The 57,671-nt window shown below is 73.4% G+C and carries 23 protein-coding genes and 1 pseudogene (2 of these 24 running past the window's edge); 9 read left to right on the top strand and 15 right to left on the bottom strand.

What is annotated here, in order from left to right:
- Positions 1 to 158: the 3' portion of a hypothetical protein gene (locus tag Aau02nite_RS04135; protein WP_212986950.1), read on the top strand. The gene continues 13 nt to the left of window position 1, outside the view; only the last 158 of its 171 coding nucleotides appear in the window; its start codon lies beyond the left edge, outside the window; its stop codon occupies positions 156 to 158.
- Between the two features lie 290 nt (positions 159 to 448).
- Here Aau02nite_RS04135 and Aau02nite_RS04130 read toward each other — a convergent pair whose 3' ends face one another.
- A complete protein-coding gene (locus Aau02nite_RS04130) occupies positions 449 to 622 on the bottom strand; it encodes a hypothetical protein (protein ID WP_212986949.1) in 174 nt (57 codons plus the stop codon).
- Positions 623 to 656: 34 nt separating this feature from the next.
- Between Aau02nite_RS04130 and Aau02nite_RS04125 the strand changes: the two genes are divergently transcribed.
- The gene (locus Aau02nite_RS04125; protein WP_212986948.1) at positions 657 to 1,898 is read left to right on the top strand and encodes an RNA-guided endonuclease InsQ/TnpB family protein; all 1,242 of its coding nucleotides are present in this window, start codon (positions 657 to 659) and stop codon (positions 1,896 to 1,898) included.
- A 13-nt stretch (positions 1,899 to 1,911) separates the two neighbouring features.
- Here Aau02nite_RS04125 and Aau02nite_RS04120 read toward each other — a convergent pair whose 3' ends face one another.
- Both Aau02nite_RS04120 and Aau02nite_RS04115 read right to left on the bottom strand, forming a co-directional pair.
- Positions 1,912 to 3,384, bottom strand: a complete 1,473-nt coding sequence (locus Aau02nite_RS04120; protein WP_212986947.1) for a family 43 glycosylhydrolase — start codon at positions 3,382 to 3,384, stop codon at positions 1,912 to 1,914.
- A 62-nt stretch (positions 3,385 to 3,446) separates the two neighbouring features.
- Positions 3,447 to 4,295 carry an ATP-grasp domain-containing protein gene (locus Aau02nite_RS04115; protein WP_246594876.1) on the bottom strand — a complete coding sequence of 283 codons (849 nt, stop codon included), beginning with the start codon at positions 4,293 to 4,295 and terminating at the stop codon, positions 3,447 to 3,449.
- 148 nt (positions 4,296 to 4,443) lie between these two features.
- On the opposite strand from Aau02nite_RS04115, the gene Aau02nite_RS04110 reads away from it, so the two are divergent.
- Positions 4,444 to 5,544, top strand: coding sequence for a phospholipase D-like domain-containing protein (locus tag Aau02nite_RS04110; protein WP_212986945.1), 1,101 nt, complete (start codon positions 4,444 to 4,446; stop codon positions 5,542 to 5,544).
- Here the strand turns inward: Aau02nite_RS04110 and Aau02nite_RS04105 are convergent.
- On the bottom strand, positions 5,519 to 9,334 hold the full coding sequence (locus Aau02nite_RS04105) for a SpoIIE family protein phosphatase (protein WP_212986944.1): 3,816 nt from the start codon (positions 9,332 to 9,334) through the stop codon (positions 5,519 to 5,521). The two genes, Aau02nite_RS04110 and Aau02nite_RS04105, sit on opposite strands and share 26 nt — an antisense overlap.
- 187 nt (positions 9,335 to 9,521) lie before the next feature.
- On the opposite strand from Aau02nite_RS04105, the gene Aau02nite_RS04100 reads away from it, so the two are divergent.
- A complete protein-coding gene (locus Aau02nite_RS04100; RefSeq protein WP_212986943.1) occupies positions 9,522 to 10,898 on the top strand; it encodes a serine hydrolase domain-containing protein in 1,377 nt (458 codons plus the stop codon).
- Between the two features lie 23 nt (positions 10,899 to 10,921).
- On the opposite strand, the pseudogene Aau02nite_RS04095 reads toward Aau02nite_RS04100, so the two are convergent.
- Positions 10,922 to 11,409: pseudogene (locus Aau02nite_RS04095) on the bottom strand (HAD domain-containing protein).
- A 177-nt stretch (positions 11,410 to 11,586) separates the two neighbouring features.
- On the opposite strand from Aau02nite_RS04095, the gene Aau02nite_RS04090 reads away from it, so the two are divergent.
- Positions 11,587 to 12,873, top strand: coding sequence for an RNA-guided endonuclease InsQ/TnpB family protein (locus tag Aau02nite_RS04090; RefSeq protein ID WP_212986942.1), 1,287 nt, complete (start codon positions 11,587 to 11,589; stop codon positions 12,871 to 12,873).
- Between the two features lie 60 nt (positions 12,874 to 12,933).
- Here Aau02nite_RS04090 and Aau02nite_RS04085 read toward each other — a convergent pair whose 3' ends face one another.
- Complete coding sequence (locus tag Aau02nite_RS04085; protein ID WP_212986941.1) at positions 12,934 to 17,940, bottom strand: family 43 glycosylhydrolase; 5,007 nt, start codon at positions 17,938 to 17,940, stop codon at positions 12,934 to 12,936.
- Between the two features lie 380 nt (positions 17,941 to 18,320).
- Here Aau02nite_RS04085 and Aau02nite_RS04080 point away from each other — a divergent pair, with 380 nt between their 5' ends.
- The 4 genes from Aau02nite_RS04080 (at position 18,321) to Aau02nite_RS04065 (ending at position 22,026) form a co-directional block, all read left to right on the top strand.
- Positions 18,321 to 18,665: a histone-like nucleoid-structuring protein Lsr2 gene (locus Aau02nite_RS04080; protein WP_212986940.1), complete on the top strand. Its 345-nt coding sequence runs from the start codon at positions 18,321 to 18,323 to the stop codon at positions 18,663 to 18,665.
- A 186-nt stretch (positions 18,666 to 18,851) separates the two neighbouring features.
- Positions 18,852 to 19,739 (top strand): S41 family peptidase, encoded by an 888-nt coding sequence (locus Aau02nite_RS04075; RefSeq protein WP_212986939.1) that lies wholly within the window; start codon positions 18,852 to 18,854, stop codon positions 19,737 to 19,739.
- A 434-nt stretch (positions 19,740 to 20,173) separates the two neighbouring features.
- Positions 20,174 to 20,884: a GAF and ANTAR domain-containing protein gene (locus Aau02nite_RS04070; RefSeq protein WP_212986938.1), complete on the top strand. Its 711-nt coding sequence runs from the start codon at positions 20,174 to 20,176 to the stop codon at positions 20,882 to 20,884.
- 47 nt (positions 20,885 to 20,931) lie between these two features.
- On the top strand, positions 20,932 to 22,026 hold the full coding sequence (locus Aau02nite_RS04065) for a DICT sensory domain-containing protein (RefSeq protein WP_212986937.1): 1,095 nt from the start codon (positions 20,932 to 20,934) through the stop codon (positions 22,024 to 22,026).
- 12 nt (positions 22,027 to 22,038) lie between these two features.
- Here Aau02nite_RS04065 and Aau02nite_RS04060 read toward each other — a convergent pair whose 3' ends face one another.
- From Aau02nite_RS04060 to Aau02nite_RS04020, 9 genes are all read right to left on the bottom strand, one after another.
- The gene (locus Aau02nite_RS04060) at positions 22,039 to 22,182 is read right to left on the bottom strand and encodes a hypothetical protein (protein WP_212986936.1); all 144 of its coding nucleotides are present in this window, start codon (positions 22,180 to 22,182) and stop codon (positions 22,039 to 22,041) included.
- Positions 22,183 to 22,224: 42 nt separating this feature from the next.
- Complete coding sequence (locus Aau02nite_RS04055) at positions 22,225 to 22,401, bottom strand: hypothetical protein (RefSeq protein ID WP_212986935.1); 177 nt, start codon at positions 22,399 to 22,401, stop codon at positions 22,225 to 22,227.
- A gap of 40 nt (positions 22,402 to 22,441) precedes the next feature.
- A complete protein-coding gene (locus Aau02nite_RS04050) occupies positions 22,442 to 23,128 on the bottom strand; it encodes a cytochrome P450 family protein (RefSeq protein ID WP_212986934.1) in 687 nt (228 codons plus the stop codon).
- Positions 23,129 to 23,179: 51 nt separating this feature from the next.
- The gene (locus Aau02nite_RS04045; RefSeq protein ID WP_212986933.1) at positions 23,180 to 24,742 is read right to left on the bottom strand and encodes a GGDEF domain-containing protein; all 1,563 of its coding nucleotides are present in this window, start codon (positions 24,740 to 24,742) and stop codon (positions 23,180 to 23,182) included.
- Positions 24,743 to 25,113: 371 nt separating this feature from the next.
- Positions 25,114 to 25,320 carry an MbtH family protein gene (locus tag Aau02nite_RS04040; protein ID WP_212986932.1) on the bottom strand — a complete coding sequence of 69 codons (207 nt, stop codon included), beginning with the start codon at positions 25,318 to 25,320 and terminating at the stop codon, positions 25,114 to 25,116.
- A 32-nt stretch (positions 25,321 to 25,352) separates the two neighbouring features.
- On the bottom strand, positions 25,353 to 26,573 hold the full coding sequence (locus Aau02nite_RS04035; protein ID WP_212986931.1) for an MFS transporter: 1,221 nt from the start codon (positions 26,571 to 26,573) through the stop codon (positions 25,353 to 25,355).
- Positions 26,570 to 46,708: a non-ribosomal peptide synthase/polyketide synthase gene (locus tag Aau02nite_RS04030; protein ID WP_212986930.1), complete on the bottom strand. Its 20,139-nt coding sequence runs from the start codon at positions 46,706 to 46,708 to the stop codon at positions 26,570 to 26,572. Before Aau02nite_RS04030 ends, Aau02nite_RS04035 begins: the two co-directional genes overlap by 4 nt.
- Positions 46,709 to 46,719: 11 nt before the next feature.
- Positions 46,720 to 57,075: a non-ribosomal peptide synthetase gene (locus Aau02nite_RS04025; RefSeq protein WP_212986929.1), complete on the bottom strand. Its 10,356-nt coding sequence runs from the start codon at positions 57,073 to 57,075 to the stop codon at positions 46,720 to 46,722.
- An 88-nt stretch (positions 57,076 to 57,163) separates the two neighbouring features.
- Positions 57,164 to 57,671 carry the 3' end of a serine hydrolase domain-containing protein gene (locus Aau02nite_RS04020; RefSeq protein WP_212986928.1) on the bottom strand. Its footprint extends 839 nt past the window's final position, so only the last 508 of its 1,347 coding nucleotides appear in the window; its start codon lies off the right edge, out of view; its stop codon occupies positions 57,164 to 57,166.

Here is a 57,671-nt window from a genome sequence, read left to right as displayed (position 1 = left end):
TCACCACCGTGATCGGCGTGATGACCAGTGACGCCCAGCCGTACCAGCCCTGGACCAGGGTGCGGGCGGTCATCGCGCGGAAGGTGGCCAGCCCGCAGTCGCGGCAGAACGGGCCCGGCTGGCTCAGCAACCGCATCACGATGACGAAGCCCTGGTGACCCCGGAAGGTCACCGGCGCGGCCGGCACGCTCCCGCACATCCGGCAGGCGACGACCAGGAACTGGCCCTGGCCGGGGACGGCCTGGCCAGGGGCGGCGGCGGACTGCTGCTGGGGGAGGGACACGACTCTCCTTGGGAATTCCGACGACGGCGAGACCGTGTCAGGTGACTGAGAGGTCGCCGTATCCGCTGTCCGTCCCCGGCTACCGGAATGCGGGCCAGTGCTCCGGCCATCAGGCCCGGGGTAAAGGCCCACGCTGGGAGCGCCCGCCAGGGTCCGAGCAAAGCCTTAACCTCGCATCTGTTCGCTCTGCTCAGCCACCGGTACCGGCACGATGGCGGCGATGCGCCGGCCGTGATTGGTCACGTAAATGATCCGGCCGCGCACGGTGACGTTGTTGAGAGTGCCTGCGAGCGCCAGCCTCAGTTCGCGAACGCTGATCTCATTCGGGGTGTCGGCCATGACGACATAGTAACCTTTGTGTACTCTTCCCCTTGTGCAGCTCCGTTACAACTATCGCGTCTACCCAACGCCCGGCCAGCAGATCAAGCTGACGAAGGCGTTCGGGTGTGCGCGGGTGGTGTTCAACGACGGGCTGCGTCTGCGTCAGCAGGCACGCGAGGCGGGCCGGAAGTACGTCTCGGATGGCGAGCTGTCGCGCCGAATCATCACCGAGGCGAAGGCGACCCCGGAGCGGGCGTGGCTGGGCGAGGTGTCGGCCGTGGTGTTGCAGCAGGCACTGGCGGATCTCAACACCGCGTACCGCAACTTCTTCGCCTCGGTCACGGGCAAGCGCAAGGGCCGCAAGGTGGCCCCGCCGCGGCGCCGCTCCTGCAAGGACAACCGGCAGGCGATCCGGTTCACCAGAAACGCTCGATTCAAGGTGCTGCACAACGGCCGGCTGAGGCTGCCGAAGATCGGCGACGTGCCGGTCCGCTGGTCGAGGGAGCTGCCGTCCGAGGCCAGCTCGGTCACGGTGATCCGGGACGCGGCGGGACGGTATTTCGCGTCGTTGGTCGTGCAGACCGGCGCGGGCGAGACGTTACCGCCGGTCGAGTCCGAGATCGGGATCGATCTGGGCCTGACCCATTTCGCGGTCATGTCCGACGCTACGAAGGTCGCGGCGCCGAAGTTCCTGCGCCGGGCTGCCCGCCGCCTCAAGCGCCTGCAACAGGACCTCGCCCGCAAGCAAAGGGGCAGCAACCGCCGCAAGAAGGCCGTCGTGAAGGTCGCTCGCGCGCACGCGCGGGTGGCCGACACCCGGCGGGACTGGCAGCACAAGCTCTCGACACGGATCATCCGCGACAACCAAGCGGTGTACGTCGAAGACCTGTGCGTCGTCGGTCTCGGCCGGACCCGGCTCGCCAAGTCCGTGCACGACGCCGGCTGGGCGTCGTTCATGGGCATGGTGGAGTACAAGGCCGCCCGGTACGGGCGCACGTTTGCCCGGGTGGACCGGTTCTTCCCTTCTACCCGGATGTGCTCGGACTGCGGGCGGATCAACGACAAGATGGCCCTGGACGTTCGGTCGTGGACCTGCCCATGCGGGTCGGCCCATGACCGGGACGTCAACGCGGCCATGAACGTGCTCGCGGCGGGACGCGCCGAGAGCCTAAACGACCGTGGAGCGCGGATCAGACCACTAGCGATGGTGGCACCGCGCGGCGAAGCGGTAATCCGCTCGGACGCCGCGTGTTCCATGCGCAGCGTGGAGGGAAACTCCGTCCTTAAGCTTTAGGGCAGAGAGATCGTCAATCGAGGATGAAGGTGGCGTCCGCGCGCTCGGTCGCCGTCGCGACGGCCTGCACGTGGATCAGGTTGTCGTAGTGGCGCAGGTACCGGCCGGGGTAGTTGACCGACTCGAACGACACGGTCCCGCTGCCGGTCAGGCCCGGCCGGCGGGTGAAGCTGGCGTCGGCGCGGAAGGCCGCCGTGCCGTCGTCGCGGCGTACCCAGCCCTCGAAGTTGCTGTGCCGCAGGTAGTAGCCCGGGAAGTTGGTGGACTCCAGGGACACCGTGGACCCGCCGGCCAGGCCGGGAACCAGGCGGAACTGGGAGTCGGCGAGCGGCTTGACGCCGGCCTCGATGCGCGCCCGGTACTCCCAGTGCCGGACGAAGCGGTCCGGGAAGTTGGCCGACTTCAGGCGGACCGGGGTGGCGCCGTCCGGCACCGGGATGCCGAAGTCGGGGGTGCCGTCGGCGTTCCAGTAGAGCTTCTGCACCCGGGTACGCCGGTTCGGGTCCTTGAGCGGGTCGCCGTTGATGGTCGGGTAGTTGCGGTCGTGGTAGACGAGGATGTCGCTCTGGCCGTCCTCGGAGGTCGTGAACGAGTTGTGGCCGGGGCCGTACTGGCCGGTGCCGGCATTGCTCACGAAGACCGGGTCGGGGGTCTTGGTCCACGAGGACGCGCTGAGCAGGTTGCTGGTGGCGGAGGCGGTCAGCAGCCCCAGGCAGTAGTTGGCGTCGGTCGCGCTGGCCGAGTACGCCAGGAACACCCGGCCGTTGCGCTGGATCACCGCGGGCCCCTCGTTCACCTCGACCCCGCCGCGGCGTTCCCAGGCCAGCGTCGGCACCGCGATCCGCATCGGGGTGCCGGTGATGGTCCACGGGTTGCTCATCCGGGCGATGTAGAGGTTGGAGTTGGTGTCGATGCCGGGCTCCGCCTGTGCCCAGACGAGATACCGCACACCGTTGGTGACGAAGGTCGACGCGTCCAGGGCGAAGGTCTCCCAGGACGTACGGATCTGGCCCTTCTCGGCCCAGGAGGCGGTGAGCGGGTTGGCGCCGGTGCCCTCCAGGACGTACATCCGGATGGCCCAGACGTCGTTGGTCGCGCCGGCGGCGAAGTAGACGTACCACTTGCCGTCGATGAAGTGGATCTCGGGAGCCCAGATGTGCGCGCCCATGATGCCGCTGCCGTGCTTGCGCCAGATCACCGTCTCCGGCGCGGTGGACAGGCCCTGGATGGTGGTGGCCCGGCGCAGCACGATGCGGTCGTACTCGGGCACGGTCGCGGTGAAGTAGTAGTAGCCGTCGGTGTGCTTGACGATGTGGGCGTCGGCCCGCTGGTTGATCAGCGGATTGGTGTACTGCACCGCGGGAGCGGCGGCGGCGGGCGTGGCGCCCGCGAACGTCGCGGCGACGAGGCTGAGGATCGCGACGGCGGCGATCAGGGCCGGGCGCCACCGGCCGGGCCGGGCAGGGGGAATCGCGGGGACGGTCATGCGGGGCGCCCTTCGTCGAGTGTTTCGCCCAAGTTACGCATGAGTGTTAACGGTCACATCAATCAGGTCAAGATGCGGTCCCCGACTGCCGCGACGAAGACCTCCGCGGTCGTCGACACCGGACGGTCACTCACCTGACCGTCACCCACCTCGATGACCCGCCACACCCCGTCGGCGCGCAGCGCGAGATCCACCGTCACGAACGGCAGGCCCAGCCCCGCGATCACCGGTGTGATCGCGGCCAGGTCCGGACCGGCCGGGGGCAGCTCGTCCGGGCTGTCCGGGTGGGCGCTGACCAGCCTGCACTCCCCGCGTACCCACCAGGTACGGACCTCGGCCCCGGTGAACCGCTCGAACCGGCGCAGCACGAACCCGCCGGTGAACTCGTCACCGCGCAACTCCCGCAACCGGCTCGCGACCCGCCACGCCGCCGCAGCGTCGCCGAGCTGAGGGACGTAGACCGCCTCGTCCCAGTAGTGCTTCATCGACTTGGTCCAGTCCCGCAGCACCGCCGGTCCCTCGCCCAGAGCCGCGCGGGCCTCGTCGAAGGCGGCCCGATCGGCACCGGAGGTCCACGTCGTGTCCGGCGTGAACCCGGCCAGCTGCGCGGCCCAGCCCGGCAGCTCGTGAGCGCGGCGGTACTGCTCCGGACCGGTTCGCAGCGTCACGCCCCGCCCGGCCAGAGCTCGCGCCATGGCCGCGTACCGATCGGCGCCCAGCATCCAGCCCCGGTAGACGGCGCCGTCGCCGGCGGGCACTCGGGCCACCGCAGCGTCCGCCGCGCCCGCGGCCAGCCCGTCGTGATCGACCAGCGCGACCGTCCACCCCGCTTCGCGGGCGGCCGCCGCCTCCGCGGCGAAATGCTCGTCGGGCCGGCGCGGGCGCAGCACATCAGCGGGAAGCAGCATCATCACCGCACCATGGTGACCGCTGCCGTCCCCGGTCGTCTCTTCGGGTGAACCCGGCCGCCGGGGCAGTCGTGTTGGCGACCGAGGACGCGGATCGCCGCCGCGCCGGGTCATGGTGGGACGGGACCGGCGGTGAGATGAGGGTGCTGTCATGGCTGTGCAGCTGGGCGAGATCACGTTCCACACCGGGCCGCCCGTGCTGGGCGGACCCGACGATCTGCACGCCGTCATCCTGGACTTCCTGGGCGCCGCCACGACGTCGTTGCGGATCGCCGTCCAGGAGATCGACTCCGAGCCGATCGCCCGGGCCATCCTCGACGCCAAGTCCCGCGGGGTACGCGTGCAGATCATCCTCGAGTCGAGCTACCTGCACGAGGACCGGGCGCCGGCGGACCCGTGGGCGGTCGCCGGGGACAACGAGGGCAACCGGGTCATCCACGCCGCGTTCCTGCGCGCCGGCGTCGACGTGATCACCGACCTGAACCCGGCGATCTTCCACCAGAAGTTCGTGGTGCGCGACCACGGCAAGCCCGGCGCGGCGGTGCTGACCGGCTCGGCCAACTTCACCCGCACCGACACCGGCACCAACCTCGACACCGGCGCCGGGCGGTCCGGCAACAACCTCAACCACATCGTCGTGCTCGGCGGCAAGCAGGCCACCGACCAGTACCGCAGCGAGTTCGACCGGATGCGCGGCGGCACCTTCGGCGACCTGCACGAGCGGCACGAGGCCCGGCCCGGCGAGTTCCGGCTGGGCGGCATCCGGGTCAAGCCGCTGTTCGCGCCGCGGCACGGGCCGGAGATGGAGATCATGAAGCAGATGCTCAAGGCGCGGGCCCGCATCGACTTCGCGATGTTCACCTTCGCCCAGTCCTCCGGCATCGACGACGCGATGATCCGGCTGGTCGGTCCCGGCCTGCCGATCCGGGGCCTCCTGGACCGCGGCCAGGGCGCCCAGCGCTGGGCGGCCACCCAGCCGCTCAAGGCGGCCGGGGTGCGGCTGTGGGAGAACAAGCCGGGCACCGGGCTGCGCAAGGTGCACCACAAGCTGATGGTCGTCGACGCCCGCCTGATCATCATCGGCAGCTTCAACTACACCGGACCGGCGACCACCCTCAACGACGAGAACATCGTGGTGCTCGGCGACCTGGAGGAGACCGACGCCGCTGCCGAGGCCGCCCAGCAGCGGCTCGCCGGCGTGGCGCTGGCCGAGATCGACCGGATCATCACCGATCTGGGCCGGCCTCTGTAGGCCGGGCCGGCGGCACAGCGGCCCTGAGCGAGGCTGCCTGGCCCGGCGGCTCGGCCCAGCGGCGTTCGATGGTCACCGTCGTACCGGTCGCCGTCGAGGTGACCCGTACGTCGCCGTACGCGTTCATCAGCAGCGCGCCGCGGCCCCGGTCGCGCGCCGGTGGCCGCTCCCGCCAGCCGCCGAAGTCCTGCACGACGACCCGGACCAGCCCGTCCGCGACCCGCAGCCGCACCTCGACCTCCGGCCGGCTGGGGTGCTGGGCGTGCTCGACGGCGTTGTTCACCGCCTCGGTCGCGGCCACCTGCAGGTCGTCGAGCAGGTCCGGATCGATCCGGTCGCCCGACAGCGCCCCGCGCAGGTCCCGGCGCATCGCCGCGGCGGCCGTCGGCACCAGCGGATAGACCCAGGTGGCGTCGACCTCCGGCAGCGTGACCGTGGCGGCCGGCGCGACGGGCCCCCGGCGCCGCACAGCGACGACCGCGATGTCGTCGCGCGGCTGCGCGGCGTCGGCCAGGACCGCTTCGACGACCGTGGCCGCCGGGGCGCCGTTCGCGTACGAGGTCCCGGCCCGCTGGAGCAGGCGGGCCGTCCCGTCCCCGGCGAGCAGGCCGTCGGTGACCAGCACCAACTGCGCCCCGGGCGGCAGCGACTCCTCGTGCTGCTCGTAGGCGGCCACGGCGGCGCCGAGCGGCGGTCCGGCCGGACCGGTCAGCAACCGCGTCTCCTCCCCCGGGGCGCTGCGCACCGGCGGCGGGTGCCCGGCGCTGCACCAGGAGAAATCCCCGGTGGCCGGGCTCAGCCGGCCCACGAGCAGGGTGGCCGAGAACGGTGCGCCCAGGCGGGAGAGCAGCGTCGCCACGCGGGTCAGGACGGCGGCGGGCGCCGGGTCCTCGATCGCGTACGCGCGGACGGCGTTGCGGACCTGCCCGCTGGTCACCGCCGCGCCCAGCCCGTGCCCCGCCACGTCGCCGATGCTGACCACCAGGTCGCCGCCGGGCAGCGCCACGACGTCGTAGAAGTCGCCGCCCAGCTCGCCGGACGCCGGCCGGTACCGCGCCTGCACGTCCCAGCCCTCCGGCGAGGGAAGGCTCTCCGGTAGCAGGCTCTGCTGGAGCGTGAGGGTCAGCTGCCGCTCGTGTTCGAGCTGCCAGGTGCTCTGGGCCAGCGAGGCCAGCATGGTGGCCATCGAGTCGAGCAGGGCCCGGGCGCCGTCCGCCGGTGGGCTCGCCGCGCCGACCCGTACGGCGATGCTGCCGAGCCGGCCGCCGTCGGCACCCCGGATGACCGCGCTCAGGGTGCGGGTGTCCCCGATGACGTCCCCGGAGCCCGCGGGCGGCGCGGTGAAGCGCAACGGGGCATGGTGCTCGTCGCCGTCCAGTTCGGTGACCGCGCGGACGCCGCCGAGCAACGCGCGGGCCTGCTCGGTGGCGGCCTGGAACGCCTCCTCCAGGGCCCGGCCGGAGGCGATCACCGCCGCGGTGTCGGCGAGCACCCGCAGCTGCCGGGTGTGCGTGCCGCGCAGCCGGGCCAGCCGCAGGGTGGTGCGGACCCGGGCGACGAGCTCGGCGGCGGTGAACGGTTTCACGACGTAGTCGTCCGCGCCGACCTGCAGCCCCTCGACGCCGGCCTCCTGACCGGCGCGCGCGGACAGCATCACGACCGGCAACGCCTCCGTGGCCGGCTCCCGGCGCAGCGCCCGGACCAGGCCGAAGCCGTCCAGCCGGGGCATCATCACGTCGGTCAGCAGCAGGTCGGGTGGGTTGCGGCCGATCGCCTCCAGGGCCGCCTGCCCGTCCGCGACCGTCTCCACCTGCCAGCCCTGGGCGCCCAGCAGCCGTACCAGATAGGCCCGCATGTCGCTGTTGTCGTCGGCGACCAGGATCCGGGCCGCGGCCCCGTCCTCCCCCGCGTCCCGGTCCTGCGCTCCGGGCGCGACGGGCGGCGCCTCGGCGCCGGCGTCGTCCTCGAGCCAGCCGGTGACCTCCCGGACCGCCGCCTCGGCGGTGGCGAACGTCGGCTCGTCCGGCGCGGTCGCCACCTCGGCCGCCGGCTCGACCGCGGTCCACGGCAAGGTCACGGTGAAGGCGGAACCTTCACCCGGCGCGCTCTCGGCCCGCACATCGCCGCCCTGCAGGCGGCTGAGCTCGCGGACCATCGCCAGGCCGATGCCGGTGCCCTCGTGGCTGCGCGAGCGCACCCCCTGGACCCGGTGGAACCGGTCGAACAGCCGGGGCAGCTGCGCCGCGTCGATGCCGATGCCGGTGTCCGTGACGCGCAGCCGGATCTGCTCGTCGTCGGCCTCCAGCGCCACCCGGATCTCACCTACGAAGGTGAACTTGAGGGCGTTGGAGATCAGGTTGGTGACGATCTTCTCCCAGTTGCCCGGGTCCACGGCGACCGGCCGGTGCAGCGGCGGGCAGTCCACCACCAGGCGTAGCCCGGCGCGCTCCACGGCGGACCGGAAGACCCCGGCCAGCTCCGCGGTGTAGGTGGCCAGATCGACGGCCCGCGGCGCGTGCCCGGCCCGGCCGGCCTCCAGGCTGGAGAAGGTCAGCAGGTCGTTGACCAGGCCGAGCAGCCGGTTGGCGTTGCGCCAGGCGGTGTCCACCCGCTCGCGCTGCCCGGCCGGCAGCGGCTCCTGCCGGTCGGCCAGGGCGTCGGCGAGCGGGCCGAGCATCAGCGTGAGCGGGGTGCGGAACTCGTGGCTGACGTTGGTGAAGAACCCGGTCTTGACCCGGTCGAGCTCGGCCAGCGCCTCGGCGCGGTCGCGTTCCTGCTGGTAGGCCTGGGCGTTGCGGACCGCGACGGCGACCTGCTGGGCCAGCAGCTGCAGGAAGGACCGGTAGGTCTCGTCGAGGCCGCGGCTGGGGCTGATCCCGGTGAGGACGACCCCGACGGGCTGCTCGCGATCGGCCGAGGGCAGCGGCTGCGCCACCGCCACCCGGACCGGGTCACCCCAGGGACCGCCGGTCACGGCGAGCCGCTTCACCACGTCGTCGGTGCGGGCGGTGCGCCCGGCGGCGGCGGCCCGCAGGCCCCACGGATCATCGCCTTCCGGGTACGCGGCATCGGCCCGCGCCTCCCCCACGCTCAGCGTCACGGGGAGCGCGGCCTGCACCGGGCTGTCGTCGGCGTCGGCACCGACGCACGCCGCCAGCCGCAGCAGACCGCCGTCCCGCAGGTAGATCGCGGCGAACGGCACGTCCAGCGGCTGCTCGCCGATCACCGCCGACAGCCGGGCACAGGTCTCGGCGACGTCCGCGGTCTCGGTGCCGGCCGGCAGCGACAGGTCCCGCAGCAGCCGCAGCCGCCGCTCCCCGACGATCTGGTCGGTGACCTCGCTGCAGACGGTGAGCACGCCCATGGTGGTGCCGTCGTCGTCGCGGGCCGGGGCGTGCGAGACGCTGAAGTACGCCTCCTCGCGGTAACCGGCCCGGTCCAGCACCAGCTGCAGGGCCGGCACCCAGCTGGCCACGCCGGTGGCCATCGCGTCGGCGATCAGCGGCTCGAGCACGTCCCAGCTGTCGGCCAGGGTGACCCGCACGTCCCCGCCCAGCGCGGCCGGGTGCTGGTCCCCGATCAGCGCGGAGTACGCGTCGTTGTAGAGCTGGGTGAACCGCGGGCCCCAGAGCAGCAGCATGGGATACCGCGAGGAGAGCACGATGCGTACGGCGGCGCGCAGGCTCTGCGGCCACGCGTCGACCGGGCCCAGATCCGTGGCGGCCCAGTCCAGCCGGGCCATCAGCCGTCCGGCGGTGCCCCCGTCGGCGAACAGGTCGTCCGGCGACATCAGGACCGATCACCGGTCATGCGTGAGCCTCACCTCCGGCCGGCACGGCCGACCCCGTTGATGTTGACCAGTCTCCTCTACCCGTCGGTCGACTTTCGCACACGCCGGCCGGGCCTGCGCCGCTGAGGTGGGCGGGGACGCCTTTGTCACCCGCGCGGGCGGCCGGCCGGGGCGATAGGTTCGGGGTATGACAACCCTCGGCGGGGCGGCGCTGCCGCGCAGCGAACCAGCGGAGCAGGGCGTCGACGCGGCCGGGATCGACGCATTCGTCACCGCGGCCGGCGCGCTGAGCGGCGTGGAGCTGCACAGCCTGATGGTGCTGCGGCACGGTCACGTGGTCGCCGAGCAGTGGTGGCCGCCGTACGAGCCGGAGACCCCGCACCTGGTCTACTCGCTGAGCAAGAGTTTCACCTCGACCGCGCTCGGGCTCGCGGTCGGCGAGGGCCGGGTGGACCTGGACGCGACCGTGCTGTCGTACTTCCCGGAGCTGGACGCGGCGGTGACCGACGAACGGTCCCGCTCGATCCGGGTCCGGCACGTGGCGGCCATGGCCAGCGGACACGAGGACGACACCATCGAGCGGGCCCGGAAGGCCGGCGACGGTGACCTGCTGCGCGGCTTCCTGCGCCTGCCGCCGGACCGGGAGCCGGGGACGGTGTTCGCGTACAACCAGCCGTGCACCCACGCGCTGTCGGCGATCATCCACCGGGTCAGCGGGGAGTCGCTGACGGCGTACCTGCGGCCCCGGCTGTTCGAGCCGCTGGGCATCATCCGCTCGGGCTGGTCCCGCGACCCGCAGGGCCGCGAGCTGGGCTATTCGGGGCTGCACGTGCCGACCGAGGCGATCGCCAAACTGGGCCAGCTGTACCTGCGCAACGGCGCCTGGGCCGACCGGCAGCTGCTGAGCCCGCAGTGGGTGCAGGAGGCGACCCACGCCCACCTCCCGACCGACATCCCCGAACCGGACTGGGACCAGGGGTACGGCTTCCAGTTCTGGCGCAGCCGGCACGGCTACCGCGGCGACGGGGCATACGGCCAGTTCATGCTGATCCTGCCGGAGGCGGACGCGGTCGTGGCGATCACCTCACAGAGCGAGGACATGCAGGGTCTGCTGGACGCCGTCTGGACCCACCTGCTGCCCGCCCTGACGGCGGACGCGCCGCCGGCCCGGGCCTGGACGCCCGCGACCGCGACCCTGCCCCTCCCCGAGGCGGCCGGACCGCAGCCCGCCCGTACGCCGGTGACCTTGCGCCCGGGTGCGGGCAACGAGCTGCCCGGCCTGCACACGGTCCGGCTGACCACCGGACCCGACGAGATCCGGCTCCTCGACGGCAGCGCCGAGCTGGTCGCCGCCCTGGGCGCGCCGGGCGAGTGGACCTCGACGGGCCCGCTGACGACCGCGTCCGCCTGGAACGACAGCCGGCTGCACGTCGACGTGATCTTCGTCGAGACGCCGCACCGCCTGCACCTGCGGCTCGACCCGGCGGCCGGGACGTTCGAGGCGCGCTGGCAGACCTGGCCGCTCGGCGGCCCACCGCTGTCGCAGCTGCGCACGCCCAGCTGACCGATGGCGACCGCCGCCGGCTGTCAGGGGGTCAGCGGCCGGGCCAGCACGGCGAAGTCGGCGTCGGTCAGGCCGGTGCGCGGATCGACCCGGTGCAGCAGAGCGCGCCCGGGATGGTGCGCCGCCACCCAGCGGCGGTCCGCGTCGGTGATCTCGTCGTCGATCCAGAGAAAGGGCCGGCCCGCCGCCCACCGGACCAGGCCGGCGGTCTTCCAGTGCCGGCCGTCCGCGGATCCGGCTCGGTGTCGGCCCATGCGACGACGGGCAGGACGGGCAGTCCGAGTCGCGGGGCGATCACTTCGTTGGCCTGCTCGGCCCAGGTCGTGGCCCAGACCAGGTTGCCGGGCAGAGCGAGCAGCTTCGGCCCGTCCGCCGGGTCCAGGCGCGGTAGCAACGGGTGGGCGCCGGGCGTGGGATCAGCCGCCGGGTAGCGGCGGCCCGTGCCACCGAACGGGATCAGCGGCCCGTCGACGTCGAGAAAGATGATCGGGCGGTCAGCGGTGTCGGGCATCGCCGGCATTGTACGAACGCCCCGTCCTGCTACCGCGGGACTTGTCCCAGTCGCTCGCGCACGGTCGGCGGCAAGGTTGCCCAGATGGCCGCCGTCGGCCGGGGTGCCGACGAGCTCACCCCATCTGCCCCTGATCGGGCTCCAAATGTTGTCGCACCCATGTGCCAGCCTATGTGGGTGCAGCTGCGGTACAACTACCGGCTTTACCCGTCGCCGAGTCAACAGCAGGCGCTGGCTCGGGCGTTCGGGTGCGCCCGCGTGGTGTTCAACGACGGCCTGCGCGCACGACAGGCAGCGCGAGAGAGCGGCGAGGGATATATCTCCGACGGCGCTTTGTCCAAGCAAATCATTACCACCGCAAAACAGACGCCGGAACGGGCATGGCTCGCCACGGTGTCCTCGGTGGTGCTTCAGCAGGCCCTCGCCGATCTGAATGTGGCGTACCGCAACTTTTTCGCCTCGCTGAACGGCAAGCGCAAGGGAGCCAAGGTAGCCCCGCCCCGGTTCCGATCGCGCAAGGACAGACGGCAGGCGGTCCGCTTCACCCGGAACAGCCGGTTCCAGATACTGCCCAACGGCCGGTTACGGTTGCCGAAGATCGGCGATGTTCCCGTGCGCTGGTCCCGAAACCTGCCAGCGGAACCCACGTCGGTGACAGTGGTCCGGGACGCGGCCGGCAGGTATTTCGGTTCATTCGTCGTGCAGGACTCGCATGACCGGACGCTACCGCCGATCGATGGTCAGGTCGGAATCGACCTGGGGCTGACCCACTTCGCGGTGTTGTCCGACGGCACCAAGATCGCGGCGCCGAAATTCCTCCGCCGGTCTGCCCGCAAGCTGCGCCGACTGCAGCAGTCGTTGTCCCGTAAGCAAAAAGGCAGCAATAAGCGCAGGAAGGCCGTCATGAAGGTCGCACGTGCACACGCACGGGTGGCCGACTCCCGTCGGGACTGGCAGCAGAAACTGTCAACGACGATCATCCGTGACAACCAAGCGGTGTATGTCGAAGACCTGTGTGTCGCCGGTCTGGGCCGAACGAGGCTGGCGAAAGCCGTGCATGACGCCGGTTGGGCCTCGTTCACCGGCATGTTGCAGTACAAGGCGGCTCGGTACGGGCGCACCTTCGCCAGGGTCGATCGCTGGTTCCCATCAACCCGCATGTGCTCAACCTGCGGGAGAGTCAACGACAAGCTGGCACTGAGCGTTCGAGTATGGGACTGCATCTGCGGTAGTCATCACGACCGGGACATCAACGCCGCGATCAACATCAAGGCCGCCGGACGGGCGGACTTCAACGACCGTGGAGCGCAGGTAAGCCCGGCTCTCATGCCGGCACCGCGCCGAGAAGCGGTAATCCACCCGGACGCTGCGTTCACCACCAGCAGCGTGGAGGGAATCTCCGTCGGTCTCGGCGGGGAGAACGTCAATGGCAGCACGACAACTGGCCGGGCTCACCAGCCATGATACCGATCCGGACGGCGTCGCCGCGTACCAGGAGCTGGTGGCCGCGGCGACGCCGTGAGCTCAGCGGATCCGCACCCGCACGGTCCGCACCGGGCTGGTGTTGCCGGCCCGGTCGGCCGCCCGGTAGGAGACCCGGTGCGTGCCCTTCCCGCGGACCTTGATCGGCGCGCGGTAGGTCTGCCAGGCCCCGCCGTCCACGCGGTAGGTGATCCGCTCCAGCCCGGAGAGGCTGTCCTTGGCCTTCAGCGTGATCGTGGCCGGTGACCGGCCGATCCGCACCGACGCGCTGACGGCGGGCGGCTGGGAGTCGCGCCGCACGGTGAGCGTGCCGGGCACCGACACGTTGCCGAAGTGGTCGGTCGCCCGGTAGCTCAGGGTGGTCACGCCGGCCGGCAGCGGCACCGGGCCGGTGTAGGTGCGCCACCGGCCGCCGGCGATCCGGTATTCGCGGGAGGCGATGCCGGACGGGTCGGTGGCGGTGACGACCAGGGCCACCGGGCCGGTGAACCAGCCGCGCCGGCCGGTCGGCTGCCGCGGGTCGGTCAGCCCGGTGACCGCGGGTGCGGCCACGTCGGGCCGCAGCGGCACGCTGACCTGCTGGGCGGTCTCCTGGTTGCCGGCCCGGTCGGTGGCCCGGAACGCGAGGCGGTGCACGCCGGTGAGGGTGAACGGCTGCGCGTACGGCTGCCACCCGCCGTCGTCGACGCGGTAGCTGATCGAGGCCACCCCGGAGGCGGTGTCCTGGGCGCTGAGCGTGACCGTCGAGGCGTTCCTGACCGTCCGGACCGCGACGGCGGACATCGGTGGTTCCGGGTCGACCCGCACGGGTACCTCGGCGACCGGGCCGAGGATCAGATTCGCGCCCCGGGCCCGGTGCCGCACCGGGTACGAGCCGGCCGGCAGGGGCACCGGCTCGGTGTACGCGGCCCAGGCGCCGCCGCCCAGCGCGTACTCGATCGTGCTGTTGCCCGCCCCGCCGCTGAGGGTGAGGGTCGCGCCGGCGCCGTACCAGCCGTCGGTCCCGGCCCGCGAGATCGACGCCTGCGGTGGCACACCGGTGTAGGTGAGCGGGTCGACGCTCTCCAGGGTCGGGACGACCGGGGTGATGGCTCCGGTGGCGTCGAAGTACAGCCGGTCGATGGTGGTCTCGCGGTGGAAGCCGTCGCCGCCGGAGAGCGCGAAGCGGTGGTAGGCGATGTACCAGTCGTCGGTGCCGGGCACCTGGATGATGGAGCTGTGCCCGGGGCCGAGGATGCCCTGCGCCGGGTCCTTGGCCAGGATCACGCCCCGGGCGGTGAACGGCCCGTACGGCGAGCTGCCGGTGGCGTAGGCGACCCGGTAGTTCTCGCTGCCGGTGTCGTCGACGGAGTAGCTGAGGTAGTAGGTGCCGTTCCGCTTGTTCATGAACAGGCCCTCGCGGAAGTCGGTGAGCCCGCCGATGGTCCGGCGCTCCGCGACGTCGATCGAGGTCATGTCCGCGTTCAGCGGCGCGACGTAGGCCCGGCCGTTGCCCCAGTACAGGTAGCTCTGCCCGGTGTCGTCGGTGAACACCGCCGGGTCGATCTGCTGGGCGCCGGCGTAGTCGTCACGGTCGACCAGTGGTGCGCCGGAGTCGGTGAACGGCCCGAGGGGTGAGTCGGCGGTGGCCACCCCGATGTTGCCCGCGGCGCAGTAGTAGAAGTAGTACCGGCCGTCGGCCGAGGCGATCGCCGGGGCCCAGGCGTTGGTGTGCGCCCAGGACACGTCGGCCAGGTCCAGGATCGTGCCGTGCTCGGTCCAGGTCGCCAGGTCTTTCGAGGACCAGGCCTTGAAGGTGGTGCTCCCCCAGCCCGCGATGCCGTCGGTGGTCGCGTAGATGTAGTAGGTGTCGCCGAAGCGGACGATGTTCGGGTCGGCGTTCAGGCCCGGCAGCACCGGCGAGCGCAGCACCCGTGTGGTGACCGTGTAGGTGCGGGTCGCGCCGGTGGCGCTGGTGACGGTGATCCGCCGCGCGGTCGACCAGTCGCCGGCTCCGGCGCCGGTGACTGCCGAGGTGCTCGCCACGGTGAAGACCGGGTTCAGGTTGCGGCGGTCGGTGCCGGGGCGGACCGGCAGCACGATGGTGCCGGCGTCGCTGTCGATCAGGGCCGGGGCCTTGAGGCTGTCCAGCGTCACCGCGGAGACCGTGGTGGCGTTGCTGCCCAGCCCGGCGACCTCGGCGGCGGTGAGGGCCCGGTTGTAGATGCGGACGTCGCGCATCCGGCCCTTGAAGAACTTGTCCGCGGCGTACACCGAGCGGCCGAGGTAGTTGGCCTTGGTGACGCCGTTGCCGATCGAGCCGGGGGTCACGGTGACCGCGGTGTTGCGGGCCACCGGCCGGCCGTCGAGGTAGAGCACGGCCGTGCCGTCGCCGACGGTGTAGGTCAGCGTCCGCCACGAGCCGCGGCTCAGGGCGCTGCCGGTCGCGGTGCCCTGTTCGGTGTTCCAGTTGCCGGAGGCGATGGCCGCGCGGTAGTTGTCGCCGGTGCTGAACACGTACCCGTTGCCGGCGCCGCCGCTGTCGGTGTTGCCCATCCCCCAGAGGAAGTAGGGCCTGGACTGGGCCGGGTCGATCCAGACGTCGGTGGAGACGGTCATGGCCCGCATCCCGGCCATGGCGTTGTCCGGCAGCCTCACGTGGCCGTCGGTGCCGCCGAAGGTCAGGCTGCCGCCGCCCCAGCTGGTGCCGCCGGCGAGGGTGGCGTTGTTGCCGTTGCCGGAGGAGTCGGTGACCGTGGTACCGGTGCTCTGGTCCAGGGCGTAGTGGGCGACCAGGCCGTCGGCGGTGGCGGGCAACGGCTCCGGCGCGCCGGTGAGCCGGTCGAGTTCGGCCTGGGTGACCGGCAGGACCGTGCCGTGGCGCGGGCTCTTGGGCAGGGCGTAACTCGCCGGCACCTTCCAGGCCGGGGCGTCCAGGTCGTCGGTGCCGAGCGGGATGTAGCCACGGCCGCCGTACTCGTCGACGAAGAGGTAGTAGTCCGAGCCGGAATCGTCGCCGGGGTTGGCCCTGAACGCGGTCGGGCCCTCGACGGCGGAGGTGCCGGCGGCCTTGCCGATGCAGGAGGCCACGATCCGCCAGGCCGGCTCGGCCGGGTCGTGCGCCGGGTCGGCCACGTCGTCGACGGCGGTCAGGGAGTCGGCCTGCTCCTGGATGATGTCGCTGCAGCCGGTCACCGCGCCCTCGTCCTTGGTGAAGCGGTGGTACTTGCCGCCGTCGGCGATCACGGTGCTGTCGATCCGGGACGAGCCGCGGTCCTGCCAGATCTTCGGCGCGCTGAAGGTGACGAAGTCGCGGGTGGTGGCGTAGAGCATCCGGTTGTAGGCGTCGCCGGTGTGGTTCGGATCGGACGCGGCGTACAGCTTGGACGCCCAGAAGACGACGTACTGGCCCAGGTCGTCGTCCCAGAACGCCTCGGGCGCCCAGGTGTTGCCGGCGGTCGGCGGGGAGACCAGCACGTGCCGCTGCTGACCCCAGTGGACCAGGTCGGTGGACTCCCACACCTCGATGTGGCGGCTGCCGCGGCGCTGCGAGTCGTCCCAGGAGGTGCCGCTGCCGATGGACAGGTCGGTGGCGATGAGGAAGAACTTGTCGCCCTCGGGCGAGCGGATCAGGAACGGGTCGCGCAGGCCCCTGGTGCCCAGAGTGGAGCTGAGCACCGGCCGGCCGCCGTTGAGCTCGGTCCAGCGCAGGGCGTTGTTGCCCTGGCTGGCGGCGAAGGAGATCTTCTCCCCGGCGACGCTGTTGCCGGTGAAGTAGGCGAAGGCGTAGCCCTTGAGCGGCGCGGGCGCGGGCAGCGCGGGCACGGTGGCGGTCAGGGTCCGGCCTGCGCTGACCGGGCCGAGGCTGACGGTGGCGGTGAGGGCGACCTTGCGCGCCGGGCTGCCGGCCGCCGGCCGGTGCACCACCCCGGTGGCGCTGACGGTGGCGGGGTCCGCGCTGGACCACGCGACGGTGGTGCCGTGCAGGCCGGTGACGGGCAGCGTCAGGTTGCCGCGGGCGTCGTCGAGGTTGGTGACGGTCAGCGCGTCGCGGGCCTGCTCGACCTTCTGCGCGGCGCTCAGGGCGGCCTTGACGGTGACCGGGAACGTGCGGCTGGCGCTGCTGGAGCCGCTGGTGAGGGTCGCGGTCAGGGTCACGGTCGTGTCGGCGGCCGGCCGGGTGACCGCGCCGGCCGGCGTGATCACCGCCGGGTCCGAGGAGGACCAGGAGACCTTGCTGCCGTACGCGGGACCGGCGGCCGGCAGGCTCAGGTCACCGGTGACCGCCGAGGTGTCCCCCAGGGTCAGCGCCGCCCGGTCCCCGGCGACCCGGGTGGCGTCCGCGATGGCGATCCCGGCGGCCTCGGTGGCGCTCAGCGCCCGGTCGTAGATCCGGAAGTTGCGGATCCGGCCGCGCAGGTGAGCGTCCGCGTTGTAGACGGACCGGCCCAGATAGTTGGCCTTGGTGACGCCCGAGCCGATGCTGCCCGGGGTGATGGTGACGCCGGAAGTGGTCGCCACCGGCTGCCCGTTGAGGTATCCGGTCGCCACGCCGTCGGCGTCCAGCGTGTAGCCGAGGCTCGCCCAGACCCCGCGGGGCAGGCCGGACCCGGCCTTGACGGTCTGCTCGGTGCTCCAGTTGCCGCTGGCGATCGCCGTCCGGTACGGGTCCCCGGTGGCCATCAGGTAGCCGTTGCCGGCACCCCCGGCGTCGGTGTTGCCCAGCGCCCAGATCATGTACGGCGTGGCCTGCGCGGTGTCGATGTAGACGTCGGCGGTCACGGTGACCGTGTCGAGCCCGGCGAGCACATTGTCCGGCAGTTTCACGTGCCCGTCGGTGCCGCCGAGGACGAGCCCGCCGCCGTCGGGGGCGAAGGACGCGTCACCCCGCAGGGCTCCGTCCCGGCCGTGGCCCGAGGTGTCGCGGACCGCGGTGCCGGAGGTCTGGGTGAGGTCGTAGCGCAGCACCAGGCCGCCGGTGACATCGGCGGCGGCTGGTGCGGACGGCGCCACGAGGGTGCCGGCGGCCAGCAGACAGACAGCGATACGGGACAGGTGTCGGGTGACCATGACGGCCTCTATCCAGGGTGGGAGCCGGAAGATTGCCGAAAGTGTTAACGGTCACAACATGCGTGTCAAGCGACCGACACCAAGCCGAAACACAGCCCTCCCCATTCGCGGGTGTCGTTGTCCGTTATGGACGGACCACAAAGCAGCGGACCGGTCCGGACGCCGCGACATATTTCCACCCGCACCGGACCGCGGCGCAGCGGCCCGGACCGCGCGCCCGCACCACCTTGTGCGACGCTGCGGTAACGGATACGCGACACGGAAGAACGCGGATTCGTTTATCGCCCTGCGCCGGACGACAGCATGGCGATATCGGCTATGGTATCGCCAATAGAGGCGGTCACCAGGTGCCGCACCAGGGCTTATTCGGGAGCGACAACATGGCCAAGCAGATCGTCACCCTGCTGACCGACGACATTGACGGCAGCAAAGCGGACCGCACCGTCGAATTCAGCATCGACGGGGTCAGCTACACCATCGACCTTTCCGAGAAGAACGCCGGCAAGCTGCGCAAGGCGCTCGACCCGTACCTGGCCGCCGCGTCCCGGATCGGCCGCAGCAGCACCGCGCGGATCGCCGCGCGCAGCGCCGCGCCGGCCCCCAGCCGGGCCAACCGCGACCAGAACCAGGCCATCCGGGAATGGGCCAACAAGAACGGTTACGAGGTCTCCGAACGCGGCCGCATCCCCACCTCGATCGTCGAGGCCTTCCACAGCAAGCGCTGATTCCGCGCCCGCCGGTGACGCCGTCGCGAATGCGATGACGACGCCCGTCGCAACGGCGTCCCGGCACGCGCGACCGCCTTTCGGCGGTCCCGCCACGGCAATGCACAAAACCCGGCCCCCGGCTTCTCTGCCGAAGGCAGAGCGGGAACGGCCACCCGGCGCCGATTTCTGCCCTACGGTCGGATCATGTCCACTGATCACGTCCGGACCCTCGCCGGACTGAGCGAACTGCTGGTCGGCTGGCTGCGCCGGCTCATGCCGGCCGGGCCCCGGCTCGACGGGCTCACCGCCGACCTCCCGGCCGCTTTCGCCGGCCGCCACGAGCCGGTCGACGCGGCCGGCTGCCGGGCTCTGCAGGAATGCGCGAACGTCCACTCCCGCCACCTGGAACTGCATTTCGACGCGGCGAGCGCGGCCCTGGCCGACGACGAGGCGAACGGCTGGCCACCGCCGGACCCGGTCCTCGTCCGGCGCCGGTCCGCGGGCGTCACGGCGGTCCGGCGGCTCGATGACGGCACCTGGGTGCTGACCCTGGACACGCTGGAGCCGTACGGGCTCGCCCGGCCGTACCTCGACGCCGCCTTCGCCCTGGCCCAGGGGTCCACCCGGCTCGTGCTCGACCTGCGCGGCAACGGCGGCGGGGATCCGGCCACGGTGGCGGCGATAGCGGGCCGGCTGCTGGGCGACGACGCTCACCACCTGTCCGACGTGCTCTACCGCGACCGGCGGCGGCAGTGGTGGACCACCGACACGCCACCCGGCAGCGCCCTCACCCAGCCGCTCGCGGTCCTGGTCGGCCCCCGGACCTACTCCTCGGCCGAGGCGCTGGCGTACCACCTGCAGGCGCGCGGACGCGCGATCGTGGTGGGTGAGCCGACCCGGGGCGCCGCCGACCACGTCACGCCGGTCCGGCTGACCCGGGAGGTGCTGGGATTCCTGCCCGAGGCCGAGGTCCGCGACGCGGTGACCGGCGGCAACTGGGAGGGCACCGGCGTGCTGCCGGACATCGGCCATCCGCACGCGACAACCCTCGAGGCCGCACTGGCCCTGCCCGCGGAGCCGGCGCAGCGGTAGGCGGCCGGGGCCTCGTGGCGCGCCGGCTCACCGCGGGGAGCCGACCACCCCGGCGAAGACCGCCGCGGCGTCCGGGCCGCCAGCGTCTCGATGCCGCTGGGGTCGCCGGGCACGGCCCGCTGGTAGCCCTGGCCGTCGCTCCAGACCACGGGATCGGTGGCGTCGAGCACCGCTTTGCCGGTCAGCGCGCCCGCGGTGGCGTCGATCAGGGTGTGCGCCGTCGCCCAGTCCGGGGCAACAGCACGACGTCACCGAAGGCGGCGGCATCCGCCGCGGTGGCCGGCTCCGATGATTCCGATCCGCATGACAGGAAATCTGCTACCGGGCGCCCGGACCTGTCCGCGAAACGCTTGAACCAGTTCAACTTGCCGGGCCGGGACGGAGTAGCGTGTGCGCCTGGGACCAGGACCGCAGTCGGGCAGAGGGGAATTCGGATGTCCGAGACGCAGCGACTCGCCGCCGCCCACGCGTTCGCCCGGCTCGGCCGGATCAAGCTCGGCGAGACGGACCTCGACGGCGTGCTGCGCACCATCGCGGAGCTGGCCAAGGCCACCGTCCCGGGAGCCGATGAGGTCTCCGTGACCCTGGTCCGCCCGACCGGCCCGGCCACCGCCGCCTTCACCGCCGAGCGGGCCCTGGCCCTGGACGAGGCGCAGTACCGGCGAGGCTACGGCCCCTGCCTGGACGCCGCGGCCTCCCTCGAGACCCTGGCCACGCCGCACACCGACAGCGAGAGCCGCTGGCCCGACTGGGCCGCCCGGGCCGTCGACGCCGGTATGCGCAGCGCCCTGGCCGTCGGGCTACCCGTGGAGGAGGGCGTCACCGGCGCGATCAACCTCTACTCCACCGCGCCCGACGCCTTCGACGACGAGGCCGTCGCGGTCGCGCAGACCTTCGCCGCGTACGCCGCCGCCGCGCTGGCCAACGCCCACGGCTACGACGTCCAGGTGACCCTGGCCCAGCAGATGCGGGCGGCGATGGAGAGCCGGGCCGTCATCGAGCAGGCCAAGGGCATCATCATGGGCGAGCGGCGGTGCTCTCCGGAGGAGGCGATCCAGATCCTCATCGGCGTCTCGCAGCAGGGCAACCGCAAGGTCCGCGACATCGCGGCGGCCCTGGTCGCCCGGGCCGGCCGGCCCTCCTGAGGCGCACCGGTGGCGGACCCCCGCACACCGCCGTAAAGTCCGGCCCGATGATCGAGAAACGCCTGACCAAGTCCACGTTGGTGACTGTCTCGCACGCCATCGAGCAGGCGGCCCTGGCCGTCGCCGAGGACGGGCCGATGGTGGTCATCGCGCTGTTCCAGCGGCTGCCCTACTTCGAGCGGGAACGCGAGGTGTACGAACGGATCGCCAAGCTCGCCGCCGTCGCGGTGGTCGGCCTGGTCGCCACCCGGCCGCCGGAGCTGCCCGCCGGGCCGTACCCCGTGCTCCTGCACGAGTCGGAGGAGCTCGCCCGGGAGTGGACGGTCGCGGTGCTGACCCCGCGCTTCGGCGCCGTCCTGGTCGCCCACGACCGCGAGGAGATCGATCCCGGCGCGGCCACCCTGGAGGCCGGCCGGGTGTTCGACGGCGACTGGCGCTTCCGGCGCGACGACGCCCTGCACGAGGTGCTGCGCCTGCGCGAGGCGCTGGCGGACCGCCTCCCGGCGAGCGCCCGGGCGGCGATCGACGACGTCGTGGAACGGGTCCGGCACCTGCCGGCGACGCCCGGCGAGGGCCGCGCCGACGCGGCGGTACGGCTGCTGGCCGAGCGCACCGACCGCGACCGCGCCACGATCCAGCAGCTGCGCAACCCGGTGGAACGGGCCGCGCCGGGCGGCCGGCATCAGGCCGCATTGACCGACGAGGCCGGGGTACGCCGCTGGTCGGGCGCCGACGGGGTGACCGCCTCGGGCACCCTGCCGGTGGCCCTGCTGGGCGTCCGCCCGGCCCCGGTGCAGACCCTGCCCGAGCAGACCGGCCGCCGCACCTTGGCCTTGCGCAACGAAGGACTGATCACGGTGCTGGCCTCGGTGCTGCGCCCGACCGACCGGATCACCCGGCTGGACGAGGACAGTTTCCTGCTGATCATGCCGGCGCTGCCGTACGACGACGCCGTGAAACTGGCCTACCGGGTCGGCACCGAGCTGGCCGCGGCGGGCGAGCGCAACCCGTTCCTGCCGCCGTCGGCCACGGTGGTGGTGGCGGTGACCCGGGACCGCCCGTTGCCGCTGGACGGCATCCGCGACGGCCTGACCTGGGCGGTGGGCGAGGGCATCCCGGTCGCCACGCTGCGGTCGGAGTGAGCCGCGGGCCGGTCAGCCGGCGTGGGACAGGGCGAAGGCGGTCAGGGCGGTGATGGCCGCCAGGATGCCCGGGGCCACCCCGCCCAGGGTGTAGCCGGCCAGCAGCGCCGAGCCCGCCAGCAGTCCCCGCCTGCCCGCTTGCCACCATCCCGGCATCGCCGCACTGTTTCCGCGACGATCACCGTCAAACGCCGCGGGTCAGAACGCGAGCACGACCCCGGCGATCAGGCTGCCCGCGAGCACCGCGCCGCCGGCCGCCAGCATCGTCGTGGTGAGGCGGCGGTGCAGGACGCCGGAGCCGGACTGCGGCCGGTTCAGGACCAGCCAGGTGGCGGTGGCCAGGATGAGCAGCCCCGCGATCTCGAGGACAATCATCGGGTCAGTCTGTGCCGGTGGCCGGACCGGTGTCCGGCGTTCACTCGTGAACGGTGGGTGAATCCCTCGCGAGGGCTCCGGCGACCAGCGCCAGGGCATGGTCGCGGCCTGGGCAGCGGCGCGGACCGGCGCCGAAGGCCGGTCCCCCGGCCAGGCCGACCAGCACGATCTCCCCCGCCTGCACCGTCACCCCGCCGGCCGTGGCCGCCACCAGGGCCTGGCGCCGGGTCGCCCGGACCGGCGGATCGTCGTGCAGCACCTCCTCGACCGGTCGGTGCCGCGCCCGCCCGATCAGCGTGGCGGTCGCGTCGCAGGCCTGGGTCAGCACCCCGATCAGGGCGGCGGTCGGTTCGTCGCGCTCCCCGCCGAGGATCGTCACCAGCCGGTCGACCGCCGCGTCGGCCCGGCGCTCGTCCCCGGTGCCCGGCTGGTAGGCCTGGGCCACGGCGCGCACCAGGTCCGTCACCGGCTCCGCGATGCCGAGGGCGCGGGCCAGCACGGTCACCGGGTGCGCGCCGCCGCCCGTGCGCAGCGTCGCGGGCGGCACTGCGGCGAGGACGGCGACGGACAGGGCCCGGCGGCGGTCATGGGCCGCCCCCGTGCTGAAGCGGCCCACCGTGGCCCGCAGCCAGGCGATCCCGGTCGGGCCGGGCGGCACCGACGGCACAACGAAACGGGGGTCCCGCAGGACGGCGAGGGCGGCCTCCCGGCCGGTGATCTGCTGCACGGCGAAACGGTACGGCCGGGACGGTTCGGTGCCGGCCGAAGTGTGCGCAGGTCAGCCGGTCGGTCCGGGGACGGCGACGGGCTCGCGGACCGGCGGGGCGACGGTCGACACCTGGTCCCGGCCCTGCTCCTTGGCGCGGTAGAGCGCGCGGTCGGCGGCCTCCAGCAGATGCCGGACGGCCCCGTCGGACGAGCTGGCCACCCCGATCGAGGCGGTCAGGGCGATGGGGACGGCGCCGACGACGATCGGCGCCTCCCGCAGCCGCCGGCGCACCCGCTCGGCGAGCCGTTCGGCCTCCGGCCCGTCGGTGTCGGCCAGCAGCAGGACGAACTCCTCGCCGCCGTAGCGCGCCACCACGTCGCTCGCCCGGGCGGTCGCGGTGATCCGGGCCGCGGCCGCCTGCAGGACCGCGTCGCCGGCCAGGTGCCCGTAGGTGTCGTTGACCAGCTTGAAGTGGTCCAGGTCGACGACCATCAGGCTGACCGGCCGGCCGGCGGGCGCGGCACCCAGCCGGTCCACCATCGTCATCAGGTGCCGGCGGTTGTAGAGGCCGGTGAGGCCGTCGGTGACCGCCAGCCGCTGCTGCTCGGTCACCGCCAGAGCGAGCTGCTCGGCCAGGGCGGCCCGATCCGCCGCGAACAGGTACTGGCGCAGCATGACCGTCAGGAACAGGACGGCGACGACGATCAGGGTGAGATCGCTGACGGCACCGGTACCGACTTTGTCGAAGACGACGAGCGCCGAGGTGGCGGTGAGCGAGATCAGGATCGGCATGAGCGGCATGCCCCGGTCGAAGGACCGCGGCTCGGCGGGCGGTTCCGGGCGGCGGACGGCGACCACCGCGGCCAGCAGGCACAGCACCGTGCCCGCCTCGAAGCCGACGTCCACCCAGCTGCCGCTGTCGTAGTCGCTGAAGGTGGCCAGGTAGGTGTAGATCATGTCGCTGACGGCGTTGACGGCCCCGGCCGCACCGACCAGCCGGACCGTCATCGGCACCGACTTGTGCCCGGCCATGCCGACGATGCCCAGGCAGGTCAGCAGCACCACGTCCAGCAGCGGGTACGCGATGGTGACCAGGTCGGCGAAGGCCACCGCCTCGGTCAGCTGCGGCCGGATCAGCATGTGCCAGCCCAGCGCGGCCAGGCTCACCATGATCAGGGTGCTGTCCAGCAACCCGCGCAGGTGCCGCAGCCGGCTCGCCCCGCCGAAGCCGACCAGCACCGCGACCACCATCAGGGTCGAGGAGAGCAGGTAGCCGATGTCGGCGACCGACGGCGCCGGCGGGCCGTCGGCGGTCAGATAGTCGTAGCCGGCCCAGATGCTCTCGCCGGCGAGCTGGGCGGCGAACGCCACCGCGAGCAGCTGCCACAACCTGCGGTGCCGGCCCCGCTCACGGCGGGCGGCAACCCCGGCCACCAGCACCGCGGCGACCAGCGGCACGAGGTAGACGATGTCGCCCAGGAACAGCGCCGCGCGCGGCGAGCCCTGGCAGAGCGCGGTCGCCACGGTGTAGAGCACCATCCAGGCCACGGCGGCGCCGACCGTCGCGCGCAGCACCCGGTCAGGCGTGCCGCCGCTCGTGCCGACTCCTGGGCGGACCTGCCCAGAGCTCATCCCGCTCACCGTTTCCCGTGCCCATGACCCCGGAACCTTTCCGGCACCTCATCGGTCACGCCGGGGTCGAGCTGAGCGGATGGGGCGCACGCCACCCGTCAGCTGGACATGCGGCCCGCGACATTGACGATCGCCGTCGCGTGCGGGTACCCAGGAACGATGTCTCGACCGACCGTGACCGGCGAACTCGCCCGATACGTGCTGCCACCGGTCCGCTTCGACGGCCTCAGCCTGCTGGCCGTGGATCCGCCCACCACCGCCCGGTTCTGGGGCACCGTGCTCAGCGCGCCGGTACGGGAGGGAGGCCCCCGGGGGTTCCGGATGGGCTGCGCCGGCCGGGCCCGCCACACGGCGGGCCCGGTCCCGTGCCCTCAGGCCTTGGCCGCGCCGTCCATCTGCTCACGCAGGCTGCGCGGCCGCATGTCCGTCCAGACCTCGTCGACGTAGCTGGAACACTCGTCGCGGGTGCCCTCCTTGCCGACCCGCTGCCAGCCCGCCGGCACGTCCAGCCCCACCGGCCACAGCGAGTACTGCTCCTCGTCGTTGCGCAGGACCTCGTAGCGCTCGTGCTCGTCCATCTGTCCGTTCCTCTCTCGTCGCTCGGATCGATCTACCCGGCCACCGGGACCCGGGGCCGGGGAAACTCGCGCAGTACCTTGCTGGCGGTGACCGACACGGTCACCGCCGCGATGCCCGCCGCGCAGACGAGCACCGCCGTGGTGCCGGGCACCACCGCCGTCAGCAGCCCGCCCAGCACCGGGCCGACCGCGCCGGCCACCCCGGTCAGCAGGGCCAGCACGCCGCTGAGCCGGCCCCGCAGCTCGTCCGGGGTGCTGATCAGCTGCTGCGTCACGATGGTGGTGTTCGCCGTCGGCACCAGCAGGGCCATGCCCGCGAAGATCGCCCCGACCAGGTAGCCGCTGTGCACCAGCGCGGTCACCGGGGTCAGCACGGCAAGGACCCAGAAGACCGAGGCGATCGACACGTACGGGCTGAGCACCCGTTGCAGGAACGGGGCGGCGAGGGCGCCCACCACCCCGCCCGCACCGAGCATCGCGGCCATGACACCGATCTCGCCGGCCGGGGTGCCGCGGCGCTGGGCCAGCACGATCACCACCAGGTAGAAGGCGCTGAAGAACAGGTTCAGCAGCGCCGCGTACAGCGTGGTGATGCGGATGGTCCGGTGCTGCCACGCCCAGCGCAGGCCGGCCAGGATCTCCGGGCCCAGGTGGCGCACCGGGGCCGGCGGCTTGTCCCGGGGCGGCACCCGCACGAAGGCCAGGGCCACGAACGACAGCAGGTGGGTCACGGCGTCCACGACGAAGGGCAGGACCCGGCCCGCGGCGAACAGGAAGCCCCCGGCGGCGGTGCCGGCGAGCTGTCCCAGCGAGGTACGGGCCCCGTTCGACGCGACGGCCGCGGACAGCTGGTCCTCCGGCACCAGGGCGGCCAGGGTGGCGTCCTCGGCCGGTTCGAACAGCGCGGTGCAGCCGCCCAGCACCGCCGCGACGACGACCATGTGGGCCACCGTCGCCTTGTCCAGCAGCAGGACGGCCACCAGGCTGCCGACAGCCACCACCTGCGCCGCCTCACACGCCAGCAGCACCCGCTTGCGGTTCCACCGGTCCGCCAGGGCCCCGGCGGGCAGCCCGGCGACGAGCTGGGCGGTGGCGACGGTGCCCAGCACCAGCCCGGACGCGGCGGTGGATCCGGTCACTGCGAGCACCAGCAGCGGGAACGCGATGGTGGTGGCGTTGTGGCCGAACTCGGCGCAGGCCTGGCTCAGCCACAACAGCCGGTAATCGCGGTTGCGGGACAGCGGGACGGTCATCCCCGCCCCCGCCGGCAGTCGTGTGCGATGGCCCGCAGGGCCGCCGCGAAGGCCTCGGCCGCCGCGGAGACCGCCGCCGGCTCGTACCGGCCGGGCGGGAAGTACCAGGAGAACTCCAGTTCGCCGCCGTGCACCGAACCCACCACCTCCAGGGCGCCGGGCCGGCGGTCACGGGGGTCGTGGTCCTGGCCGGGGGCCGGATGCGAGCCCTGGTAGAGGGTCGTCCCGGTCTCCTGGGAACGGGCGTCCCACTGCCCGAGGTAGTTGAAGACCACCTCGGGACCCTGCTGCGCCGCCTCGAGGAGCCGCCGGGACCGCTCGTCACCGAGGTAGCGCAGGGCGCCGTAGCCCAGCCCGTTGCCGGGCACCTCCCGTAGCTGCTTGCGGATCGACTTGATCAGCGTGCGCCACTGCGGCTCGGTGCCGGCGCCGACCTCCAGCGCGACCGGGTACATCGTGGTGAACCAGCCGACCGTGCGGGACAGGTCGACACCGTCCAGGATGTCCTCCCGGCCGTGGCCCTCCAGCTGGACGCGTACCCGGTCCTGACCGCTCCACCGGGACAGCGCCCAGGCGAGCGCGGCCAGCAGCACGTCGTTGATCCGCGTCCGGTAGCTGCCCGGCGCGACGCGCAGCAGGGCGTCGGTGTCGTCCGCGCTCAGCGCCACGGACACCGTGCGCATCGGCTCGGCAGACGCCTCGGCCTGCTCCGGCGGCGGCGCCTCGTCCTCGGCGCCGGCCGCCCAGTAGGCCACCTCACCGTCGAACGCACCCGCGGCGACGTGAGCGGTCAGGCGCTGCGCCCACTCCCGCACCGACGTGGTGCGGGCGCCCAGGTCCACCGGGCCACCCCGGGTGAGCTGGCCGTACGCGGTCTCCAGGTCGTCGAGCAGGATCCGCCAGGACACCCCGTCGACGACCAGGTGGTGCACGACCAGCAACAGATACGGCCGCCGCCCGTCCCCGCGATCGAACAGCACAGCCCGCAGCAGCCCGCCGCGGTGCAGGTCGAACGACGCGTGCACGTCCTCGGCGACCTTCTCCAGCGCCGCCTGCTGCTCGTCGTCGCCGGCCGCCGCCAGCCGGTGCCGGCGCAGCACCTCGGCGTCCTCCGCCGGTGCGATCTCCTGGCGCCAACCGCCGGCGTCCCGGGTGAACACCGACCGCAGGGCGTCGTGCTGGGTGACCAGGGCGGTCAGGGCCGTGCCGAGCGCCGTCGCGTCCACGTCGGCCGGCAGTTCCAGCATCACGGCCTGGTTGAAGTGGTGCGGGTTGACGGTGTGGGTCTCGAAGAACCAGCGCTGGATCGGGGTCAGCGGCACTTCGCCGACGACCGGCGCCCGCCCGGCGTCGCCGTCCCCGACCACCGTGACCGCCTCGGCCAGCGCCGCGATGTCCTGGTACAGGAACAGGTCCTTGGTGGTCAGGTGCAGACCGGTCTGCCGGGCCCGGGAGACCACCTGGATGCTCAGGATGGAGTCGCCGCCCACGTCGAAGAAGTTGTCGTGCACGCCGACCCGGTCCAGGCCCAGCACGTCACCCCAGATCCCGGCCAGCGCCCGCTCGATGTCGGTGCGGGGGGCCAGATAGCCGGCCCCCGGTTCCGGGGCCGACGGGTCCGGTGCGGGCAGAGCGCGCTTGTCGAGCTTGCCGTTCGCGGTCACCGGCAGCGCCGCCAGCGCGACGAACGCGCTCGGCACCAGGTAGTCGGGCAGGCTGTGGCCGAGGAACTCGCGCAGCTCCACGGTCCCCGGCGCGGACTCCCCGGCCGGCGGCACCACGTACGCGACCAGTCGCTTGCTGCCCGGCCGGTCCTCGCGTGCGGTCACCACCGCCTGGGCGACCGCGGGGTGGGCGGCCAGGGCGGCCTCCACCTCCCCCGGCTCGATCCGGAAGCCGCGGATCTTGACCTGGTCGTCGGCCCGGCCGAGGAACTCCAGCTCCCCGGCGACGGTCCAGCGGGCCAGGTCACCCGTCCGGTACATCCGGGTGCCGGGGCCACCGAACGGGTCGGCCAGGAACCGCTCGGAGGTCAGGCCGGGGCGGTGCAGGTAGCCCCGGGCCAGGCCGGCGCCGGCGACGTACAGCTCACCGGCCACCCCGACCGGGGCCGGCTGCAGCGCCGCGTCCAGCACGTACACCCGGGTGTTGGGGATGGGCCGGCCGATCGGCGGCACCCCGCCCGGCGTCAGCGGAGGAGACCAGGAGGTGACCACCGTGGACTCGGTCGGGCCGTACGCGTTGATCATGCGCCGGCCCGGCGCCCAGCGGGCCACCAGCTCGGGTCCGCAGGCGTCGCCGCCGACGATCAGCGTGGCCAGGTCCGGCAGCTCGGTCTCGCCGACCGTGGCCAGCGCGGCCGGCGGGATCAGCGCGTGCGTCACCCGGCGCCCGGCCAGCACCTCCTGCAGCTGCTCGCCGACGAGCGGCCCCGGCGGCGGCACCACCAGGGCGGCACCCGCGGGCAGCGCCATGCACAGTTCCAGCACCGAGGCGTCGAAGCTGGGCGAGGCGAACTGCAGGACCCGGTCGCCCGGCCGGACGGCGAAGTGCTCGATCTCCGCGGCCGAGAAACTCGCCAGCCCGGCGTGGGTGACGCTGACCCCCTTGGGGCGGCCGGTGGACCCGGAGGTGTAGATGACGTACGCGGGATGGGCCGGGTCCAGCCGTCCGCGACGGTCCGCGGCACTCACCCGGGCCGCCGGCTGACCGGCCAGGGTGGCGCCGACCGCCGGATCGTCGAGGACGATCAGGACCGGTCCCTCGGGCACGCTCGCGGCCAGGTCCGCACGGGTCACCGTGAGCACCGGGCGGGCGTCGTCGAGCATGAAGGCGATCCGGTCGCCCGGATAGTCCGGGTCCACGGGCAGATACGCGGCCCCGGCCCGGCCGGCCGCCAGCTGGGCCACGACGATGTCGGCCGAGCGGGGCAGCACCAGCGCGACGATCGATTCCGGTCCGGCGCCGCGCTCGATCAGCAGCCGCGCCAGCCGGTTCACCCGGTCGTCCAGCTCGGCGTAGCTGATCTCCCCGTCGTCGTGCAGCACCGCCGGGGCGTCCGGGGTCCGCGCCACCTGCGCGGCGAACAGCTGGTCGAGCGTGGCCGGCGGCACCGGCCGGGCGGTGTCGTTGAGCCCGGTCAGCAGGTGACGCCGCTCCGGCCCGCTCAGCATGGGCAGCCGGGAGACCGGACGGTCCGAATCCGCGGCGATCGCCTCGAACAGGGCCGTCAGGTGGCCCGCCATCCGCTCGACCGTCGTGGCGTCGAACAGATCGGTGTTGTAGGTCAGCGCCACATCGAGACCGGCGGGCGACTCCTCGAACTCCACCGTCAGGTCGTAGCCGGCCGCGGTCATCGGCAGCTCGACCGGCTCGGTGCGCAGCCCCGGCAGCGCCGGCGCCTCTCCCGGCAGGTTCTGCAGCACGACCATGACCTGGAACAGCGGCGTCCGGCTGGTGTCGCGGGCCGGCTGCAGCTCGTCGACGAGCCGCTCGAACGGCACGTCCTGGTGGGCCAGCGCGCCCAGCACGGTCTGCCGGACGCGGCCGAGCAGATCGGCGAACGAGCGGTTGCCGTCCACCGGGGTGCGCAGCACCACCGTGTTGACGAAGAACCCGACCAGGCGTTCCAGCTCGGCCCGGTCCCGGCCGGAGGTCACCGTGCCGACGGCCACGTCGTCCTGCCCCGACCAGCGGCTGAGCAGCAGCTGGCAGGCGGCCACCAGGGTGGTGAACAGCGTGCCACCGTGCCGGCGGCCGAGCTCGGTCAGCCGGGCGGCCAGCCCGGCCGGCACCCGGAACTCGTGGACCGCGCCGTGCTGGGTGTGCACGGGCGGGCGGGGCCGGTCGTACGGCAGCTCCAGGGTGGGGACCCCGGCGAGGGTCTCCCGCCAGTAGCCGAGCTGCTCGTCCAGCACCGGCCCGGTGAGCCGGTCGCGTTGCCACGCGGCGAAGTCGGCGTACTGCACCGGCAGCTGCGGCAGGTCCGCGGGCCGGGTGGTGACCGCCGCGGCGTACAGCTCGGCCAGGTCGGCCATGAGCACGCCGGTCGACCAGCCGTCGGTGACGATGTGGTGCAGCACCAGGAGCAGGACGTGCTCGTCGGCGCCGGCGCGCACCAGCACGGCCCGCAGCAGCGGCCCGCGGGCCAGGTCGAACGGCCGCGAGGTGTACGCGGCGAGCGCCTCGCGCAGCGCCTCCGGTCCCTCGGCGTCGATCCGTTCCAGCGGCACCGGGCCGGGCGGCTGGATCACCTGCTCGGCCACCCCGTCAGCGCCGGCCCGGAACGTGGTCCGCACCGACTCGTGCCGGGCCACCAGGGCGTCCAGGGCGCCCTGAAGCGCGTCCACGCGCAGGGCGCCGGTGAGGCGCACCGCGGTCGGCGTCACGAACTCGGTCGAGGCCGGATCGAACTCGTGCAGGAACCACAGCCGCTGCTGGGCGAAGGACAGCGGCAGCGCCCGGTCCCGGGGCAGCGGGGTGATGCCGGCGGTGTCGGGCGTGGCGTCCGGCACGGTGAGCGCGGCGGCGAGCCGGGCCACGGTGGGATGGTCGAAGACCGCGCGCGGTGACAGCTGCACGCCGAAGGCCTCGCGCAGCCGGGAGGTGAGGCCGATGCTGAGGATGGAATCGCCGCCCAGGGCGAAGAAGTCGTCCTCGGCGCCGGCCCGGGGCACCCCGAGCAGTTCCGCGAACGCCGCGGCCACGAGCCGTTCGGCGTCCGTGCGCGGGGCCACGTACGCGTACCCGGGTTGCGCGGCATGGTCCGGTGCGGGCAGGGCCCGGCGGTCCAGTTTGCCGTTGGCGTTGAGCGGGATCGCCGGCAGCGCCACGAACGCCGCCGGCACCATGTAGTCGGGCAGGCTGCGCGCGGCGAACGCCCGCAGGTCCGCCGTACCGGGCACCGGCTCACCGGCGCTGACGAAGTAGCCGACCAGCCGCCGGGCACCCGGCTGGTCCTCCCGGTCCACGACGGCGATCTGGGCGAGGCCCGGATGGGTCGCCAGCACCGCGTCGATCTCGCCCAGCTCGATCCGGTGGCCCCTGATCTTGACCTGGCGGTCGGCCCGGCCGAGGTAGCTCAGACCGCCGTGGGCGTCCCAGCGGGCCAGGTCGCCGCTGCGGTACATCCGGGTGCCGGGCGGGCCGAACGGGTCGGCCGGGAAGCGCTCGGCGGTCAGCCCGGGGCGGTTCAGGTAGCCGCGGGCCAGCCCGGCGCCGGCCACGTACATCTCGCCGGTCACGCCGGGCGGGACCGGGCGCAGGTACCGGTCCAGGACGTAGACCCGCAGGTCGCTCAGGCCGGCGCCGATGGTGCTGCCAGTGGCCGCGGCAGCTCCGGTCGAGGTCAGCTGCAGGTGGGTGACGTGCACCGTGGTCTCGGTGATGCCGTACATGTTGACCAGCACCGGCGCGTCGTCGCGGTGCCGGGCGTACCAGCCGGCGAGCCGCCACAGATCCAGCGCCTCGCCACCGAAGATGACGTAGCGCAGGCTCAGCCGGTCACCGATCGCCGGCAGGTCCTCGTCGGCCTGGATCAGCGGGTAGAACGCCGACGGCGTCTGGTTGAGCACGGTGACGCGCTCGTCGGCCAGCAGCCGCAGGAAGTCCCGCGGCGAGCGGGAGACCTCGTACGGGACCACGACCAGGCGGCCGCCGTGCAGCAGCGGGCCCCAGACCTCCCACACCGAGAAGTCGAAGGCGATGGAGTGGAACAGCGTCCACACGTCGTGCGCGCCGAAGCCGAACTGCTCGCTCGTGGCCGAGAAGAGCCGGACCACGTTGTGGTGGGCGACGACCACGCCCTTGGGCCGGCCGGTGGAGCCGGAGGTGTAGATCGTGTACGCCGGGCTGGCCGGGGTGAGCGGGCCCCGGAGCTGCCCGGCCACCGGGTCGGTGTCCGGTCCGGCGGCCAGCTCGGCAGCCACCGCGGGGTCGTCGAGCACCAGCGTGGGCACGGCCGTGTCCAGCTCCGGGGCCACGTCGGCGGTGGTCAGCAGCAGCACCGGCGCGGCGTCGGTGAGCACCCGCTGGATCCGCTCGCCCGGATAGGCCGGGTCCAGCGGCAGGTACGCCGCTCCGGACTTCACCACCGCCAGCACGGCGACGATCAGGTCGGCCGAGCGGGGCAGCGCCAGCGCCACGAAGCGCTCCGGGGCGGCGCCGGCGGCGATCAGCCGGTGAGCCAGCCGGTTGGCGGCCGCGTTGAGGCCGGCGTACGTCAGGCGGGTCTCGCCGCACGTGACCGCGACGGAGTCCGGGGTACGGGCCACCTGCGCCTCGAACAGCTCGGTGAGCGTGTGGCGCGCGGGGCTCACGGCCGTACCGTTGAAGTCCTCGACGACCCGGCGCCGGTCCGCCTCCGACAGCCACGGCACGTCGGCCGGCCGCCGGGCCGGATCGGCGGCGATCCCGGTCACGACTGTGCGCAACCGCTCGGCGAAGGTCGCCACCGTGCCCGCGTCGAACAGCGCGGGGTCGTAGGCGAGCTCGAAGCGCAACCGGTCGTCGAGATACGCGGTCAGGCAGAGGGCGAACGTGGTGGTGTCGATGCCCTCGACCGCACCGACCCGCAGCCCCGGCCCCTCCCCCGCCGCGTCGATCGGGTAGTTCTCGAAGGCGACCATGCTGTCGAACAGGCCGGTGCCGCCGGGCGGCAGGTCGCTGCACGCGCGCAGGTCGGCCAGCGAGGCGAAGTCGTAGCGCCGGGCCTCGCTCTGCTCGATCTGCAGGGTCCGCAGCCAGCCCGCGACGTCGGTGTCGTCGCTGATCCGCGCGCGGGTGGGCAGGGTGTTGATGAACATGCCGATCATCGACTCCACCCCGGCGAGCTCGGCCGGCCGCCCGGAGACCGTGGTGCCGAAGAGCACGTCACGTTCGCCGCTGTAGTGCGACAGCAGCAGCGCCCAGGCGCCCTGCACGACGGTGTTCACGGTCAGGCCGTTCGCGCGGGCGGTGGCGTGCAGCAGGGCCGACTCCTGCGGGCTCAGGTCCAGCCGCACCGACTGTGAAGACTCGGCGCGGTGGGTGTCGACCGGCGGCCGGTCGTACGGCAACGGCGTGGGTGCCTCCACCCCGGCCAGCACGCCACGCCAGTACCGCTGCGACTCGGTGGCGTCCTGCGCGGCGAGCCAGGCCAGATAGTCGCGGAACGGGCGCCGCGGGGTCAGCTGCGGTGCCCGGCCGGAGGTGATGGCGGCGTACTGCTCGCAGACCTCGGCGAAGACCGCGGCGGTGCTCCAGCCGTCCAGCATGATGTGGTGCGAACTCCAGCTGAGCAGCACCTCGTCCGGGCCGAGCCGGGCGATCGCCAGGCGCAGCAGCGGTGCCCGGGTGAGGTCGACCCCGGCCGTGCGTTCCCCGGCCGACAGCCGCTCGAGTTCGGCGTCGCGTTCGTGCGGGGGCAGCGAGCGCAGGTCGAGGTGGACGACGGGTACGGCCACCCGGCGCCGCACCACCTGCACGGGCCGGGCCAGCCCCTCCCAGGCGACGGCGCTGCGCAGCACCGGCGTCCGGTCGGCGACCCGCTGCCAGGCGTCGGCCAGCGCGGCCGGGTCGCTCACCCCGGACAGCCGGACGCGTACCTGGTCCACGTAGGCACCGGAGCCGGCGTCGACCAGGCTGTGGAACAGCATGCCGGCCTGCAGCGGGGTCAGCGGATAGATGTCCTCGACGTCGCGGCCGTCGCCGGCCAGCCGGTCGACCGCGGCCTGGTCCAGGGCGGCGAGCGGGAAGTCCGAGGGGCTGCGGCCACCCGCGCCGGGCCAGGCACAGTGCGCCACGATCTCGCGCAGCGCCGCCGTCATGGCCTCGGCCAGCCGGCGCACGGTGGCCTCGTCGTGCACCTCGTGCGAGTAGGTCCAGTCCAGGTGCAGGCACCCGTCGGTGACCGCGCCGGTGATCTCGATCAGGTAGCCGCGGTTGCTCTCCGGCGCGACGTCCTGCCCCGCGCCCGGGTGCCAGGCCCGGTAGAGCCCGTCCGGCTCGGCGTCGACGTCCCACTGGCCGTGGTAGTTGAAGCAGATCTGCGGCATCGGCAACCCGCGCAGGGCGGCCCCGGGCCCGCCGGCCGGGCTCAGATAGCGCAGAGCGCCGAAGCTGAGACCGCGGTGCGGCACCGCGCGCAGCTGTTCCTTGACGCCGGTGAGCACCCCGGCCCAGTCGCCGGCCGGCACGGTGAGCGAGACCGGGAACTCGGCGGTGAACCAGCCGACCGTGCGCGAGGTGTCGACGTCGTCGAACAGTTCCTCGCGGCCGTGGCCTTCCAGGGCCAGCAGCACGCGCTCCCGGCCGGTCCACTGGGCGAGCACCCGGCCCAGCGCGCTGAGCAGCACGTCGTTGGCCTGGGTGCGATAGACCGGGGGCACCTGGTGCAGCAGCGCGTCGGTGTCCGCCGGGGACAGCTGGACGGTCACGGTGCGGGCCGTGGCCGTCGTGTTGGCACCCTGGTGGTCGACCGGCAGCTCGGCCGTGGCCTCGCGCACCGCCCGGGTCCAGTACGGCAGCGCGTCGTCGAGGCCGCCGGCGGCGACGTGCGCGGCGAGCCGCCGCGCCCAGCCGGTGTAGCCGGTGCCGACCGGGGCCGGCACGACGGGCGCGCCCGCGACCGCCTGCCGGTACGCGGTCTGCAGGTCGTCGAGCAGGATCCGCCAGGACACCCCGTCGACGACGAGGTGGTGCACGACGAGCAGCAGCCGCGGTGCCCGGCCCTGGCCGAGCGTGAACACCACGGCCCGCAGCATCGGGCCGCCGGCGATACCGAGGCCCCGCTGGGCGTCGAGCGCGTGGCGGTCCACCGCCGCCGGGATCTCCCCGGCGCTGAGCGCGGACAGGTCGTGGACGTCCAGGGGTACGACGGTGTCCGCGGCCGGCTGCTGGGACCAGCCGTCGGGCCCGTGGTGCACCCGCATCCGCAGCGCCTCGTGGTGGGTGACCACCGCGTGCAGCGCCACCGCGAGGGCGGCCCGGTCCACGTCGGCGGGCAGGTCCATCAGCATCGACATGGCGAAGTGGTCGCGATGGACCGGCTCGTGGTCGAGGAACCAGTGCTGGATCGGGGTCAGCGGGGCGGGCCCGGCGACGACGGGTGCCGCCTCGGGGGCCACCGCGGTGCCGGCCACCAGCGCCAGCTCGGCGATGTTCTGGTGCAGGAAGATGTCCTTGGAACTGACCCGCAGGCCGGCCTGGCGGGCCCGGGAGACCACCTGGATGCTCAGGATCGAGTCGCCGCCGAGGGTGAAGAAGTTGTCCGTGACACCGACGCGGTCCGCGCCCAGCACGCCCGCCCAGATCTCGGCCAGCTGCCGCTCGGTGTCCGTGCGGGGGGCGACGTACTCGCGGTCGTCCCCGGCGGGCAGGGCCGGGGCCGGCAGTGCCCGCCGGTCGACCTTGCCGCTCGCGGTGACCGGCAGCCGGTCCAGCAGCACGAACACCGAGGGCACCAGGTAGTCGGGCAGCGACTGCTTGAGCCAGGACCGCAGCGTGGCGCTGCCCGGGTCCCGGCCGTCGGCGGTGACCAGGTACGCCACCAGCCGCTGGTGGCCCGCCGGATCCGCGTGCGCGACCACCACCGCCTCGGTGACGCCGGGGCGGGCCAGCAGCGCCGCCTCGACCTCGCCCGGCTCGACCCGGAAGCCCCGGATCTTGACCTGGTCGTCGGCCCGGCCGAGGAACTCCACCGTCCCGGCGTCCGTCCACCGGGCCTTGTCGCCGGTGCGGTACATCCGCTCCCCCGGCGGGCCGTACGGGTCGGCGAGGAACTGTCCCGCGGTCCGGCCCGGCCGGTGCAGGTAGCCGCGGGCCACCTGGGCGCCGGCCAGGTACAGCTCGCCGGGCACGCCGGCCGGGACCGGGGACAGCCGCTCATCGAGCACGTACGCCCGCAGGTTCGGCAGCGGGCGGCCCAGGACCGGCCGTGTGGAACCGGTCACCAGCGTGGCGACAGCATCCACCGTGCACTCGGTCGGGCCGTACATGTTGTAGGTGGCCACCTCGGGCGTGCGGCTCAGCTCCTGCCACAGCCCGTCGCCCAGCGCCTCGCCGCCGAGCAGCAGGATGCCCGGCCGGTGCCGGTCGTCGGTCAGCAGGCCCGCGGTGAGCAGATGCCGGGCGTACGACGGTGTGACGTCGACCAGGTCGATCCGGTGCTCGGCGACGTAACCGGCGAAGGCGTCCGCGTCGAGCCGGACGGTGTCCTCGATGACGTGCACCTCGTGGCCACCGGCGAGCAGCAGCAGTTCCTCCAGCGAGGCGTCGAAGGTGAACGACGCGGCCAGAGCCGCCCGCAGCGGCCGGTCCCCGTGCCGCTCAGCGAAGTCGGCGAGGAAACCGGCGCGGTGGTGGGCCAGCAGGTTGGTGAGCTGCCGGTGCTCCACCGCCACACCCTTGGGCCGGCCGGAGGAGCCGGAGGTGTAGATGACGTACGCGGTCGTGCCCGGATGCGGTGACACCGGTGCCGTCACCGGACCCGCCTCCGCACTGTCCATCTCGGATGGATGTAGCACGGCCAGCCCGGCCGGAAGCCCGGCGGTCTCCGGCGCGGCGAGCACCAGGACCGGGTCGGCGTCGCTCAGCACGGCCGCGGTCCGCCCGGCCGGCTGCTCCGGGTCGATCGGCAGATACGCGGCGCCCGCCCGCAGCACCGCGAGCACGGCCACCACCAGCTCGGCGCCGCGCGGCAGGGCCACCGCCACGATCGTCTCCGGGCCGCAGCCGCGGCTCACCAGCGCGTGGGCCAGCCGGTTCGCCCGCGCGTCGAGCTCGGCGTAGGTCAGCGACACGGACCCGCACACCAGGGCGGTCGCCTGCGGCACCCGGGCGGCCTGGGCCCCGACCAGCTCGGGGAACGTCGCGACCGGAGCCTCCAGGACCGGGCCGCGCTGGTACGCCTGGATCTCCTGCCGCTCCCGGCCGGTCAGCAGAGCCACCTCGCCGACCGGCTGCGCCGGATCCTCGGCCAGCGCCGTCAGCAGCACGACCAGATGCCCGGCCAGCCGGGCGATCGTGGCGGCGTCGAACAGGTCGGTGTTGTACTCGAACGCGCCGGCCAGCACGCCGTCGCGTTCCTCGAACTCGATGGCGAGGTCGTGGCTCGCCGTGACCACCGGCGGCGGCAGCTCGGCGACGGACAGCCCGGGCAGCGCGGGCGGGTCGCCGGGCAGGTTCTGCAGGACGACCAGCACGTCGAACAGCGGATTGCGGCTGGTGTCACGGACCGGCCGCAACTCGTCGACGAGCCGTTCGAACGGCACGTCCTGGTGGGCGAAGGCCCCCCGCACGGTCTCCCGGGCCTGAGCCAGCAGCTCGGTGAACGGCTGCCGCAGGTCGAGCCGCGAGCGCAGCACGACGGTGTTGACGAAGAAGCCGACGATGCGGTCCAGGCCGGGATGGTCGCGCCCGGAGGTGACGGTGCCCAGGGCGATGTCGTCCTGTCCGGACCAGCGGCTCATCAGGACCTGACAGGCGGCCACGAGGGTGGTGAAGAGCGTGCAGTCGTGGGCCCGGCCGACGCGGTGCAGCCGGTCGGCCAGCTCCGCCGGGACGGTGAAGGTGTGCATGGCGCCGGCCGAGGTGCGGATCGCCGGGCGGGGGCGGTCGGTGGGCAGCTCCAGCGGGGCGACGCCGGTCAGGCGGTCGCGCCAGTAGCCGAGCTGGGTTTCGGCGGTGGGACCGGCCAGGCGGGCGCGTTGCCAGACGGCGAAGTCGGCGTACTGGAGGGTGAGGGCGGGCAGAGTGGCCGGCTCGCCGCGGAGGGCGGCGGTGTAGAGCCCGGTCAGCTCGTCGGTGAGCACGGCGCCGGACCAGCCGTCGGTGATGATGTGGTGCAGGGTCAGCAGGAGCACGTGCTCGTCGGGGGCGGTGCGTACCAGCACGGCGCGCAGGAGTGGGCCGGTGCGGAGGTCGAACGGGCGGCTGGCCTCAGTGGCCAGCAGGTTGTGCAGCTCGGTCTCGGCTCGCCCGGTCTCGGCCGGTGTGCTCAGGTCGCGTAGCTCGGGGGTCACCTCGTACGGCTGCCCGATCACCTGCACTCCGCGGCCGTCGACGGTGTCGAAGGTGGTGCGCAGGGACTCGTGCCGCGCCACCAGGGCGGTCAGGGCCTGGCTGAGGGCTGCGGTGTCGAGGGTTCCGGTCAGGCGCAGGGTCAGCGGGGACACGTACTCCGTGCCGCCCGGGGCGAACTGGTCCAGGAACCACAGCCGCTGCTGGGCGAACGACAACGGCAGCGGTCCACGCCGGTCCGCGCGGGGGACGGTCCCGGTTTCCTCCGTGCCGGAGCCGGTGCCGGCGTCGAGCAGCGCGGCGAGCCCGGCCAGCGTCGGCGCCGCGAACACCGCCCGTGGCGACACCCGGACACCGGTCGACTCCCGCAGCCGCGAGGTGACCCGCATGCTGAGGATCGAGTCGCCGCCGAGCTCGAAGAACGAGTCCGTGGCACCGATCCGGGCGACCCCGAGGACCTCCGACCAGATCCGCGCCACCAGCCGCTCGGCCGGGGTGCGGGGCGGGGTGTGCTCTTGGCGCGTACCGGTGCCGAAGTCGGGCTCGGGCAGCGACCGGCGGTCGAGCTTGCCGCTGGTGGTCATCGGCAGCTTGGGGACGCCGATGAATGCCGCCGGGATCATGTAGTCGGGCAGGGTGCGGCCGAGCCGCGAGCGCAGCTCGTCGGCCGCCGGGAGCTGCGCCATCCGGTTCTGGTCCCGCTGCGACTGCGACGGCAGCTGCGGACTGATGGGGGCGGCGACCAGGTAAGCGACCAGGCGCCGGGTGCCGGCCGCGGATTCGTGGGCGACGACCGCCGCCGCCGCGACCGCGGGATCGGCGAGCAGGGCCGCCTCGATCTCCCCCGGTTCGATCCGGAAGCCGCGGATCTTGATCTGCTCGTCGGCCCGGCCGAGATACTCCAGCAGCCCGGCGGCGGTCCAGCGGACCAGGTCGCCGGTGCGGTACATCCGGGCGCCGCCCGCGCCGAACGGGTCGGCGACGAACCGCTCGGCGGTGAGCCCCGGCCGGTCCAGGTAGCCGCGGGCCACCTGGTCACCGGCGATGTACAGCTCGCCGGTGACGCCCGGCGGCACCGGGCGCAGGCCGCGGTCGAGGACGTACGCGCGCTGGTTGCGGCCGGGCCGGCCGATGACGGGCCGGTCGGCGTCGCTGACCCGGCAGGACACCGAGTCGACGGCGCATTCCGTGGGCCCGTAGTAGTTGTAGCCGGTGACGTGGCTCGCGGCGAGGGCGCGCCAGAGGTCGGGCTCGGCCGCTTCGCCGCCGAGCATGACCACCCGCGGGAAGGGCCGGGCGTCGTCGAGCAGTCCGGCCGGGATCAGCTGCCGGGCGTACGACGGGGTGAGGTCGAGCAGATCGATCCGGTGCTCGGCGATGTAGCCGACCAGGGCTTCCGGGTCGAGGCGGGTGTCGTCGTCGATGACGTGCAGTTGGTGTCCCGCGGCCAGGAACAGCAGGCCCTCCCAGGACGTGTCGAAGGAGAACGCCGCGGTCAGGGCCACGGTCAACGGCCGGCCGGCGGCCTGGTGCTCCGGCTCGATCAGCTCGGCGAGGTGGTCGAAGTACAGGGTGGTGAGCTGCCGGTGCTCGACCAGCACACCTTTGGGTCGGCCTGTCGAGCCTGAGGTGTAGATGAGGTAGGCGGAGTTCTCCTGACGCAGCGGGGCCGTCCGGTCGCTGTCGCTCGGGCAGGTCTCGGGGCAGCGCGCGAGTCTGCGGGCGGTGGCCCGGGCGTCGAGCCTCAGGACGGGCAGGTCGGCGGCGAGCTGACCGTCAGCACACAGCACGACGGCGGCGCGGGCGTCGCGGCACAGCAGGTCCACGCGCTCGGCCGGCAGGGCGGGATCGACGGGCAGATAGACGCCACCGGCCTTGAGCACGGCGAGAATCGCCACGACGCTGTCGGCGCTGCGCGGCAGTGCCACGGCGACGACGCGCTCCGGGCCCACTCCGGCCCGGATCAGCAGGTGGGCGAGCCGGTTGGCGCGGGCATCGAGCTCGGCGAAGGTCAGGGCGGTGCCGCGGAAGACCAGGGCGGTCGCATCCGGGGTACGGCGGGCCTGCTCGGCGAAGACGGCCGGGAACGTCGTGTCGGGTACGTCGAGACCGGTGGCGTTCCACTCGGTCAGCACCTGCCGCCGCTCCTCGGCGGTGACCCACTCCAGCGCGGACACCGGTTGCCGTGGGTCGGCGGCGAACGCCCCCAGCAACAGCCGCATCCGCTCGGCGAGACCCCTCGCGGTCGCGGCGTCGAACAGCCGCGGGTCGTACGCCAGCTCCAGCCCCAGCCCGTCGGCCAGATACGCGCTCAACGCGAGCGGAAAGTTGGTGGTGTCGTTGGCCCGCACCTCGCGCAGCCGCAACTCCCCGGCGGCGACCGTGGCCTCGTCGTACGGGTAGTTCTCGAAGACCACGACGCTGTCGAACAGGTTGGTGCCCGCGGGCAGTTCACTCCAGGCGCGCAACTGCGACAGCGCGGCCCAGTCGAAACGGCGCGCCTCGCTCTGCGCCTGTTGCAGGCCGCGCAGCCAGTCCCCCACCGCCTCGCCGTCCGGCACGGCGACCCGGGTCGGCACGGTGTTGATGAACATGCCGATCATCGACTCGACGTCCGGCAGTTCGGCCGGGCGCCCGGAGACGGTGGTGCCGAAGACGACGTCGTTCTCGCCGCTGCACCGCGACAGCAGTAGCGCCCAGGCACCCTGTACGACGGTGTTGACGGTCAACCCGAACTGCTGCGCGGCGCGGCGCAGGGCTGCCGACTCCGGCTCGGGCAGCCGGAGCCGGACGGTCTCGGCGGACTCCGTACGGTGCGCCTCGACCGGCTGGCGGTCGTAGGGCAACGGGGTCGACGCACTCAGTCCACTGAGGACTCCGCGCCAGTACTGCTCGGCCTGACCGGTGTCCTGCCCGGCGAGCCAGGCGAGGTAGTCGCGGAACGGACGGCGGTGCACCGGGCGGGGTGCCCGGTCACGGATCAGGGCCGCGTACTGCTCGGCGACCTCGGTGAAGACCTGCCCGACACTCCAGCCGTCGAGCAGCACGTGGTGCGAGGTCCACACGACGAGCACTTCGTCGTCGGCGGTACGGGCAATGGCGAGCCGCATCAGCGGGGCGGCCGTCAGCTCCAGCCCGGCGGCCCGGTCCTCGGCCAGCAGGCTGTGCAGAGCCTCCGCGCGGCCGGCGTCGTCCAGAGCCCGCCAGTCGTGGTGCGTCACGGGCAGGGTGACCTCCCGGTGCACGACCTGCACGGGGTGGTCGACACCCTCCCAGACCACGGCGGTCCGCAGGGCCGGGGTCCGGTCGACGACGCGCTGCCAGGCGGTGGCCAGGGCGGCGGGGTCGGTGACGCCGCCGAGCCGCAGCTGGGTCCGGTCGGCGTACACGCCGGAGTCCTCGTCGACCAGGCTGTGGAAGACCATGCCGGCCTGCAGCGGGGTCAGCGGGTAGATGTCCTCGACGTTACGGCCGTCGCCGGCGATCCGGTCCACGCCGGCCTGGTCCAGGCGGGCCAGCGGGAAGTCGGCGGGTGAACGGCCGCCGGCCCGGGGGTCTGTGCAGTGCGCGACGATGGTACGCAACGCGTCCAGCATCGCCTCGGCGAGCCGCCGTACCGTCGTCTCGTCGTGCACGTCGGCGCTGTAGAGCCAGCTCAGCCGCAGCTCGCCGTCCTCGACCAGCCCGGCGATGTCCAGCAGGTACGCCGGCGCCCGATCCGGATCCAGCTCGGGGCCGACGCCGTCGTGCCGGGCCCGGACCAGTCCGGTGGCCTGGGCGGCGTCCCACCGGCCGTGGTAGTTGAAGCAGACCTGAGGTAGCTCACGTCCCCGCAACTCTTCCGCGGTGGGCGACAGGTAGCGCAGGGCCTCATAGCTCAGCCCGCGGTGCGGCACCGCGCGCAGCTGTTCCTTGACAGCGAGCAGGGTCCGGCCCCAGTCCGGGACCGCGGGCAGGTCCAGCGTGACGGGGAACTGGGTGGTGAACCAGCCGACGGTGCGCGACAGGTCGACGCCGTCGAGCAGTTCCTCGCGGCCGTGACCCTCGCAGGCGACCGCGACCCGGTCCCGGCCGGTCCAGTCGGCCAGCACCCGGCCCAGGGCGCTGAGCAGCACGTCGTTGACCTGGGTGCGGTGGACCGGCGGCACCCGGTGCAGCAGCGCGTCGGTGTCGTCGCGGCCCAGCCGGACGGTCACCGCTCGCGTGGAGTGGCCGGTGGGAGTGCCGTCACGGTCCACCGGCAGCGCGGCCGGTTCGCCGGTGCCCGCCCAGTAGGCCCGCGCGTCGTCGAGACCGCCGGTGCGGACATGAGCGGCCAGCCGGTGCGCCCACTGGGTGAAGGGCGTCGTCACCGGTTGCAGTGCCACCGGCTGGGCCGCGGCCAGTTGCCGGTACGCCGTCTCCAGATCCTCCAGCAGGATCCGCCAGGAGACCCCGTCCATGACCAGATGGTGGGCGACCAGGAGCAACCGCGGCGGACGGCCGGCGGCGGGGCGCGCCAGCACCGCGCCGAGCATCCGGCCGGTCTCCAGATCCAGCGCGGTGCGCAGCTCAGCCGCGGCCTGCTCGAGGGCGGCCTCGTCGGGCAGATCCCGCACGGCCAGCGCCGCGGGCACGGGTGCCGATTCTTGAACCCGGCCTTCGCCGGAGGAGGCGAAGGTGAGCCTGAGCCCGTCGTGGTGGTGCACCACCGCCTCCAGCGCGCGCCCGAGGACGGCCTCGTCCACGTCCGCGGCCAGCTCCAGCAGCATCGACATGGTGAAGTGCCGCAGCGGGCCGTACGTGTCGAAGAACCAGTGCTGGATCGGGGTGAGCGGGGCCGGGCCGGCGATGACCGGTGCCGCCTCGCCCACCGCGGCGGCGCCGGTCACGAGGGCCAGCTCGGCGATGCTCTGGTGCAGGAAGATGTCCCGGGAGGTCAGCCGCAGGCCGGCCTGCCGGGCCCGGGAGACCACCTGGATGCTCAGGATCGAGTCCCCGCCCAGGGTGAAGAAGTTGTCCGTCACGCCGACGCGTTCGGCGCCCAGCACACCGGCCCAGATCTCGGCGAGCTGCCGCTCGGTGGCGGTGCGGGGAGCCACGTAGCCGGACTGGTCGGTGGCCGGGGCGCTCGGCGCGGGCAGAGCCCGGCGGTCCAGCTTGCCGGTGTGGGTGGTGGGCAGCCGGTCCAGCACGACGTACGCCGTGGGCACCATGTAGTCGGGCAGGTGACGGCGCAGTTCGGTACGCAGCGCGGTGCTGTCCGGGGCGTTCCGCGGGTCGGCGGGCACCACGTAGGCCACCAGCCTGCGGTGCCCGGCGTCGTCGTCCCGGGCCACGACGACCGCCTCGGCGACCTCCGGCGCGGCGTGCAGGACAGCCTCGATCTCGCCCGGCTCGATCCGGTACCCGCGCACCTTCACCTGCTCGTCGGCGCGCCCGAGATAGTCCAGTTGCCCGTCGGCGGTCCACCGGACCCGGTCGCCGGTGCGGTACATCCGCCCGCCGTCGGCGCCGAACGGATCAGCCACGAAACGCTGGGCCGTGAGCCCCGGGCGGTTGAGGTAACCACGAGCCACCTGCGCTCCGGCGAGATACAACTCCCCCGCGACCCCGATCGGCACCGGGCGCAGGGAGGCGTCCAGCACGTACGCCCGGACGTTGCGCAGCGGGCGGCCGACCACCGGACGGTTTCCCGCCCCGACCGCACAGGACAGCGCGTCCACCGTGCACTCGGTCGGGCCGTAGAAGTTGTACGCCGTCGTGCCGGGCACCGCGCCCAGCTCCCGCCACAGCGACTCGCTCAGCGCCTCGCCGCCGAGCATGAGCACGGCCGGCCGGTGCGCGTCGCCGCTCAGCAGACCGGCGGGCAGAAGCTGCTGCAGGTACGAGGGTGTCAGGTCGAGGAAGTCGATGCGGTGCGCGCGGATGTAGTCCACCAGGGCGCGGGGATCGAGCCGGGTCTGTTCGTCGATGACGTGCAGCTCGTGCCCGTCCGCCATCAGCAGCGGACCTTCCCATGAGGTGTCGAAGGAGAACGCCGCGGTCAGAGCGGCCCGCAGTCGCCCGCCCGCGGCCGCCGTCAGGCCCTGCCGGTGGTGGTGGAACAGGTTGACGAGCTGCCGGTGCTCGACCGTGACGCCCTTGGGCCGGCCGGTCGAACCGGAGGTGTAGATGACGTAGGCAGCGTGTCGCGGACCCGGCCTGCCGGGCAGCTCGGCGTCAGCGAGGCGACCGTCGCCGTATCCGTCCAGCTCCTGCAGGACAGCGGGATCGTCGAGCGCGACCCGAGCAACCCCGGCCGGCAACGCGACGCCTCCACTCGGCAATACGACCCCACCGGGCAGCGCGGCCCCTCCGGTCGTGAGGGTCAGGACCGGGGACGCGTCGTCCAGCACGAACGCGATCCGGTCGGGCGGCAGGTCCGGGTCGACGGGCAGGTACACGCCACCCGTTTTCAGCACCGCCAGCAGCGCCACGATCATCTCGGCCGTCCGGGGCAGAGCCAGCGCCACCACCCGTTCCGGCCCGGCGCCGCGCCGCACGAGCAGCCGGGCGAGCCGGTTCGCCCGCGCGTCGAGCTCCCGGTACGTCAGCGTGGTGTCCCGGCACACCAGGGCGGTGGCGTCCGGGGTGCGGTTCACCTGAGCCTCGAACAGTTCACCGAAGGTCCCGGTAGGGAAGTCGGCGTCGGTGTCGTTCCACTGCCGCAGTACCTGGTCGCGTTCGGCGGCGCCGAGCAGGTCCAGCTCGCCGAGCCGGCGGCCGGGGGCGGTGGTGACCGCGTCGAGCAGCCCGAGCAGGTGCCCGGTCATCCGCTCGACGGTCGCGGCGTCGAACAGGTCGGTGTTGTACTCCACGAACCCCGACAGGGCAGCGGACCGCCGCTCGAACTCCACGGACAGGTCCACAGTGGCCGCCCGGCGCGACAGCTCGATCTCCTCGACGCGCAGACCGCTCAGGCGCGGGGCGGCGCGGCGCTCGTCGTGCAGCAGCACCATCACGTCGAACAGCGGATTGCGGCTGGGATCACGGGCCGCGCCGGCCGCCTCCACCAGCCGTTCGAACGCCACGTCGTCGTGGGCGAACGCGTCCAGGGCGGTGCCGCGGACCTCGGCCAGCAGGTCGGCGAAGGTGCCCAGCTCGTCCACCCGCGAGCGCAGCACCACCGTGTTGACGAAGAAGCCCACCAGCCGTTCCAGCTCCGGGCGGTTGCGCCCGGAGACCACCGTGCCGAGCGCGACGTCGTCCTGCCCGGCGTAGCGGGAGAACAGCAGCGTGCAGGCGGCGGTCAGGGCGGTGAAGAGGGTCGTGTCGTGGGCGCGGGCCAGCTCCCCCAGGCGGTCCGCGACAGCGGCGGGCACGGTGAACCGGTGCACCGCGCCGTGCGAGGTGCGGACCGCGGGGCGCGGCCGGTCGGTGGGCAGCTCCAGCGGTTGCAGACCGGCGAGCCGGCCGGCCCAGTAGTCGGCGTGCTTGCGGGCTTCCTCGCCGGTGGCCCGGGTGCGCTGCCAGACCGCGAAGTCCGCGTACCGCAGGGCCGGCTCGGGCAGGTCGCCGGGAGTGCCGTGGTAGGCGGCCTCGTACAGAGCGGCGAGGTCCTCGATCAGGACGCCCATCGACCAGCCGTCGGTGATGATGTGGTGAGCGGCCAGCAGCAGCACGTGCTCCTGCTCGGCCAGGCGGAACACCGTGACGCGGAACAGCGGGCCCGTTCGCAGGTCGAAGGGCACCGAGTACGCCTTGTACAGCGCCTGCTCCAGCTCGGCGCCGGCGGCCAGATCGACCAGCGGGACGTAGAGGTCCGGTACCGGGTGCACGATCTGCACTGCCGCGCCGTCGATGTCGTCGAAGGTGGTGCGCAGCGACTCGTGCCGGGTGGCCAGCGCCCGTACCGCGGTGGTCAGCGCCGCCCGGTCGAGCTGACCGCTGAGCCGCATGGCGAACGCGCTGTTGTATTCGGCCTCGCCGGGCTGGAAGCGGTCCAGGAACCAGAGCCGCTGCTGGGAGAACGAGAGCGGTAGGGGTTCGTCGCGCGGGGCGGGCGGGATGGGGTCGGCGACCGGGGTGGCGGGCGCCGATCCGGCCAGCCGCTGGCGGAGGAGCTGCTGCAGGTGCGCGGGCAGGGCGGCCGTACGGCTCTGCTGAGGGGACGGCAAGAGGTGCTCCTTCATCGGGTTTCGTCGGTGCCGGTACCGGACGCGAGGCTCTCCAGCTCGCGGAGGATCCGGTCCTCCACGAGCTCGGCCAGGGCGGCGACGGTGCGGGCGCTGAGGATGTCGCGAGGGCTCAGGGGCAGGCCGAAGGCGGTGCCGGTGCGGGAGGCGACGAGCATGCCGCGGATCGAGTCGCCGCCCAGGTCGAAGAAGCTGTCGTGCACCCCGACCCGGTCGGTGCCGAGCACCTCGGACCAGATCTCGGCGATGACGCCCTCGGCGTCGGTACGGGGTGCCACGGGCTCGGTGTCGGTCGTGGCCGCGCGGTCCGGGGTGGGCAGCGCCGCGCGGTCGAGCTTGCCGTTGGGACTCAGCGGCAGCCGGTCCAGGACGACGAAGGCCGACGGGACCATGTGCTGCGGTAGTTCGGCGGTGAGCCGGTCGCGCAGGTCGGCCGGCTGCGGCGTCGCGCCGGGCTCGGGCACGACGTACGCGAGCAGCCGGTCGTCCCGGGCGAGTACCACCGCCTGGGTGACGCCGAACAGCCGGCGCAGCGCGGCCTCGATCTCACCGGGCTCGATCCGGAAGCCGCGGACCTTGACCTGGTCGTCGGTGCGGCCGAGGAAGCCCAGCGTGCCGTCCGGATGCCAGCGGGCGACGTCGCCGGTGCGGTACATCCGGCTCCCGGGACCGCCGTGCGGGTCGGCGACGAAACGCTGCGCGGTCAACCCCGGCCGGTTCAGGTAACCCCGAGCCAGCTGCACCCCGGCGAGGTACAGCTCGCCGGGCACGCCGGGCGGCACGGGCCGCAGGTCGCGGTCGAGGACGTAGGTGCGGGTGTTCCACACCGGCCGGCCGATCGGCACCGCCGCGGCCCGGGACTGCGGCGGGCACGGGAAATACGTGACGTCGACGGACGCCTCGGTGGGGCCGTACAGGTTGTGCAGCCCGACCGGCAACAGCTCATGGAAGGCGGCGGCGACGTCGCCGGGCAGCGCTTCGCCGCTGCAGATCACCCGGCGCAGACCGGTGCAGCCTGCGGCGGTGGGCTCGGCCAGGAAGGCCCGCAACATCGACGGTACGAAGTGGACGGTCGTCACTCGCATCTCGCGGATCACCGTGGCGAGGTAGGCCGGGTCCTTGTGTCCCTCGGGACGGGCCGCGACCAGGTGCGCGCCCACGATCAGGGGCCAGAAGAACTCCCAGACCGACACGTCGAAGCTGGCCGGGGTCTTCTGCAGGACCACGTCGTCGGGGCCCAGGCCGTACTCGTGCTGCATCCACAGCAGCCGGTTGACGATGCCCTCGTGCGGCACCGCCACACCCTTGGGTCGGCCGGTTGAGCCGGAGGTGAAGATGACGTAGGCCGGGCCGGCCGGGGTGAGCGGCGCGAGCCGGTCGGCGTGGCCCGGGGTGTGCTCCGGACCGGAGGCGTCGCTGACGTCCTCCCGGCGGTCCAGCACCAGCACCGGCCGGGCGTCGTCGAGCATCATCGCGATCCGGGCGTCGGGCAGCTCCGGATCGACCGGCAGGTACGCCGCCCCGGACTTGAGCACCGCCACCAGAGCCACGACCAGTTCCAGCGAGCGGGGCAGGGCCACCGCCACGCACCGCTCGGGCCTCGCACCGGAGGCGATCAGCCGGTGCGCGAGCCGGTTCGACCAGCGGTCGAGGTCCGCGTACGACAGGGTTCGGCCCTCGAAGGTCACCGCCGGCGCCTGCGGTGACCGTGCCGCCTGCTCCGTCAGCAGGTCCGCCAGCGTGACCGCGGGGACCGGATGAGCGGTGTCGTTCCACCGGTCGAGGACCAGCTCCCGCTCGGCGGCGGTCAGCATCGGCAGGCGCCCGGCCGGCCGGTGCGGATCCTCCGCGACCGCGGTCAGCAGCTCCCGCAAATGGTCCAGCAGCCGCCGGGCGGTGTCCTCGTCGAAACACGCCGGGTCGTAGCCGAGCGCCAGCGACAGCCGCGGTCCGGGATAGGCCAGCAGGCTGAGCGGGAAGCTGGTCGTCTCGACGGCGTCCAGGTCGTGCAGCCGCAGCCCGTGGGCGCGGGCGGCGTCGTCGTCGATCGGGTAGTTCTCGAACACCACGATGCTGTCGAACAGCCCGGTCCCGGCAGGCACGTCGCTCAGCGCGCGCAGCCGGGCCAGCGGCAGGTGCTCGAACTGCCGCGCCTCGATCTGCGCGGCCTGCAGCGATTGCAGCCACGCCAGGGTGTCGGAGTTCGGGTCGACCCCGACCCGAACCGGCAGGGTGTTGATGAACAGCCCGGTGATGGCGTCGGCGTCGCGCAGGCCGGCCGGGCGACCGGACACCGTCGCACCGAAGCAGATATCGTGCTGTCCACTGTGGCGGGACAGCAGTAGCGCCCAGGCGCCCTGGATCAGTGTGTTGAGGGTCAGCCGGTTGCGGCGGGCCACCTCGTGCAGCCGCTGCGACTCCTGCTCTCCGAAAGTGATGGCGTACCGCTGGGCAGATCGGGCACCGACACCCGGCACCGGTTCCCGGTCGTACGGCAGCGGCGTGGGTGCACCGAAGCCGGACAACACCTGCTTCCAGTGAACCTCCGCCGGATCATCCTCCTGCTCACCCAGCCAGGTGACGTAGTCACGGAACGGCCGCCGGGTCGGCAGCGTGGCCGGGACGCCGCGCCGGAGCCCGGCGTGACAGGCGAAGACGTCGGACAGGACCTGGAAGATGCTCCAGCCGTCCAGCAGCAGGTGGTGGAAGGTCCAGACCACCCGTACCTCGGTCGCGGAGAGCCGGACCAGGACCAGGCGCAGCAGCGGCGCGCGGGTCAGGTCCAGCCCTTCGGCACGGTCGCGGTCGAGCAGCTTGCGCAGGTGGTCACGGCGGTCCGCGTCGCCGTACCCCGTCCAGTCGAGGTGGGTGACCGGGACGCGGACGCCGCGATGCACGATCTGCACCGGCTCGCCGAGCCCGTCCCACGCCACCGAAGTGCGCAGCACCGGGGTGCGGTCCACCACCTGCTGCCAGGCCCGGGCGAGCAGCCCGGGATCCTCGACGCCGTCGAGCACGAAGGTGGTCTGCTGGAAGTAGACGCCGTGCGCGCCCGGCTCCAGGCCGTGGAAGGCCATGCCGGCCTGCATGGCGGTCAACGGATAGACGTCCTCGACGTCCGTGCCGGGTCCGGCGAGGCGGTCCACCGCGGCCTGGTCGAGGCGCGCGAGCGGGAAATCCGATGGGGTACGGCCACCCGCGTCCGGCCCGGCACAGTGCGCGACGATGGCGCGCAGGGCCGCCGTCATGCGTTCGGCCAGCGCGGCGACGGTCTGCGCCTCGTGCCGGTTACGCCCGTACGACCAGGTCAGCTCGAGGCGTCCGGCGGTGACCCGGCCGACGACGTCCAGCAGGTGCGGCCGGGCGGCAGCCGGGTCATCGTCCAGGTCGAGCCCGGCGGCCACGCCTCGGATCAGCCCGTCAGCGCCGGCCGGGAAATCGAGCTGTCCCAGGTAGTTGAAGCTGACCTGAGGTGCACGGCCACGGACCAGCTCGTCGCGGGCGAGGTAGCGCAGCGCCCCGAAACCGAGGCCCCGCCCAGGAACCGCCCGCAGTTGCTCCTTGACCGCCTTCAGCGCGGTCCCCCAGCCGTCTGCGACCGGCACCTCCAGCGCCACCGGGTAGACGGTCGTGAACCACCCGACCGTGCGCGACAGGTCAACCCCGTCGAAGATCTCTTCGCGCCCGTGACCCTCCAGATCCACGACCACCCGCGGATGTCCGGTCCACTCGGCCAGCGTGGCCCCGAGGGCGGTCAGCAGCACATCGTTGACCTGCGTCCGGTACGCGGCCGGCACGTCCCGCAACAGCGCGGCGGTCTCGTCCCGGTCCAGCCGCACGGTCACCGACCCGGTGTCCGCCACGGTGTCCGGCCCGCTGAGCTCGACCGGCAGCGCGGGATCGTGAGCCCCGACGGCGGCCCAGTGCGCACGCTCACCGTCGAAACCGCCACCGGCCGTGTACTCCGCCAGTCCGGTGGCCCACTCCAGCACCGAGGTGGTGCGCTCACCGAGCCGCACCGGCTCCCCGGCCGCCGCCTGCTCGTACGCCAGCCGCAGATCCTCGGCGAGCACCCGCCACGACACCGCGTCCACGACGAGGTGATGAACCGCAAGCACGAGCAACGGCACACCGGCGTCGACCAGCGTGGCCCGCAGCAGCGGCCCGCTCCCGAGATCGACCGAACCGTGGGCCTGCCGGGCCGCATCCAACAGCGCCTCAGGTGTCGCAGCTGCGGACAACCGCCGCCTCACCAGGCTCACCTCAACCGGAGGCCCGACCTCGAACCGGTGCCCCTCCCCGCTCTCCGGGAGCTGACCCCGCAGCGCATCATGTCCGGTCACCGGCCACTGAAGCTCCAGCGCGTCCCCGCCGGTCACCGGGCGTTGAACCTGCAGCCCGTCATGTCGGGTCACCGCGCGCTGAGCCCGCAGCGCGTCGCCTCCGGCCACCGGGAAACATGCCCGCAGCGCGTCGTGCTGGGCGAGCAGCGCGGTCAGCGCGGTCCGCAGCGCCTGCTCATCCACGTCGGGCGCGAGTTCGAGGGCCAGCCACTGGTCGAAGCGGCTCGCGCCCGCACCCCGGGTCTCCAGCAGCCAGCGCTGGATCGGGGTGAGCGGGGCGCTGCCGGTCACCGGCCCGCGGTCGCCGGTGCCGGTCTCCGCCACGGTGACCACCGCGGCCAGTGCCGCGATATTCGGATGCCGGAACAGCTCCCGGGAGGTCAGCTGCAAACCGGCTGCCTTCGCCCGGGACACGACCTGGATGCTGAGAATGGAGTCGCCACCGAGCGCGAAGAAGTCGTCCTCGACACCGACACGCGGCACACCCAGGACGTCGGCCCAGATGCTCGCGAGGGTCCGCTCGATGCCGGTCCGGGGTGCCACGTAACGGTCCGGGGCGGTGGTGAGATCAGGGGCGGGAAGGGCCCGCCGGTCGAGCTTGCCGTTCGGGTCGACGGGCAGCGCGTCCAGGAACACGAACGCGGCCGGCACCATGTGGTCGGGCAGCTCGGCCGTGAGCGCGGTCCGCAACCGATCGGCATCACCCCTGCCATCGACCCTGCGCCGGCCATCTGCATCACGCCGGTCGTCGAAGCGCAGCCCATCCGCGCTGGGCACCACATAAGCGACCAGGCGGCGAGTCCCGGGCTGGTCCTCCCGGACGACGACAGCCGCACGGTCCACGCCGGGCTGGCGGGTCAGGGCCGCAGCCACCTCACCGAGCTCAATGCGGAACCCACGAATCTTGACCTGGTCGTCGGCGCGCCCCAGGAACTCCAGCTCTCCCCCCGCACCCCAGCGCACAACGTCCCCGGTGCGGTACATCCGGGCGCCGGGCCCGCCGAACGGATCGGCGACGAACCGCTGCGCCGTCAGGCCGGGCCGGTGCAGATAGCCACGGGCCAGGCCGGCGCCCGCGACGTAGAGCTCGCCGGCCACACCCTCCGGCACCGGACGCAGAGCGCGATCAAGCACGTAAACGCGGGTGTTGGGGATGGGCCGGCCGATCGGTGGCACCGCGCCCGGGGTCAGGCGCCCGCTCCAGGTCGCCACGACCGTGCACTCGGTGGGCCCGTAAGAGTTGATCATCCGGCGGCCGGGTGCCCAGCGCGCGACGAGGTCCGCCCCGCAGGCGTCGCCGCCCACGATGACGCAGCCGAAGTCCGGCAGGCGGGCGTCGTCGGGCACGGTGGCCAGGGCGGCGGGCGGGATCAGGGCGTGGGTGATCCGCGAGTCGGCCAGCACCTGCGCGAGCCTGTCGCCCAGCAGCGGACCGGCCGGGGGCACCACCAGGGCGGCACCGGCCGGCAGGGCCATGCACAGCTCCAGCACGGAGGCGTCGAAGCTCGGTGAGGCGAACTGCAGCACGCGGTCGCCCGCGCGTACCTGATAGTGCTCGATCTCGGCCGCCGAGAAGCTCGCCAGGCCCGCGTGCGGAACCACGACGCCCTTCGGCCGGCCGGTGGATCCTGAGGTGAAGATGACGTAGGCGGGGTGCGCCGCAAGGAGCGGAGCCGAACGTTCGGTGTCGGCGAGGTCGTCACCCGGCATCTCGGCCACCGCTGCCACGACCGCCGGGTCGTCCAGCACCAGCGTGGCCGAGCTGGGCACGGGCAGGTCCGCGGCCAGGCCGGCGAGTGTCAGCACCAGCACCGGGGCCGCGTCGCGCAGCATCAGCTGGATCCGCGACGCCGGGTAGGCCGGGTCGACCGGCAGGAACGCGGCCCCGGCCTGGGCGACCGCGAGCTGGGCCACCACGATGTCCACCGAGCGGGGCAGCGCCAGGGCCACCACCCGTTCCGGGCCGGCGCCGTGCCGGATCAGCAGCCGGGCCAGCCGGTTGACCTGGGCGCGGAGCTGGGCGTAGGTGACCGGGCCGTGTTCGTCGAGCAGCGCCGGCAGGTCGGGGGTGCGGGCCGCCTGGCGGATGAACAGCTGGGCCAGGGTGGCCGGCGCCACCTCCCGGGCCGTGTCGTTGCGGGTCACCAGCAGGTCGTCGCGCTCGGTGGCGGAGAGCAGGTCGAGAGCGCCCAAGGGGGCGGCCGGCTCGGTGGTGACCGCTTCGAGGAGGCGGACGAGGTGGCCGGTGAGCCGGCGGATGCGGTCCACAGTAAACAGTGCGGCGTCGTACTCGACGGCGAGGCCGAGGGTGTCGCCACGCGGAACGAATTCGAAGACGAGGCCGAAGCGGGCGGCGGGGCGGGGCAGGTCGTACTCGTCGAATCGCAGTCCACCGGCCGCGCGGGCGCGCAGGAGCTGCTGTTGGAGGACGACCACGGCCCGCACCAGCGGAGCGCCGCCGATGTCACCTGCGGTCCGCAGGTCCTCGACGAGCCGGTCGTACGGCACGTCGTGGGTGAACGCTTCGAGCACCGTCTCCCGCACGTCGGCAACCCGCTCGGTGAAGCTCTGCCGGCGGTCCACAGTGCCGCGCAGCACCAGCGTGTTGACCAGGAAGCCGACCATCCGTTCCAGGTCGGGATGGTCGCGTCCGGAGGCGACCGTGCCGAGCACGATGTCGCGCTGGTCGCTGTAGCGGGCGAGCAGCACCTGCACCGCGGCCACGAGGCTCATGTAGACAGTCGCGCCGTGCTGCCGGCCCAGCCGTTCCAGCCGGCGGACCAGTTCGGCGGGCAGCAGCGCGCGGTGCAGCCCGGCCGAGGTGGCAGCGCCCGCCGGTCCGGGGCGGTCGGTGGGCAGTTGCAGCGGCTCGATCCCGGTGAGCCGCTGCCGCCAGTACGCCAGGCGGGCCTCGGCAGCGGGCCCGGTGACCCGGCCGTGCTCCCAGACCGCGAAGTCGGCGTACTGCACCGTCGGCGCCGGCAACTTGGCCGGCACTCGGCGCACCTCGGCGTCGTAGAGTTCCGCCAGCTCGTCGGTGAGCACCCGGACCGACCAGCCGTCGGTGACGATGTGGTGCTGGGCGAGCAGCAGTACGTGCTCGTCCGGGCCGCAGGCGACCAGGGTGGCCCGGGTCAGCGGCCCGGTGGCCAGGTCGAACGGCCGGCGCAGCTCCGCGGCGAGCAGCTCGTCGAGCGTCCCGTCGCCGAGCTCGGTGACGCGCAAGGGCAGTTCACCCTGGGCGGCGACGACCTGTCTCGGCTCAGCGCCGACGACGGTGAAGGTCGTCCGCAGCGACTCGTGCCGTTCGGTCAGGGCCGCCAGCGCGGCGAGGAGAGCAGCCGGGTCCAGCGGGCCGTGCAACCGCAGCCCGACGCCGGTGTGGTACTCGCCCGTGCCGGCGTCGAGCTGTTCGTGCGTCCAGAGCCGCCGCTGGTACGTCGACAACGGCAGCGGTCCGTCGCGGTCGACCCGGGTGATGACCTGAGCCACCTCAGGCTCACCTGAGGTGACGGCAGCCGCGGTGTCCGCGACGGTACGCGCGTCGAACGCGGTCCGGGCCGGCAGCCGTACGCCCAGCGTCTCGCGCAGCCGCGACAGCGCCCGCACCGCCAGGATGGAGTCGCCACCGAGCGCGAAGAAGTCGTCCTGCCGACCGACCCGCGGCAGACCCAGGACGTCGGCCCACACGGCGGCGACGGCCCGCTCGGCATCGGTACGGGGTGGCTCGTGCCCGGCGCTGTCGAACTGCGGCACGGGCAGCGCCCGGTGGTCCAGTTTCCCGTTGCTGCTGACCGGCAGGGCGGCGAGCGGGACGAAGGCGGCGGGCACCATGTGCGCGGGCAACGCCGCCGCCACGTGCTCGCGCAACTCCCCCGCGTCGATGCCCTCGGGGCCGGCCGGCACCACGTACGCGACCAGCTGTTTGACACCCGGGCGGTCCTCGCGGGCGACGACCGCCGCCCGCCCGACGGACCCGTGCCGGGTCAGCACCGCCGCGATCTCGCCCGGCTCGATCCGGAAGCCGCGGATCTTCACCTGGTCGTCGGCCCGGCCGAGGAACTCCAGTTGCCCGTCGGCCGCCCGGCGTACGAGGTCCCCGGTGCGGTACATCCGCGCGCCCGGGGCACCGCACGGGTCGGCCACGAACCGCTGCGCGGTCAGGCCGGGACGGTGCAGGTAACCGCGGGCAAGGCCGGGACCGGCCAGGTACAGCTCGCCGGGCACCCCGGCCGGCACCGGCCGCAGCCGCGGGTCCAGGACGTAGGTCGCCGTGTTGGGCAGGGGACGGCCGATCGGCGGGGTGCCACCCGGGCTCAGCGCGCCGCTCCAGGTCGCCACGACGGTGACCTCGGTCGGGCCGTACGCGTTGATCATGCGGCGGCCGCCCGCCCACCGCTCGACCAGCTCGGGCCCGCACGCCTCCCCGCCGACCAGCAGCGTGCCCAACTCCGGCAGCTCGGTGCCCTCGGGCACGGTGGCCAGGGCGGCGGGCGGGATCAGGGCGTGCGTCACGCACTGCCCGGCCAGCACCTCGGCGAGCGGCTCGCCGACGGTGGCGCCCGGCGGCGGGACGACCAGCGCCGCGCCGGACGGCAGGGCCAGACCCAGCTCCAGCACGGAGGCGTCGAAACTGGGCGAGGAGAACTGCAGCACCCGGTCCCCCGGGCCGGCCGCCAGGTGCTCCGCCTCCGCGACGGCGAAGTCGACGAACGCGGCGTGGGTGACGAGCACACCCTTGGGTACGCCGGTTGAGCCTGAGGTGAAGATGACGTAGGCGGGGTGTTCCGGAACCAGGGGCGCGCGTCGCTCCCCGTCGGTCACCGGAGCGCCGGGCAGCGCGGCCAGTTCCGCCGAGACCCCGGGGTCGTCGAGCAGGAGGTGTCCGGCGCCCTCGCCCGGCACGTCGCTGCGGCTGACGGTGACCACGGGCCGGGCGTCGTCCAGCATGAATCCGATGCGCTGCGCGGGATACGCCGGATCCACCGGCAGGAACGCCGCCCCGGCCTTGGCCACGGCGAGCTGGGCCACCACGATGTCCACCGAGCGCGGCAGCACCAGGGCCACCACCGTCTCCGGCGCGGCGCCCCGGGCGATCAGCAATCGGGCCAGCCGGTTGGCGCGCGTGTCGAGCTCGGCGTAGCTCAGCGTCTGCCCGTCCGCGAGCACCGCCGGAAGCTCGGGTGTGCGGCTGACCTGAGCCTCAACCAGCGCCGGCCAGGTGACTGCGGGGATCTCGCGGACCGCACCGGCGCCGGCGGCCACCGCGTCGCGGCGTTCCGCCGTACCCATGATGTCCAGGTCCGCCGGGGCCAGGCCGGGCTGCTCCGCGAACGCGGCCAGCACGTGGCTCAGGTGACCGGCCATCCGCTGCACGGCCTCCGCCGCCAGGCGGTCCGTGCGGTATTCCAGGGAGATGCCCACGGCGGCGCCGGGGCCCGCCACGGCCCGCAGGATCAGCGAGGTGGCCGCGGCCGGTTCGGGGTGCGGGCCTTCGGTGACCACGATCCGGGCGAGCTCCGGGGCCAGGCCCAGGCGCTCGACCAGGCTCGCGAACGGTACGGCGGGGCGCCGGGCGGCGTCGAGGTGCGCGGCCCGTACGGCGTCGACGAGGCCACCCAGGGTGGCGACGCGGCCCGCTTCCGGGCGCAGCAGCACCAGGTCCGGCGATCCGCCGGCGGCGCTGACGGCGGTGGCCACCGCGATGTCCGCCCCCGGGGTGTAGCGGGTCAGCACCACGTACATCGCCGCCGCGCAGAGCTGCAGCAGCGACGCTTCCCCGCCGTCGACCGACCCGGCCGGTACGGCGCAGCGCACCTGGGCCCAGCTCCCCGGCCCGGCATCCCCGCGACGGTGTCCGGGCAGCCGGGCCGGCACCACGCCGGCGCAACGCTGCCGCCAGTGGTCGAGCTGCTCCGCGTCCCCGGACTCCGGCGGCTTACCGCCCACCCGGGGCCTCGGGGTCGGCTCGGCTGAATACACCGGTACGGCGCGATGTTTCGTCAACGTCGATGAACCTTTCGGTCACGATGGGCGGAGATCAGGACGGGCGCGCGGCGGTCCCGCCGCACACGACAGTTGCGGAAGGAATCCGCTAGACCAGCGCCTCGATACGACGGCCGCCGAGGCGCCCACCGACCTGGATACCGTTCACCACGCGCGAGCGTTGATCTCGCACAAACCGTCCGCCGAGAGTCCACCGTCCGGTGGACGCATCCTCGAGATGAAATGTCAAGTCGGCCCGGACGACAATGTTCTCGGCGGTTTCGCCGTCGATGCTCAGCCGGAGTCCGAAAGGACCTCCGGCGATTACCCGATACTCCAGGTCACCATTGAGATAGCTGCCCGCGCACTCCGGCGCCGAGGTGCCCGGGAAACGGACGTCCGCGGCCGGCAACGCATCGTCCATCGCTATTCCGGCGTCACGCAGTTCTGCCGTCAGATCGGCCCACATGGCGTGCCCGGAGCCGGCGTTGCAGGTCAGGGCCACGACCTGCCCACCATCGGCGTCGATGCGCCAGAAGCAACCGGTGCCGTCGGCGTTGCCGTCGTGGCCGAACCACTCGTCCGGGGCGACGCCGAACGCCGCGAGCCCGAGCCCC

This window comes from Actinoplanes auranticolor (assembly GCF_018332655.1).
Classification (GTDB): domain Bacteria; phylum Actinomycetota; class Actinomycetes; order Mycobacteriales; family Micromonosporaceae; genus Actinoplanes; species Actinoplanes auranticolor.
Note: the sequence above shows the minus strand (reverse complement) of the source record. Positions and strands in the feature narration are given on the sequence as shown.

Coding starts and splice junctions, on each gene's coding strand:
- Aau02nite_RS04130 (WP_212986949.1), bottom strand. CDS start 622: ATGGCCGACACCCCGAATGAGATCAGCGTTCGCGAACTGAGGCTGGCG.
- Aau02nite_RS04120 (WP_212986947.1), bottom strand. CDS start 3,384: ATGACCGTCCCCGCGATTCCCCCTGCCCGGCCCGGCCGGTGGCGCCCG.
- Aau02nite_RS04115 (WP_246594876.1), bottom strand. CDS start 4,295: ATGATGCTGCTTCCCGCTGATGTGCTGCGCCCGCGCCGGCCCGACGAG.
- Aau02nite_RS04110 (WP_212986945.1), top strand. CDS start 4,444: ATGGCTGTGCAGCTGGGCGAGATCACGTTCCACACCGGGCCGCCCGTG.
- Aau02nite_RS04105 (WP_212986944.1), bottom strand. CDS start 9,334: ATGTCGCCGGACGACCTGTTCGCCGACGGGGGCACCGCCGGACGGCTG.
- Aau02nite_RS04100 (WP_212986943.1), top strand. CDS start 9,522: ATGACAACCCTCGGCGGGGCGGCGCTGCCGCGCAGCGAACCAGCGGAG.
- Aau02nite_RS04085 (WP_212986941.1), bottom strand. CDS start 17,940: ATGGTCACCCGACACCTGTCCCGTATCGCTGTCTGTCTGCTGGCCGCC.
- Aau02nite_RS04080 (WP_212986940.1), top strand. CDS start 18,321: ATGGCCAAGCAGATCGTCACCCTGCTGACCGACGACATTGACGGCAGC.
- Aau02nite_RS04075 (WP_212986939.1), top strand. CDS start 18,852: ATGTCCACTGATCACGTCCGGACCCTCGCCGGACTGAGCGAACTGCTG.
- Aau02nite_RS04070 (WP_212986938.1), top strand. CDS start 20,174: ATGTCCGAGACGCAGCGACTCGCCGCCGCCCACGCGTTCGCCCGGCTC.
- Aau02nite_RS04065 (WP_212986937.1), top strand. CDS start 20,932: ATGATCGAGAAACGCCTGACCAAGTCCACGTTGGTGACTGTCTCGCAC.
- Aau02nite_RS04060 (WP_212986936.1), bottom strand. CDS start 22,182: ATGCCGGGATGGTGGCAAGCGGGCAGGCGGGGACTGCTGGCGGGCTCG.
- Aau02nite_RS04055 (WP_212986935.1), bottom strand. CDS start 22,401: ATGATTGTCCTCGAGATCGCGGGGCTGCTCATCCTGGCCACCGCCACC.
- Aau02nite_RS04045 (WP_212986933.1), bottom strand. CDS start 24,742: ATGAGCTCTGGGCAGGTCCGCCCAGGAGTCGGCACGAGCGGCGGCACG.
- Aau02nite_RS04040 (WP_212986932.1), bottom strand. CDS start 25,320: ATGGACGAGCACGAGCGCTACGAGGTCCTGCGCAACGACGAGGAGCAG.
- Aau02nite_RS04035 (WP_212986931.1), bottom strand. CDS start 26,573: ATGACCGTCCCGCTGTCCCGCAACCGCGATTACCGGCTGTTGTGGCTG.